At 68.0% G+C, this 51432-nt stretch carries 40 protein-coding genes (1 of these 40 cut by a window edge); 7 read left to right on the plus strand and 33 right to left on the minus strand.

Annotation, left to right across the window (positions count from 1 at the left end; translation table 11 throughout):
• The 14 genes from VGZ23_18000 to VGZ23_18065 all read right to left on the minus strand — a co-directional run.
• Positions 1-728, minus strand: the 5' portion of a protein-coding gene (locus tag VGZ23_18000) for an SDR family oxidoreductase (protein ID HEV2359487.1). 94 nt of this gene lie to the left of the window's left edge; only the first 728 of its 822 coding nucleotides appear in the window; its start codon is at positions 726-728; the stop codon falls past the left edge of the window.
• Positions 725-2248: a tagaturonate epimerase family protein gene (locus tag VGZ23_18005; GenBank protein HEV2359488.1), complete on the minus strand. Its 1524-nt coding sequence runs from the start codon at positions 2246-2248 to the stop codon at positions 725-727. The genes VGZ23_18000 and VGZ23_18005 overlap by 4 nt, the downstream gene beginning before the upstream one ends.
• Positions 2249-2261: 13 nt before the next feature.
• Positions 2262-3650: a lactate racemase domain-containing protein gene (locus tag VGZ23_18010; GenBank protein ID HEV2359489.1), complete on the minus strand. Its 1389-nt coding sequence runs from the start codon at positions 3648-3650 to the stop codon at positions 2262-2264.
• The gene (iolB, locus tag VGZ23_18015) at positions 3629-4426 is read right to left on the minus strand and encodes a 5-deoxy-glucuronate isomerase (GenBank protein ID HEV2359490.1); all 798 of its coding nucleotides are present in this window, start codon (positions 4424-4426) and stop codon (positions 3629-3631) included. Before iolB ends, VGZ23_18010 begins: the two co-directional genes overlap by 22 nt.
• 40 nt (positions 4427-4466) lie before the next feature.
• On the minus strand, positions 4467-5711 hold the full coding sequence (locus VGZ23_18020) for an enolase C-terminal domain-like protein (protein ID HEV2359491.1): 1245 nt from the start codon (positions 5709-5711) through the stop codon (positions 4467-4469).
• Between the two features lie 5 nt (positions 5712-5716).
• Positions 5717-6541 carry an ABC transporter permease gene (locus VGZ23_18025; protein HEV2359492.1) on the minus strand — a complete coding sequence of 275 codons (825 nt, stop codon included), beginning with the start codon at positions 6539-6541 and terminating at the stop codon, positions 5717-5719.
• The gene (locus VGZ23_18030; protein HEV2359493.1) at positions 6538-7458 is read right to left on the minus strand and encodes a sugar ABC transporter permease; all 921 of its coding nucleotides are present in this window, start codon (positions 7456-7458) and stop codon (positions 6538-6540) included. The genes VGZ23_18025 and VGZ23_18030 overlap by 4 nt, the downstream gene beginning before the upstream one ends.
• A gap of 5 nt (positions 7459-7463) precedes the next feature.
• Positions 7464-8594: an ABC transporter ATP-binding protein gene (locus VGZ23_18035; protein ID HEV2359494.1), complete on the minus strand. Its 1131-nt coding sequence runs from the start codon at positions 8592-8594 to the stop codon at positions 7464-7466.
• Positions 8591-9808 (minus strand): extracellular solute-binding protein, encoded by a 1218-nt coding sequence (locus VGZ23_18040; protein HEV2359495.1) that lies wholly within the window; start codon positions 9806-9808, stop codon positions 8591-8593. The genes VGZ23_18035 and VGZ23_18040 overlap by 4 nt, the downstream gene beginning before the upstream one ends.
• Positions 9809-9947: 139 nt before the next feature.
• The gene (gene larC / locus VGZ23_18045; GenBank protein HEV2359496.1) at positions 9948-11192 is read right to left on the minus strand and encodes a nickel pincer cofactor biosynthesis protein LarC; all 1245 of its coding nucleotides are present in this window, start codon (positions 11190-11192) and stop codon (positions 9948-9950) included.
• The gene (gene larB, locus VGZ23_18050) at positions 11173-12015 is read right to left on the minus strand and encodes a nickel pincer cofactor biosynthesis protein LarB (GenBank protein HEV2359497.1); all 843 of its coding nucleotides are present in this window, start codon (positions 12013-12015) and stop codon (positions 11173-11175) included. Before larB ends, larC begins: the two co-directional genes overlap by 20 nt.
• On the minus strand, positions 12012-12911 hold the full coding sequence (gene larE / locus VGZ23_18055) for an ATP-dependent sacrificial sulfur transferase LarE (protein HEV2359498.1): 900 nt from the start codon (positions 12909-12911) through the stop codon (positions 12012-12014). Before larE ends, larB begins: the two co-directional genes overlap by 4 nt.
• A 105-nt stretch (positions 12912-13016) precedes the next feature.
• The gene (locus tag VGZ23_18060; protein HEV2359499.1) at positions 13017-13661 is read right to left on the minus strand and encodes a DUF4386 family protein; all 645 of its coding nucleotides are present in this window, start codon (positions 13659-13661) and stop codon (positions 13017-13019) included.
• A 21-nt stretch (positions 13662-13682) separates the two neighbouring features.
• Positions 13683-14600, minus strand: coding sequence for a DMT family transporter (locus tag VGZ23_18065; protein HEV2359500.1), 918 nt, complete (start codon positions 14598-14600; stop codon positions 13683-13685).
• A gap of 143 nt (positions 14601-14743) precedes the next feature.
• Here VGZ23_18065 and VGZ23_18070 point away from each other — a divergent pair, with 143 nt between their 5' ends.
• Both VGZ23_18070 and VGZ23_18075 read left to right on the plus strand, forming a co-directional pair.
• Positions 14744-15955: an ABC transporter substrate-binding protein gene (locus VGZ23_18070; GenBank protein ID HEV2359501.1), complete on the plus strand. Its 1212-nt coding sequence runs from the start codon at positions 14744-14746 to the stop codon at positions 15953-15955.
• Between the two features lie 46 nt (positions 15956-16001).
• Positions 16002-16997: an ABC transporter substrate-binding protein gene (locus VGZ23_18075; protein HEV2359502.1), complete on the plus strand. Its 996-nt coding sequence runs from the start codon at positions 16002-16004 to the stop codon at positions 16995-16997.
• A gap of 12 nt (positions 16998-17009) precedes the next feature.
• Here VGZ23_18075 and VGZ23_18080 read toward each other — a convergent pair whose 3' ends face one another.
• Positions 17010-17870, minus strand: coding sequence for an amidohydrolase family protein (locus VGZ23_18080; protein ID HEV2359503.1), 861 nt, complete (start codon positions 17868-17870; stop codon positions 17010-17012).
• A 108-nt stretch (positions 17871-17978) separates the two neighbouring features.
• Between VGZ23_18080 and VGZ23_18085 the strand changes: the two genes are divergently transcribed.
• Genes VGZ23_18085 through VGZ23_18095 form a run of 3 tightly spaced genes read left to right on the plus strand, consistent with a single transcriptional unit; the run spans position 17979 to position 19741 of the window.
• Entirely contained in the window at positions 17979-18821 is an 843-nt protein-coding gene (locus VGZ23_18085; protein HEV2359504.1) for an isocitrate lyase/phosphoenolpyruvate mutase family protein, read from the plus strand.
• Between the two features lie 15 nt (positions 18822-18836).
• Entirely contained in the window at positions 18837-19379 is a 543-nt protein-coding gene (locus tag VGZ23_18090; protein HEV2359505.1) for a methylated-DNA--[protein]-cysteine S-methyltransferase, read from the plus strand.
• Positions 19376-19741, plus strand: a complete 366-nt coding sequence (locus VGZ23_18095) for a cupin domain-containing protein (GenBank protein ID HEV2359506.1) — start codon at positions 19376-19378, stop codon at positions 19739-19741. Before VGZ23_18090 ends, VGZ23_18095 begins: the two co-directional genes overlap by 4 nt.
• A gap of 33 nt (positions 19742-19774) precedes the next feature.
• On the opposite strand, the gene VGZ23_18100 is transcribed toward VGZ23_18095, so the two are convergent.
• The 17 genes from VGZ23_18100 to VGZ23_18180 form a co-directional block, all read right to left on the minus strand.
• On the minus strand, positions 19775-24118 hold the full coding sequence (locus VGZ23_18100; GenBank protein HEV2359507.1) for a helix-hairpin-helix domain-containing protein: 4344 nt from the start codon (positions 24116-24118) through the stop codon (positions 19775-19777).
• A gap of 67 nt (positions 24119-24185) precedes the next feature.
• The gene (locus VGZ23_18105; protein HEV2359508.1) at positions 24186-25205 is read right to left on the minus strand and encodes a hypothetical protein; all 1020 of its coding nucleotides are present in this window, start codon (positions 25203-25205) and stop codon (positions 24186-24188) included.
• Between the two features lie 74 nt (positions 25206-25279).
• Complete coding sequence (locus VGZ23_18110) at positions 25280-30997, minus strand: LamG domain-containing protein (GenBank protein HEV2359509.1); 5718 nt, start codon at positions 30995-30997, stop codon at positions 25280-25282.
• 1 nt (position 30998) lies between these two features.
• Positions 30999-32570 (minus strand): baseplate J/gp47 family protein, encoded by a 1572-nt coding sequence (locus VGZ23_18115; GenBank protein ID HEV2359510.1) that lies wholly within the window; start codon positions 32568-32570, stop codon positions 30999-31001.
• A 44-nt stretch (positions 32571-32614) separates the two neighbouring features.
• The gene (locus VGZ23_18120) at positions 32615-33052 is read right to left on the minus strand and encodes a hypothetical protein (protein HEV2359511.1); all 438 of its coding nucleotides are present in this window, start codon (positions 33050-33052) and stop codon (positions 32615-32617) included.
• Between the two features lie 92 nt (positions 33053-33144).
• A complete protein-coding gene (locus VGZ23_18125) occupies positions 33145-33477 on the minus strand; it encodes a hypothetical protein (protein ID HEV2359512.1) in 333 nt (110 codons plus the stop codon).
• 16 nt (positions 33478-33493) lie between these two features.
• Positions 33494-34264, minus strand: a complete 771-nt coding sequence (locus VGZ23_18130) for a phage baseplate assembly protein V (GenBank protein HEV2359513.1) — start codon at positions 34262-34264, stop codon at positions 33494-33496.
• A gap of 71 nt (positions 34265-34335) precedes the next feature.
• Positions 34336-35361, minus strand: a complete 1026-nt coding sequence (locus VGZ23_18135; GenBank protein HEV2359514.1) for a hypothetical protein — start codon at positions 35359-35361, stop codon at positions 34336-34338.
• Between the two features lie 16 nt (positions 35362-35377).
• Positions 35378-35968 (minus strand): hypothetical protein, encoded by a 591-nt coding sequence (locus VGZ23_18140; protein ID HEV2359515.1) that lies wholly within the window; start codon positions 35966-35968, stop codon positions 35378-35380.
• Between the two features lie 343 nt (positions 35969-36311).
• Complete coding sequence (locus tag VGZ23_18145; GenBank protein ID HEV2359516.1) at positions 36312-41159, minus strand: peptidoglycan-binding protein; 4848 nt, start codon at positions 41157-41159, stop codon at positions 36312-36314.
• Between the two features lie 48 nt (positions 41160-41207).
• A complete protein-coding gene (locus VGZ23_18150) occupies positions 41208-41627 on the minus strand; it encodes a hypothetical protein (GenBank protein ID HEV2359517.1) in 420 nt (139 codons plus the stop codon).
• 35 nt (positions 41628-41662) lie between these two features.
• A complete protein-coding gene (locus VGZ23_18155) occupies positions 41663-42208 on the minus strand; it encodes a hypothetical protein (protein ID HEV2359518.1) in 546 nt (181 codons plus the stop codon).
• Positions 42209-42249: 41 nt separating this feature from the next.
• A complete protein-coding gene (locus tag VGZ23_18160; protein HEV2359519.1) occupies positions 42250-42441 on the minus strand; it encodes a hypothetical protein in 192 nt (63 codons plus the stop codon).
• 1136 nt (positions 42442-43577) lie between these two features.
• Positions 43578-44048 (minus strand): hypothetical protein, encoded by a 471-nt coding sequence (locus VGZ23_18165; GenBank protein ID HEV2359520.1) that lies wholly within the window; start codon positions 44046-44048, stop codon positions 43578-43580.
• A 22-nt stretch (positions 44049-44070) separates the two neighbouring features.
• On the minus strand, positions 44071-44625 hold the full coding sequence (locus tag VGZ23_18170; GenBank protein ID HEV2359521.1) for a hypothetical protein: 555 nt from the start codon (positions 44623-44625) through the stop codon (positions 44071-44073).
• A 12-nt stretch (positions 44626-44637) separates the two neighbouring features.
• Positions 44638-46314, minus strand: coding sequence for a phage tail sheath C-terminal domain-containing protein (locus VGZ23_18175; protein HEV2359522.1), 1677 nt, complete (start codon positions 46312-46314; stop codon positions 44638-44640).
• Positions 46315-46369: 55 nt separating this feature from the next.
• Complete coding sequence (locus tag VGZ23_18180; GenBank protein HEV2359523.1) at positions 46370-47230, minus strand: hypothetical protein; 861 nt, start codon at positions 47228-47230, stop codon at positions 46370-46372.
• A gap of 528 nt (positions 47231-47758) precedes the next feature.
• On the opposite strand from VGZ23_18180, the gene VGZ23_18185 reads away from it, so the two are divergent.
• Positions 47759-48730 (plus strand): bacterial transcriptional activator domain-containing protein, encoded by a 972-nt coding sequence (locus VGZ23_18185; protein ID HEV2359524.1) that lies wholly within the window; start codon positions 47759-47761, stop codon positions 48728-48730.
• A 485-nt stretch (positions 48731-49215) separates the two neighbouring features.
• On the opposite strand, the gene VGZ23_18190 is transcribed toward VGZ23_18185, so the two are convergent.
• Positions 49216-50583, minus strand: coding sequence for an MmgE/PrpD family protein (locus VGZ23_18190; protein HEV2359525.1), 1368 nt, complete (start codon positions 50581-50583; stop codon positions 49216-49218).
• A 214-nt stretch (positions 50584-50797) separates the two neighbouring features.
• Between VGZ23_18190 and VGZ23_18195 the strand changes: the two genes are divergently transcribed.
• The coding region (locus VGZ23_18195) for an aminotransferase class III-fold pyridoxal phosphate-dependent enzyme (protein HEV2359526.1) at positions 50798-51432 on the plus strand (635 nt) is incomplete at its 3' end.

Below are 51432 nucleotides of genomic sequence, written 5' to 3' on the forward strand. Positions count from 1 at the left end.
CCGATGAGGTCGCCGGGCTCGCCAAACCGGCCCGCGGGGGTGTGCTCGATGATCCGCCCGCCGCGCGGAGTGAGGCTCCCATCCTCGTTGGTGAGCAACCGGCGGTTTTGCTCCCCGATGAAGAACCCGGGCGCGACGGCGTTGACACGCAGGCCCGCGCCGTGCTTGCGCGAGAGCTCGACGGCGAGCCAGCGCGTCAAATTCTCGACCGCCGCCTTCGCCGCCGAATAGGCCGGCACGCGCGTGAGGACGCGTTGGGACGCCATCGACGACACGTTCACGATGCTGCCCCGCCCGGCCGCGGCCATCGCGGCGCCGAACGTCTGAATCGGCAGCAGCGTTCCGAGGAAATTCAGGTCCATCGCGGCCCGCCATCCCTCCACCGGCAGGTCGAGCACCGAGCCGCCGTTTGCGAGGGTGGCCTGCGGCAGGTTGCCGCCCGCCGCGTTGATCAGGATGTCGACGCGTCCCCATCGCCCGACCACGTCGTCCCGGGACCGCGCCAGCGTCGCCGGGTCGAGCACGTCGGCGGCCAGCGGCATCGCCTCGCCGCCGGAGCGCTCGATCTGCGCGACGACCTCCCGCGCGCGCTCGAGCCGGCGGCCGAGGACGCCCACCCGGGCGCCGGCCGCGGACAGGCCGCGAGCCATCGCCGACCCCAGGACGCCGCTTCCGCCGGTGACCACCGCCACCGTGCCGCGCAGGTCGAAGAGCTGCTCGGGTGTCATCCGCCCGCCTCCGGCCCGTCCTCGTCAGGGGACGCCGCCCCGGCGAACGCCGAAAGGTGGCGGATGAAATGGCGCTCCACCGTGGCGTCGTAAGCCTCCGGGTTGGCCCGTAGAACGGCGCGCAGCCGCTCGCCGTAGGCCGCCAGCGCCGAGCCGAACGTGACGTGCAGCATCTCGCGCGCGTCGAAGTCGTCGAGCAGCGACGCGAGGTCCGCGTCCGCCACCGCCCGCGGCGCGGGCGCCCGCTCGGGACGCGCCGACACGTGGTAGCTGGCCCGGTCGTGCTCGTAGCGCTCGTGCGCCAGCGCGTAGATGGCGCGAAACAACTCCGGATCCAGTGGCGCGATCGTGCGCAGCGCTTCGAGGTAACTCGTCCCGGCCGTCTTGATGTGCGCGAGCGTCCCGGCCTGCCGGGCAAACGCGCCGTACACGCTCAATTTGTCCGAACCGGAATGCAGGCTCAACTTGTAGGAGCCGAGGCGGCGCGCGATCGCCGCGTGCACCGCGGCGTCGGCCTCGAACGCGGCGGGATCGCCGATATAGTCCACGCCCTTCTCGAAGCGCCCGACGAAGCGCGGCGCGAGGCTCACCCACCGGACGTCCAACCGGCGCAGCTCGGTCGCGACGTAGGCGTGCTGCACCGGCGTCGTCGGCGTATCGGTTTCATCGACCGAGATCTCCACCTCGGCGTCACCGCCGCGCGCGCGGAGATGACGGTAGAGGGCCGCGACGTGGGCCACCGCGCGCCCGTACTTGAGGGCGGCCCGCGCGATCCCCTCGTCGTCGAAGACGATGACCCGCCCGTCCGCCTCGAGCGTCCGGCCGCGGTAGCGCGCTTCGAGCCCCGCGCGGGAATCCTCGAGCGCGTTCCATGGAAGCGCGTCGAGGGCCGCGGCCACGGCGGCGGCCGGCCGCGCATCGGCGGCCGGATCCACGTACGCGCCCGGATCGAACGTGAAGAACGTGTACCCCGCGGCGAGACACGCGTCGACGTCCGCCGTCGTCTTCAGGTGATCCGCATCGGCGCCGAAGCCTTCGCGCCACCCTTCTGCGAAAACACCCCAGGCGGCGTCCGTGAGCACCTGCACCGGATTGCGTCCGGTCCGCTCCATCTCGCGGATCGACTGCTGGGCAAAGATCGGGGCGAGCGCCGCTTCGCCGTGACGGTGGCCGCCGCCGGCCGCGCGCAGCGCCCGGATGTGGCCGGGCGTCGCCAGCCCGAGTCTGTCGCCGAAGCCGAAGGAGCGCGCGAGCCCCAGCCGGCGCGGCGCGAGCCACGGCAGCACACCCTGCAGCACCGCAAGGTTGTGGACGCCGAGCGGCCCGACCCGAAGCCACCGGCCGTCCGCGGCGGAGGTCTCCCCCTCGAGATCCCGCAACGCCGCCGGTACCTCCGGGGCCAGCGCCGCCAGCCGGTCCCCCGCCGGCGTGCGCGCCAGCCCCACCTCCGCCTCGCCGATCTGGACCACCGACCGGGGCCGGACATCGAACCCGGGAACCGACGACAACCGTGCCATCATCTGGGCGCGCTCATCAGAAGTTTCCGGGGGCCGGCCGGCCCCGGACGGCCTGTCCCCCGTAGGGGAGCACCGGGTCGAGCGGCGGGCGAAGCGTCCCGTCCTCCGCGAACACGAGGGCGGCCGGCGCCGCGTCCGCGACGGGGCCGGCGTGTGGCAGCAGGTGGGGCACGAGGGACTCCGAAACGGCGACCTCGCGGAGCGCGAGCGTGTTGCGAATGTACACGAGGCGCGTCTCTCCGCCGTCGATCCGCGGCGCGGTGAGCACCGCGGCGTCCAGGACGTCGCGGTCGCTCGCCAGCACCATCGGCAGGCGCACCGAGTCGATGACCGTGGACGTGAGCGCGTTCATATACGTCGCGGGCAGGTCGATCTTCTCGAGCACCCGCTGCGGGATGAGGTCCGCGAGGCCCAGGCCGTTGGCGTTGCCCTGCGTCTCGGCGGTGAGGTCCAGCACCGCGATCTTCCGGATCACGGGACCGCCGGAGGCGAACGGCGTGGGATAGCGGCCGGTGATGTTCGGGTCCATCCCGTCGCCGCTGATGTTCTTGCCGATCTCCTGCACGACGAGCACGTCGGCCTCTGTCACGGGCAGGCGCGCCATGAGACTCCTCGCGCGGTCCAGCAGCGCGGGCTCACGCTCGAGGAACGCTTCGGGGGGAACGACGGCCAGCTGCACCGGCACGTCGTAGGCGTCTTCGATCGTCGCGACGCCGAACAGGAGCGGCGCACGCCGCGCCACGATGCCGTAGGCCTCGACCAGGCGGTCGGCGAACCCGCCGAAGCCCGGGGCGTGCATCGACTGCGCGCCCCGCTGCTTGCCGATCCCGATCACGGCCATCTTGACGAGGCCGCTCTCGATCACGCCGCGAAAGGCGGTATGCGGCTTGACGCGCCCGATCGCGACGGCGGCGCCGGCCCGATGCGCCTCACGGTCCCAGTACACGCCCGACCCGTCGGCCAGCCGGCCGAGCTCGACCACGTCCATCGACGACACGACCGGCGCGCCCACCGCCGCCTCCGTGACGCCGAGGCCGGCGAGCACCTCCCGCTGGCCCTCGGCCGTCGCGCCGCCGTGGCTGCCCATCGCGGGCACGATGAACGGCCGGGCGCCGTGCCGGCGCAGCGCCTCCACCACCGCCTTTGTTATCCGGGGCAGCTCGGCGACGCCGCGGCTGCCGGCCGCCACCGCGACGGGGCCGCGCGGAATCCGCCGCACGATGTCGGGGGCCGCGATCTGGCGGTGAATCTCCGCTTCGACGTCGCAGCGGCCCGGCGTCGGGAACTGCTGACGTACGCGAACCAGGCGGGGCAGCGGGGCCGTCGCCGGCGCGCGAATGCCCTCGACCGCGACCGCCCCGGCGCGAGTGCCGTCCGTGCCCATCACCCCTTTCGCGTCACCCACGCGTGGGCCGGATCCTCGCTGGCCATCAGGTGCCGTCCCTCGCCGGCCAGCGCCCACAGATAGTAGAGACGGTACCCGGGCGCCGCCACCACGGGATGATACCCGAAGGGAATGACGACCGTGTCCCCGTCCTCCACCACGAACGTGGAATCGACGTGCCGCTCCGGCGAGTAGAGGCGTTGGAAGCCGAAGCCGTCTTTGGGTTTGACGCGGTAATGGTACAGTTCCTGGAACACGACCTCGCGCGGCGGGTCGTGACGATCGTGCTTGTGCGGCGGATAACTCGACCAGGCCCCCGGCTCGTTGAACGTTTCCCCGGCCACGAGGCGCTGCGCGGGCTTGGACTCGTCGAGGATCGTGTGCACGGTCCGGCGCCACGCGCCTTCGCCGCGCACGGCCACCGTGACCTCGGACGGCCGGATGACGTAGGCTTCCCCGCCCTCGGGGGCGGGCGCGCGGAACACGGCGATCTCGGCCGGCCCGCCGGCGGTGATCCGGTAGGCGGCGCCCGGCGGCGCGTACACCGAGGTCGCCACCCCGTCGAACACGTCGCTCCGCCCGCCCAGGTCGGTCCAGGTCTCCATGCCCTTGACGGCGATCGAGCACCGCCCGCCGAGGATGACGAGCAGCGATTCCTTGCCCGGCGAGACCATGTCCACCGATCGGCCGGGCGCCGGCCGGACGAGCGCGAGTTCGAGTCCGTCCGAGTCGGAGTTCGCCGGATTGACGATCTCCGAGACGCCGTCCGGCGCGCCGTGCTTGAAGAAGACCTTCATGACGTTTGCACCTCCGAGGTGAGGTTCCGGCCCGGCGGCGTCAGAGCAGGCCCTCGAGCGACACCGAGACGGCGGGATCGGCCCAGCGCGTATTGGGGATGTAGGGATACCACTCCGGCCGGCCGGGGTCCCGGTCGTATGGGTAGCCGCCCACCTCCCGGTAGTGCTCCGCGTAGCGGGCGACCTTGTCGCGGTCGAGCCGCACGCCGAGCCCCGGGGAGGCGGGGACCGCGATGCATCCGTCGCGGTACGGGAGCTTGCCGCCCTCGATGACGTCGTCCGTGAGGTGGTGGTAGTGCGCGTCGGCGGCAAAGACGAGGTTCGGCATCACGGCGGCGAGGTGGAGCATCGTGGCGAGCTGGATCCCGAGCTCGCCGGACGAGTGGACGGCCACGCCGAGCTGGAAGGTCTCGCACACGCCCGCGGCCTTGAGGCACGGCCGGATGCCGCCCCAGAACGTGGTGTCGAGCAGTACTATGTCCACGGCCGGCCGGAGGATGTTGGCCGCGAGCCCCTCGAAGTCGATCACGGCCGTGTTCGTGGCCAGCGGCACGCGTACGCGCTCCCGCAGGCGGCGCAGGCCGTTCAGGCCCCAGGTGGGATCTTCGAGGTAGTCGTTGCGGAGGTCCTCGATGGCCCGGCCGAAGCGGATCCCTTCCTCGACGCCCAGCACCGCGTTCGGATCGTACCGCAGCGAGTCTTGCGGAAACGCCTCGCCCAGCGCGCGGTAACACGCGAGCTCGTAGTCGGGCGGAAAGACGCCGCCTTTGAGCTTGTGCGTCCGGAAGCCGTGCGTGCTCCGCAGGTCGCGGGCGTGCGCGACGAGCTGTTCGACCGTGCGCACCTCGCCCTTCCCGGTGGCGGGACTCGCGTAGCGAAAGAAGAGGTACCCGGCGAAGGGGATCTCCTCACGCAGCGGGCCGCCGAGCAGATCGTAGACGGGCACCCCGAGCGCCTGTCCGATGAGATCGAGGCAGGCGAACTCGATGGCGGCGTGCAGCTGCGTCCGGTTGTTGTACAGCGCGGCCGTGGGATTGCCGATCTTGAAGCGGAGCTGTTCCAAGTCGAACGCGTCGTGGCCGAGCACGTAGGGCTTGAGGCCGGCGAGCGCGGCCTGCGCGCCCTCCCCGCCGCCGCCCAACTCCCCGAGGCCCACGAGCCCGTCGGCCGTCTCGAGCTCGACGATGGTGCGGACGAACCGGCCCCAGTGCGCGCCGTTGCTGTGGCGGAGCGGCGCCTCGAGCGGCACCGTCACGGTGGTGGCGCGCAGGTCGGCGATCGGCAGGCGCTTCATTGGCGGACGCGGATGACCATGTTGACCGGGTTGACGAACCGCAGGGCCGCCAGCAGCAGGACGAGGCCGGTCACCATGTAAACGACCGCCATGGCGTCGATCGCTTGGCTCGGCCGGATGCCCGCCGCGAACGCGGTGTAGTAGAGCGCGACGACGAGGGTCTGGCTCTTCGCACCGGAGACGAGGAACGTCAGTTCGAACAACGCGATCGCTCTGACGAGGATCAGCAGGCCGGCCGCCAGCGCCCCGGGCAGTGCGATCGGCAGCAGGACCCGCCGCATTACGCGGGTGGGAGAAGCGCCGAGCGTGCGCGCCGCCCGCTCCAAGTTTGGATCGATCTGTTCGAAGAACGGAGTCATGATCAGCACGACGAAGGGGAGCGCCGGCACGATATTCACCAAAATCACGCCGGCCAGCGTGCCGCCGAGATGGAGACCGTACAGCATCGCGGCCAGCGGAATGCCGTAGGTAATCGGCGGCACCAGCATCGGCAGGATCAGGAGGATAAGCACGACCGGGCGCCCCGGAAAGGCGCTTCGGGCCAGGGCGTACGCGGCGGGCACGCCGAGCGCGAGGCTGATGACCGTCACGGACAGCCCGACCACGATCGTCACGCCGAGCACGTACGAGAGATCGAACTCCGTGACGGCGAATTGATACCACTTGGCGGTGTAGCCATCCGGCAGCCAACCCCCAAACCACGTCGACGCGATCGAATTCAAGAAGGCCGAGAGGAAGATCCCGGCCACGAGCAGGCCGAACAGGATCACGATCGCGTAGACCCACCACGACGCGCCTTCCCGGGCATGCGCCCGGCTCATCCGCGGCCTCCGATGGTCGCGCCGCGATAGGCCCGGCTCCGCGCCGCGAGTACTAAGGCCACGAACACCAGCTCGATCGCCGCCATCACCATGGCAATCGCCGACGCCCGCGCGTAGTCGTAGTTTTCGTACGCCGCCTGCCACGCCGCGAGCGCGATCACGCGCGTCGACCCGGCCGGCTCACCGACGAGCACCGCCGACGGGAAGACGGAGAACGTCGCCACAAACGACAGCGCGGCCGCGGCCGCGATGCCCGGCGCGAGCAGCGGCAGCGTCACCCGCGAGATGCGCTGCCACGCCCCGGCGCCGAGCGTGCGGGCCGCCCGCTCCAGGGCGGGATCGAGCCCCGACGCGTAGCCCAGAAGCACCAGGAAGACCGCGGGGAAATCCGAGATCGTCAGCGACAGAAACACGCCGGTGTAGTTGTGGACAAACTGGACCGGCGACGCGATCAGGTGCAGCGCGATCAGCAGCTTGTTGACCCACCCGGCCGGCCCGAAGAACTCGATCATCCCCTCCGCCAGCAGCACCGTCCCGAGCGTCATCGGGATCACGAGCAGCCCGGTGATGACGCGCTGCCCGGGGATCGGCCGCCGGAGGCGGTAGGCCAGCGGCAGCGCGACCGCGAGATCGAGGAGCGTCACGGGAAGCGCGAGCCGGAGGGTGTTCCAGATCGACAGCCGCTCCCGGGCGTCGCCGAAGAACGCGGCATAGTTCGCGAATATCCCGGCTTTGGCCAGGGCGCCCTGCGGGTGGACCGACAGCTCCAGGCCGTAGACGAACGGGTAGATGAACAGTCCCAGCACGACGAGAAACGCCGGCGCGATCGGGAGCACGGCCCCCCACCGGCGGCGCGCCCGCGGGACCGCGGCGGCCGCCGCCTCACGCATGCGTGTCCGATCGGCCCGCTGCGCCATGCGGCCTACTCCGGCGGGAACACCAGCAGCCGGTCCGGGTCCACCTGCAGGACCACGGGCGCCCCGTGCGGCCAGCGCGCGGCGGTCCTCACGACAAACAACTCGCCGGCGTCCGCCGCCACGCTGCATTCGAACGCGCCGCCGATGAACTCCGCGAACTCGATCTTCGCCGGCACGCCGCCCGCGGCCTCGGCGGGAGGCAGCACCCGTACGTCCTCCGGCCGCACCGCCGCGACGGCCTCGGCCCCGGCCGCGAGTTCGCCGCGCGGCCGGCCCTCGAGCCGCAGGCTCCCCGCGGCGACGACCTGCGCCCGGTCGCCGCGCACCGCCTCGACCCGCACCGGGAACAGATTGCGGTAGCCGAAGAAGTTGGCGACGAACGCGGATTGCGGATGAAGGTACACTTCCTCCGGGGTTCCGATCTGCCGTATGGTCCCATCCTTCATCAGCGCGATGCGGTCGGACAGCGACAGGGCCTCCTCCTGGTCGTGGGTCACGTAGAACGTCGTGAGGCCGAGGGCTTGATGCAGGCGCCGGATCTCGAGGCGCATCTCCAGCCTGAGCTTGGCGTCCAGGTTGCTGAGAGGCTCGTCCATCAGGAGCAGGCGGGGCTCGATGACCAGCGCACGCGCGAGGGCGACACGCTGCTGCTGACCGCCGCTCAACTGGGCCGGATACCGGTCGCCGAGGCCCCCGAGGTGCACGAGCGCGAGCACCTGCCCGACGCGACGCGTGATCGCCTCGTCCGGCACCCCCATCATCTCGAGCCCGAACGAGACGTTGCGGCCGACGGTGAGGTGCGGAAACAGCGCGTAACTCTGGAACACCACGCCGAAGCCCCGCCGCTCCGGGGGCACCGGGGCGAGGTCGTCTCCGTCGAGCAGGATCCGCCCGGCATCGGGGTCGACGAGGCCGGCGAGACAGTTGAGCGCCGTGCTCTTGCCGCAGCCGGAGGGACCGAGCAGACTGATGAACTCGCCGCCGTGCACGTCGAGGTCGAACGCGGAGAGCGCGACGGTCTCGCTGAACCGCTTGCCGAGCCCGCGCATCTCCAGTCGGCCGATGCTCCGGCCGGAGAGCGCCGCCGGTGCGCCGCCCTCCGGCCTGGACGGCCGGGCCGTGGTCCCGGTGCTCACTTGAGTTTGTTCGCGCCTACCCGCTGGTCCCAGAGCTGGAACGCCTGCACCAGCTTGTCCGGAGCCAAGGGGATTTCGATGGGCCGGGTTCTGATGAGATCGTCAAACAACGGCCGCCGCACCGGACCGACCTGGTCCTGACTGGCCTTGGGCGCCATAGCCAGCGTGACGCCCTTGACGGCCGGCCCCGGATAGAAGTAGCCGGTGTCGAACGTCTTCGCCTGCTGCTCGGGCCGGAGCACCCACGCGATCAGATCCAGCACCAGCCCAAGCATCTCCGGCGAGTTGCCCCGGGGCACGCAGATGTACTGCGTGTCGGCGATCAGGCGTTCGTTCTCGAATGCGAACGCGCCGAAGTTCTTCGGCACCACGCCGAGCGCCCGAACGTTGAGATCCCATCCCATCGTCGAGGCCGCGATCGTGCGGGCGCCCTGCCCCAACTCCTGAAACGTCCCGGCCGTCCCCGTGGGATAGTACTGAAGGTACTGGCCGAGCTGCTGGTAGTACGGCCACACCTTTGTCCACGACTGAGGCTCCCGGGGCTGCGGCTCTCCGAGCATATAGGGCAGACCCATCAAAAAGCTGCGGCCCGGTCCGGAGTTGGCCGGCCGCGCGTAGATCAACTGCCGCGGGTTGGCCTTCGCCCACGCCAGCAGGTCCTCAGGCGTCTTCGGCGGATTCGGCAGCTTCGCCGGGTTGTACGTGAACGTCGGGCCGTAGTTGCCGAAGACGTCCAGGATGCCGTAGCCCTGCGCGAGGCCCTGCGCCTTCGGCTGCTGGTAGTTGCCGATGAGGTTGGGCCACTTCGCCTGAAAGTCCGGCAGGAGCCGCTGCCAGATGTCCTGGACGATGCCCGCCGACAGCGCGTCGGAGCCCGTGAGCACCATGTTGATCTGGAGCTGGTTGGCCGCCTGCTGCGCCTTGATCTTCGCCGGCAGCTCCGGCGCCGTCGCCTGCTGGTAACTGATGCCGCCGACGTACTGCCGGTGCGACCCGGCGTAATCCTCGATGATGCTCTTCGTGAGCTGCAGCTGGCCCGCGACGTCGATGATGGTCAGCTGGAGCGGACGGGACGGCATCGGCGGCAGCGCCGCCTGTGCCGCCTGGGCGACGCCGGGACGGCCGGTCCACCACTGCGTGCCGGCCGCCGCCGCCGTTGCCCCGGCGCCGATGAGAAATGCTCTGCGGTTGAACGACTGAGGATCCTTCGTCACTTGCCACCCCCCACCGTGGTCTATTGTAGTCCACCCCAACCTAATGATGGCCGTCGAGGGCGGCGCCGGGCATCCATCCTGCACCCGATTCGCGCGTAGGGTATGATCCCCTGCGCGAGCGCCGACGTGCGGGCGGGGCCTACGTCGACCGCACGTGTCCCCGGCGACGGTCGAGGGGACGCGGTGTGCCCGGCGCCGCCGCCGCGCGCTGCGCGGCGGCGATGACCCGCTTGACGGGTACGCCGTGGCGCGCGGCCAGCACCCGGCACGCCTCGAACTCCGGGGCGACGTTCACGACGCCTGTGTCATCACCGGCGATCTTCACCGGAACGGAGCCGTACTCCGTCTCGACCTCCACGGTCTGCCGGTCCACCGCGAGGCGGGTGACCTCGTGCGCGCGGACGCCGAGCGTCGTCGTCTCCGCGAGCAGGATCCCGGCAAGTCCCCGCGCCAGCTCCGGTGCGGCGAGCACCCGCACCAGGTGGCCGGGCCGGCCTTTCTTCATGACCGCCGGCACGACGGCCACGTCGAGCGCGCCCGCGTCGAACAACCGGGCCGTCACGTGCGGGTATAACTGCGGATTCATGTCGTCGATGGACGTTTCCAGCATCACAAGACGCTCCGTGCGCGACGCGTCGCCCAACAGGCCCGCGTCCCCCCGGCCGTACACCTCCATCGATTCGCCGACGAACAGCCGGAGCACGTTCGCCCGCGCCGGATCGTCGCGGCCGGCGCCGGTGCCGATCCGCTCGAGGCGCATCGGCGGCAGCGGACCCCACCCGGTCACGAGCGCGCGCAGCAGCGCGGCGCCGGTCGGCGTCAGCCACTCGCCCTCGATCTCGCCGGCGTACACGGGCATGCCTTCGAGGAACGCCTGCGTCGCGGGCGCCGGCACCGGCACGGCGCCGTGCCGGATGTGCGCCCACCCCCGCCCGACGTTCACCGGGGACGCGACCACGCGCTCCAGCCCGAGCGCGTCCACCCCGGCGAGCACGCCGACGACATCGACCAAGGTGTCGAGACCGCCGAGTTCGTGCAGGTGCACGTCCTCGATCGGCACGCCGTGGATCTGCGATTCGACCTCGGCCAGGCGCCGCAGCACCTCGCCGGCGCGGACGCGCACCGGCGCGGCGACCCGGCAGCCGTCCACGATCGCCGCGAGCCGCGGATAGGGGCGCGCGGAGGCCGGATCGTCGTCGACCACCTCCACGCGCAGCGCGGGCACGCCGCGCCGCTCCGCCCGGTTCACCGTCACTCGAACCGGAACGCCGAGCCCCGCGACGACCTCCTGGAGCGCCGCCTCCGGCCACCCCGCGCCGACGAGGGCCCCGAGCAGCATGTCCCCGCTCGCCCCGCTCCCGCAGTCAAGGTAGCCGAGACGCATGCTCCTCCTCTGACACGTCCCGCGCGCGCGCGGTCGGGGCCCCCTCGTCCCCCCCTATGGGGGGCGGGGGGGCAGGCAGGCCGGTCCCGTTGATGCAGGCGGCAAGATAGCCCGCGCCGAATCCGTTGTCGATGTTCACCACCGCGACGCCAGGGGCGCAGGCGGTGAGCATCGTGAGCAGCGGGGCCAGGCCGCCGAAGTGGGCGCCGTAGCCGACGCTCGTCGGCACGCCGATCACGGGCGCCCGCGTGAGCCCGGCCACCACCGCGGGCAGCGCGCCGTCCATGCCGGCGACGACCACGAGCGCCCGAGCCCGCTCGAGCAGCGCGCGGTGCGCCCCCAGGCGGTGCAGCCCGCTCACGCCCACGTCATAAACGCGCGCCACGTCGGCGCCCATCACCTCCGCGGTCCACGCCGCCTCCTCGGCGACAGCGAGGTCGCCCGTCCCTCCGGTCAACACGCCCACACACCCGGCCCGGCGCTCCGGGACTCCCCCGAGCACGAGAAGGCGGGCCTGCGCAACGTACGTCGCATCGGGAAACGCGCCGGCCACGCCGGCCGCCACATCCGGGGCCGCGCGCGTCAGCAACACGGGGCCGCCGGCCCGGCGCAGGGCGGACGCGATCTCGACGATCTGCCCGACGGACTTTCCGGGACAGTACACCGCCTCCGGCGCGCCGCGGCGCAGCGGCCGGTGCGTGTCGACCTTGGCGAAGCCGAGCTCCACGAAGGGCAGCCAGCGCAGCGCCGAGACGGCGTCCGCCACGGCCACGCGGCCGGTCCGCACGTCCTCCAGCAGCCGAGCGAGCGTGTCTTCGTTCACGCGCCGCGCCCGTGCGAGGCGGAGACGCCGGACTCGCGCGCCTCGGGACCGGCCGGTATGGACTCGCCGGCCGGCGCCGGCGAAAAGCGTCCCGAGCGCAGCCCGTCGGGAGCGATGCGCGCGGTGCTGAACCCGATGGCGCGAAACGCCTCCGTCACCCGATCGAAAATGGCGGCGAGACGTCCGATCTCGGGCACCGGTACTTCGACGCTCGCGGCGGCGCCGTGGTGACGCACACGGACCTCGCGGAATCCGAGTCCCCGCACCACGCGTTCGGCCGCCTCGATCTGGCCGAGCGCCGCCACGGTCACGGGGGACCCGAACGGCAGCCGCGACGCCAGACATGGCGCGGCCGGCTTGTCCCAGACCTCCAGGCCCATGCGACGCGCGAGCGCGCGGATGTCGGCTTTGCCGAGACCCGCGTCGAGCAGCGGAGCCTGCACGGCAAACTCCGCCGCCGCGCGCATCCCGGGCCGGTCGTCGCGGCGATCGTCGGCGTTGGCCCCGTAGACGACGGCCGGCAGCCCGAGGTCACCGGCGAGCCGCGCCAGATCCGTGAACAGCGCGTGCTTGCAGAAATAGCAGCGGTTCGCGTCGTTGCGAAGATAGCGGGCGTCCTCGAACTCGCGCGTCTCCACGCGGATGTGCCGCACGCCGAGCGCACCGGCGATCCGCTCCGCGATGGCGAGCTCGTCCCGCGCGAGCGACGGGGACACCGCGGTCGCCGCCACGCACCGGTCGCCGAGGACGCCGTGGGCGACGGCGAGCAGGTACGCGCTGTCCACGCCGCCGGAAAACGCGACCACGACCCCGCCGAGACTTCGGAGGAGGGCTTCGAGCCGCGCCTGTTTCCCCGCGGGCATGTCTGCGCCCGCGTCTTCCACCGGCACTCGCATGCCACGGTGCTTCTACATATAAAGGGCGCGCTCCCACCTGCGACCGTACGGCCCCGCGCCCGGCCTTTCGCGGTTTGGAACGCGGCGGCCCTTGCCGTCGGGGATTTAGGCCGGCGCGCGCCGCAGCTGGCTGCCGCCCCATGCCAGCCAGATGATCACCAAGATAAATCCGAGGCCCATCAGCGCCATCTGGGTACTGAACACCTGCAGAATCTCCGCGATGCCGGCCACCACCGCGACCCATCCAAGCGTACGGTTCATCACGCCCGTGTCGACGATCGCCCATCCGGCGACCAGCACGGCCGCGCCCGTAAACGCGTTGCCGGCGGCCATCGTGGCCTGGTTGACGGCGGCGATTGCCGTCCATGCGTGCGCGGCGGCCGTCTGATCCCTGGCCGACAACGCCGCGAGCATGGCACCACCCTGCCACAGGAGCGCCGCTCCGAGCGCGTGTAGCGCGAGGCCCACAACGGCGAGCCCCAGGGTGGCGACCGCGCGGGTCGGCGCCTTCTCCCGCAGACGGGCAAACACGCCGAACGTGAAGATCAGGCCGAAACCGGCCGACAGCAGGCCGAGAACGCCGATCGTTCCGAAGAGACCCGCCTTTTGTGCGATGACGGGAAGCGCCCTGCTCGGATCCAGCGCGGTCTGTGGGTCGAGCCCGCTCGACGCAAAGAGGATGAACAGCAACGCAAGGCAGATCGCCGTGATGAACCCCGCCGTGCCGCCGTTATGCTGGATTCGTTCCATGTCTCTCCCCCCTTCTCGTGCTCATCCAGTGTCCGAGGCCAACCAGACCCCGGCGAACGTGAACAACGCACCCAACGCCTGCAGCGTGCTGAGGGACTCGCGGAGCAGAAGCGCCGCGATCACGACCGCCGAGACCGGCTCGAGGTAGACGTAGACCATGGTCTCCCGCGGTCCCAACCGGTGGAGCGACCGGCCCCACAACGCCATCGCCACGACCATCCCCGCCGTGGCGCCGTATACGAGTCCCGCCCACGCCCCCCACGACACGGTCCCCCAGGCGTGCCGCGCCATTTCGGGGACGGCGAGCGGCGCGAACACCAGCATGGCGATTCCCATCGCCCATCCGGTCGCCTGCCAGGTGCCGGCGGCGTCCACCACCTGACCGACGGCGAGACTGTACCAGACCCACGCGGCGGCCGCGCCGAGAGCGAGCACGTCACCCGCCGCACGGGATAGGTCGAACCCGCCCGACGCCCCCCGCACGATGAGCGCGACGCCCGCGAGTCCCAGCAGGAGTCCGGTCCATCGACGGCCGTCCGGCGTGTCGCCGCGGCGGAGCGCCAGCCACACCGCGGTCAGAATAGGCGAGGCCGCGAGCAGAATCGCGCTTTGGCCGGCCGTCGTCCACCGCAGGCTGCCGATGAGCAAGATCTGAAAGGTCGCCTGCGCGATCCCGGCCTTCGCGAGCGGCCACCAGAGGTCGCGGGGCATGGGGTGCCGCCGCGGCATCCAGACGGCGGCCAGGACGGCCGCGGCGAGCACGAGACGGAGAAACGTGAAGCTCAGCACCGGGATCTCCCGAAGCGCGAGCCGGGCGCCGGGGTAGATGCCGCCCCAGAGCACGACGGCCAGCAGCGGCTCGACGCGAACTCTGCGGCGGAGACCGCGGGCCGCCGTGTGCGAGACCGCCGCGCCGTCGGCGGCGTTCAGGAAACCCACGAAGCGCCGTGTTCGACCGGCCGGCGGGGGAGCCCTCCGCCGAAGGGGCCGTGTTCTGTTTCACAGAATGAGCGTTCTGTGATGCGCCGGCCGCGCGCCCGCGCGGCGGTCCACGGCGATCGAGCGAGGTGATGTGAGTGAGGATGCACAGGCGTGCCACGGCACCAACCCGGCGGTGGACGGGCCCGGCCGCGCTCACCACGGCCGCCGTGCTGCTGCTCGTCCTGGCCGCCTCCGGCGCCGCTCCCTCGGGCCCGCCCTACGTGATCAACGCCATCATGCCGCTGACCGGCGGCGGGGCGTTCCTCGGGCAGCCCGAGAGCCAGGCGCTGCAGATCGTGGAACGCCTCACCAACGAGAAGGGCGGCATCCGCGGGCGCCCGATCCACTTCGTCTTCCACGACGATCAAACGAGCCCGCAGGTCGGCGTCCAGCTCGCCGGCCAGATCATCGCCGGGCGGGTCCCGGTGATCGTGGGATCCTCGCTCGTCGCGATCTGCGCCGCGATGGCGCCGCTGATGAAGGACGGGCCGGTGGAGTACTGCCTCTCGCCCGGCATCCATCCGGCCGACGGCAGCTACGTCTTCACCGCCAGCGTCTCGACCAAGGACCTGGCCGGCGCCCTGATTCGCTATTTCAAGGGCAAAGGATGGACGCACATCGCCGTGCTGACGTCGACGGACGCGACCGGGCAGGACGCCGAACGCAACATCAACGAGACCGTGGCCCTGCCGCAGTATCAGGGCGTCGTCCAGGTGGTCGCCCGCGAGCACTTCAACCCGCAGGACGTCAGCGTCGCGGCGCAGATCGCGCGCATCGCCGCGGCCAAGCCGCAGGCGCTCATCGCCTGGAGCACGGGCGCGCCGATCGGCACGGTGTTCAAGGGCATCGCCCAGAACGGACTCAGCGTCCCCGTGGCGACGACGAACGGCAACCAGACCTACGGCCAGATGAAGCAGTACGCGTCGTTCCTGCCCCCGGACCTGTACTTTCCGACGAGCGCCTGGCCCGCGTACCAGTCGCTGCCGGCCGGGCGCGTGAAGATGGCGCAGAAGCTGTTCTACGACGCGTTTGGGGCCGCCAATGCCAAGCCGGATCTCGGCGCGTCGATCGCCTGGGATCCGGGCCAGCTTGTGGTGGACGCCCTGCGCCACCTCGGCACCGAGGCGACCGCGACGCAAATTCGAGACTACCTCGTCCATCTGCGGGGCTTCGCCGGCATCAACGGCATCTACGACTTCAAGACGAGCCCGCAGCGAGGGCTGAACCTGGATGACGCGATCGTCACGCGCTGGGACCCCGCCAAACAGGCGTGGGACCCCGTGAGCAAGTTCGGCGGAGAACCCGTGCCGTAGTAGGACCGGCGCGGCGGGGCGGCGTCACGTTGGAGCGCGGGGCTCGATGACGGAGGCCCTCCATCTGGCGGTCGCGTGCGGCGACTACGACCGGACGCGCCCACTCTTCGACGGCCGGATGCGCATCGAAGGGTGCGATCCCGTCTTTCTCGCGCTCGCGCCCGAAGAGATCTTCTTTCGCGCCTTCGTGCACGAGGAATTCGACGTCGCCGAACTGTCGCTCAGCAGCTACACGATCCGGCGGTCGCGCGGCGACTGCCCGTACGTCGCCATCCCGGCGTTCCTCTCCCGCTCGTTCCGCCATTCCGCGTTGTACGTCCGCACCGACCGGGGCATCGAACAGCCCCTGGACCTGCGGGGACGCCGCGTCGGAGTGCCGGAGTACCAGATGTCGGCCGCCGTCTGGGTCCGCGGTCTGTTGCAAGATGAGTACGGTGTCGCGCCCGGCGACCTTCGATGGGTGACCGGCGGCATGGAGACGCCGGGCCGGATCGAAAAGATTCGCTTTGCGCCGCCCGCCGGAGTCTCGCTCGCGGCGGCGCCTCCCGAGGCAACGCTCTCCGGCATGCTCGAGGACGGAGCGATCGACGCGCTCATCGCGCCCCGGACGCCGTCCTGTTTCGTCCGCGGCGCGGCGGCGGTCGGCCGGCTGTTTGCGAATTTCGGGCGTGACGAGGAAGACTACTACCGGCGCACCGGCATCTTCCCGATCATGCACCTCGCCGGTGTCCGGACCCGCCTCGCCGAGCGCCATCCGTGGCTGCCGGCCAGCGTCTACAAGGCGTTCGTCACGGCCAAGGACCTCGCCGTTTCGGCGCTCGACGACGCGAACGCGCTGGCGACCAGCCTGCCGTTTCAACTGTGGCACGCCGAGCAGGCCCGGGGCCTCATGGGCGCGGATTTCTGGCCCTACGGTCTCGCGGCGAACCAAGAGACGCTCGAGGTGTTTCTCCGGTACCATTTCGAGCAGGGGCTCTCGGCGCGCCGGCTCGCCCCGGCCGAGTTGTTCGCGCCGAGCACCACGTCGCAATGGAAGATCTGATCACCGTCCACCTCAGCGGGCGTCCGAGAACAACCGGCGCGCGTTCTCGCGCAGGATCTTCGGCCGGACGGCGTCTTTCACCGTGAGCGCGGCGAAGTCCGACAGCCACCGCTCCGGCGTGAGAAAGGGCCAATCGGACCCGAAGAGGCACTTGTCCTGGAGCGGGCCGTTTAGCTGCTCGACGAGCTCCGCCGGAAAATACTTGGGCGACCACCCCGACAGGTCGATGTGCACGTTGGCCTTGTGGCGGGCGATCGCGAGTTGCTCCGCCTGCCAGGGCCAGCTCGGATGCGCGAGGATGATCTCGAGCGACGGGAAATCCGCGGCCACGTCGTCCACGAGCATCGGGTTCACATACTTGAGTTTGTAGCCGTCCCCGCCGGGCAGGCCGGCGCCGCTCCCCATCGTGCCGGAGTGAAAAAGACACACGAGGCCGAGATCGGCGGCGGCGCCCCAGAGCGGATAGAACCGCTCGTCGTTCGGCGCGAACTTCTGGAGGCCGGGGTGCAACTTGAGACCGCGGAGGCCGAGCACCTCGCGGGCCCGGCGCGCCTCGTCGACGGCCAGCCGTCCCTTCCACGGATCGACGCCGGCAAACCCGATGAAGACGTCGGGATGGGCCCGCACGGCCGCCGCGATGTGATCGTTCGGGACGGGCGGCCGGCCGGACACCGTCGAAGTGTCCATCGCGAGCAGCACGGCCATCATCCGCCGGGCCCGGTACTGCTTCGCCAGGTCGTCCATCGAGACCGGCGCGATCTCGCGGCCGAAGTACCGCGCCATCGCCTCCAGCTCGCCGCCGAAGACGGGGCGTGCCTCCGGGCTCATCGGATGAACGTGCACGTCGATGGCGACGAGGTCGTCCGGTTTCATGGGTGTCCTCCAGTGCGGTGAGGCTGAGTTTGGCAGAGCCCCGCCGTTTCCTTCAGGGGCCGCTGTTCGGCAGGAAAGCCGGCGCCCGGCGGCCGATCAACCGGTACGATGCGGACGACCGCCGAGAAGCGCAGCGTGTTTCGCCGGCTCCACGAATCCGGGTGTTTTGTGATTCCCAATCCGTGGGATGTCGGGACGACGCGGTACCTTGAGTCCGTGGGATTCCAGGCGCTCGCGACGACGAGCTCCGGCGCGGCGTTCTCGATGGGTCTCCCCGACGCCGACTGGGCGCTCACGCGCGATCCGATGCTCGCCCACATCCGCACCATCGTCGAGGCGTCCGATCTCCCGGTGAATGCCGATTTCGAGTCCGGGTACGCGGACGACCCGGCCGGCGTCGCTGAGAACGTGCGGCTGTGCGTCGACACCGGCGTTGCCGGCCTGTCGATCGAAGACTCCACCGACGATGCGGCGAGGCCGCTCTATGAGTTCGACCTCGCCGTCGCCCGCGTCCGCGCGGCACGGACCGCCATCGATCGGGCGGGCGGAGACGTGCTGCTCGTCGGCCGGACGGAAGGCTTCATCGCCGGCGTGCCCGACCTCGCCGAGGCGATCCGGCGGCTGCGGGCCTACGCCGCGGCCGGCGCCGACTGTCTCTACGCCCCGGGGATCAAGACGCGCGAGGAGATCGCGGCGGTCGTCGACGCGGTGGCGCCGAAGCCGGTGAACCTGTTGATCGGCGGCGCCATCGGACTGACGGTCAAGGATGCGGCCGGCCTTGGAGTACGCCGGATCAGCGTCGGCGGCGCGCTCGCGCGTGCGGCGTGGGGCGGGTTCATGCGCGCGGCGCGGGATCTCGCCGCCGGCCGGTTCGACGCCTTCGCCGACGCCGCGTCCGGGGCCGACTTGAACCGCCTGTTTGCCCAGGACGTGAAGCGGCGATCCGGATGACCGCGAGGGGATCCCATGACGCAACGCACAGACGACGCGGGTGGATCGATGGCCATCCGGTACACGCGCCTGGCCACTCCGATCGGCGGGCTCCTGGTCGTGGAGGCGGACGACGGGCTGCGGGCCGTGTGGTTCAAGGACGGACGCAGGCGGCGTCCGGTGGATCCGGCCTGGCGCCCGGTTGCCCCCGACGCGATTGAGGCCGCCCGGCAGCTCGCCGCGTATTTCGCCGGGACGCGGCGGACGTTCGATCTCCGGCTCGCTCCGCTCGGCACGCCGTTCCAGCGGCGCGTGTGGGCCGCCATTGCTGCGATCCCCTACGGCCGGACCAGCTCCTACGGCGCCATCGCGGCCGAGATCGGCGCCCCGGCCGCCGTCCGGGCGGTGGGCGCGGCGAACGGCCAAAACCCGTGGCCGATCGTCGTCCCGTGCCACCGGGTGATCGGCAGCAACGGGTCGCTGACGGGCTACGGCGGCGGGCTCCCGATCAAGCGCGCCCTCCTCGACTTCGAACGCGGCCCCCTGCCCCTCTTCGCCGCCGCCGAGGGTCTCGCATGACGTACCGGCCGATCAACTTCCGGCAGAAGTTCGGCCTCTTCACCGAGCAGTGGCAGCCGAAAGTCATCGCCGAAATGAACGACTACCAATTCAAGGTCGTGAAGCTGCAAGGCGACTTCGTCTGGCACGACCATACGGAAACCGACGAGGCGTTCCTCGTGATCGATGGAAATCTCAGGATCGATGTTCGCGACGGCGCTGTTCATCTGTCGGCGGGAGAGATGTTCGTCGTGCCGAGAGGCGTCGAGCACAAGCCGTACGCGGAGAACGAGGTCATGGTTCTGCTGATCGAGCCGCGCGGGGTCGCGAACACCGGACGCGAAGGCGGCGAACGCACCGCCCCGAACGACGCCTGGATTTGACCGCTGGCCCGGCTAGTTTAAGCGCGGATGCCCTCAGGATGCGAGAACTTGTTTCGCCCGTTCAATGAACACCGCGGCGTACTTCAAGGCGACTCCAGCGTCCTTCAGCACCCGTCCCACCTGCTCTGCGGTGGCTGCAGCCAGTCTTTCGACTGAATCAATCCCCGCAGCCGCCAGGAGGGCGCGTCTCCTCGGACCGAGACCGCTGATAGAGGCGAGTGATTCGCCCTTGGCGATGGGCGGTTGAGGCGTGGAGGCCGAGGGTCCCTCCGCCGGGTCATCGTCCGGGGCAAATGGGTTGGCCACTCCGGGCCGGCGGCTGGCGGTCGTCCTCAGAATTTCGCGCGCTCTTTCGATGAACACGGCGGCATTCTTAGGCGACACGCCCGTGAGCGCCTGCGCCACCTTCGCCGGGCTCGACGCCGCCAACTCTGCGACCGACGTGATGCCGGCTTTTGTCAGTTGGCGCATGCGTCCTTTGCCGATACCGAGGATCGCCGCAAGGGAAGGGATGACGACCGCCTCCGGACGCTCGGGGGTCGCCCCGGGCACCCGCGTGGCGATGGGAAGCCTCCGCACCGCCACGGAGGGGGCGCCCGCAGCTACCACCCCACCGCCCCGCACCATTTCGGCCCCGCAGTTCGCGCATCGCCCCTGTACGGCCGGCCGGCCTGCCGCGGTGACCGCGGCGGCGGCTTGGGTCAGCGTTTGCTCGTTCTGACAGCATGGGCAGAAACATGAGTCGCCCACCGGCTCGCCAGGCCTGCGGCCCGGCGGCGTGGGTGTACAAAGGCCCTTCGAGGCAAGAATCCGCCCGCCGGACACTTCGTCATAGACCACCCGCGCCTCGGTCACGCGGAGTTCACCGGGCGCCTGCGCAACGAACGACAACGGAATTGAAGGCGAGTCCTGAGCCTGAAACGAGATCTCATTGACCATGAGGGCCGTTCCAGCCGGTAGGACGACGTGAACTCCCGCCTGCGCCGTTCCATCCGGCGTCACCCCGCTGGCCGCGTGTTCGTCAAAGTTCTCGGGAGCAACCGGGAGGTTTAGCGGTGCTCCAATTTCTGAGCCGTCCGCGGCAAGCCAGTGAAGGTCGATGCTCGGATGGTTCTCGGCTGAAATCAGGGGTACGGCCCGTCCTTCGAACCGCAAGACAAAGGCCTTGCCGGGAACCACGTTGACAACCTGCGCCAGTTCGGCGCTCGCGCCGGCAGGGTTCTTGATCACTCTGGCGCCGGCCGAGGCTGTGACCACGATCTGGGAAGAGGCCTGCGCCGGCGGGGTCCATTGCGCAAAGCCGCCGTGTTCATCAAGGATCTGTAGGTCGCCGTTTGCCAGGCTCTCCGAGGTTGCCGTTAGGGAGGCGTTGGCAATCCCGGCGATGACGCCCGGCGGAGCGCTGAAGCGCACTTCGGCTTGCGCGGCGCCGGGGGGCGCACTAAGCTGAGCGCGATGAAGAACGAGACGCTGTTGGCGTTCGGACTGCCGGACGGCCTGGATGGGCACCTGGTCCGTTCGAGTCGCCTCGCAATCCTGTCCCAGCCAGAACACCTCGGCGACGGCGCCTGTCTCCATGGCCAGTCCCCGGAAGCTAATCGTGTAGTTGCATGAGGCGGCGATCGGAATCACCTGCGAAAGCGCGGTCGCGGCTACATTGGCTTCAAAGTCCTGACGCGTGCGATGGCCGAACACCACCGCCAGACCCGGCGGGGGAAGCTCGGGCAGACAGACTGGGAGAACCTGCCCGGAGGTCAAGAACCACTCTGCCGGCACGCGAACACCGATTGGGATGAACGCTACTTGGGGAGCGTCATGGGCGGCGATGCCCGCAATCTCGGCGGTTGCGGCTGCGGGTATGACGTATACCCGATCACCCTGGGGTGTGATCGCGATCGCCGAGGGAGCAACCGTCAATGGTTTGGGAGTACCCGAGACGGCGCGGCGGTCCAGATCGACGACCGTAACCGCGTTCGCCGTTCCGGAGGCCATCTGACCGGTCGCTACGAAGGCCCGCCGTCCGTCCGGCGAGACGGCAACGCCCGCCGGTTGCCCCCCAAGCTTGATCGTCGATCCCTGGCGGCTTGCCGTCTCGACGACGCTAAGGGTGTTGTCGGCGGTGTTGCCGACGATCGCCAAGCTTCCGTCCGGCGTCAGGGCAATTGCCGCCGGGGTCGCTCCTACCGCAATGTCGACATGCTGCCGCGTGGCGGTATCCACCGCGGCCACGCTGTTGCGCCCAGGCACGGTCGCGTAAAGGCGGCTCCCGTCGTGGGTCACCGCGATTGCCCTCGCCGGCGAGCCGACGTCTACTATCACGACGTCTGCGGGAGCCAGCGTCGCCTGGCCAACCACGGCCTGCTCGAGCCTCGTCGTGTCAAGGCCGACGATCGTGGAGCCGACGGTCGTCGCGTACAGCCGGCTGCCATCCGGGCTGAGCGCGAGACCCGTCCCGAAGCCTCCGCCGGTAGAATCTATCTTCAAGGCGTCGATCGCGCTCCAGGGCAGCACACCTAGTTCGGCCCGGGTTGTCGCATCGATGACATCGAGATTGGTATGCCCGAGGACGTACGCCCGGCTGCCGTCGGGATGGACCGCAACGGCCTGGGGAGTGTCGTGCTTTTCCTGCAGGTTCTTGAGTTGTACTGAGATCTTGAATTCATCACAGATGACGTCGACGATGCTGAGCAGCGGAAGTGTCTCATCGAGAATACCCGGCACATAGACCCACCGGCCGTCGGGCGCCGCGGCCACCGCGACCGGACTTGCGGCCAAGCGAATAAAGCCGGCATCCCCCGGCTCGTTGCCGACCACGTTCCACTGCCCAAAATCTCCGTTGGCGAGCTGCTCACCCTCCGGGCATGCGGCCGGGAGCGCCGCCGACGAATACCGATTGAAAGCGCCGGCTAGATCGGAAGAGTCGATCGCGAAATCCACGCGGCCGAGCGGCTGGTAGCGGTCGAGCTTGACGCGCACGGCCTGACTGCCGGCGCCTACCTCGAGCTCGACCGGCACCTGGAAGCGGTCGGGTTTGTCCCGCAACCGCAGAATGGCGGCGAGCGCCCCTGGTACTTTCGAACTGGGGGTGTCGCGCCAGGAGAGTCCTCCGTCCCGAGTGTGTTGAAGCGCCACGGCGCCGGGCGCCGCGCTCTGCACGTTCCACGCGGCCTCGCCATCAAAACTCTGGAGGACTACCCAGTATCGCCGCTGGGACGCCGGTTGGAATTGAAGCCTCGACGGCAGCGGGACGCTGACCCAGGTGGGCGCGCCGGCGGCCCCGGCCAGCACGAACTGCACGGAAGCAGCGAGCAGCGAGACGGCGTCCGGCTTGCCGTCCAGATCGCCCCGGAGATCCAGCCCCAAGCGCACGGTTCGCGACACGGCGATGAGGAACAGGTCCACCGCGGTCGCTGCCTGCGCGCTATCGAGCGAAAGGATCTGCGCCTGAGACTCGGCGGAGGAAAGGCTCACGCTGTCTGCCTGCACCACGCTCCCGGTCGGCCCATAGACAACGCGCGTCTCGTCGAAGGTTCCTTTCACCCGAGTTGTGGTCCCATCGGACAGCACCCGAGTATTTGCCGGCAGCGCCACGTGCAGTACTCCGGGATCGGCCTTCGGCACGGTACCGTAATCGTAGGGAAGCACGACCTCTTTGAGCCCCGGGGGCTGCAGGCTCGTACGCATGACGTACTCGACCTCGAGATCGACGTCCAGACGACAGACGGTGTCGGAGTGCAGCACGAGGGGCACTACGTAGTAGCCGTTTTCCGCCGTCGCACTTGCGAGGAAGGCTTGGAGAATTGTGGCGAAATCGGGCGATGTCTCGGCCGCGGTCATTTCTCCGAGTCGCGTCCAGACGGGTGGCAATGTTCCCAGGCGCACGACAAGGTTGGTCGGGACCGTCCGGATGGTCACGGTGGTGACGTTCGGTGCGCCGGTGCTGCCGGTCGCCGGCGGGGTCAACTTGAACTTGTTCACCGTCAAACTGGGGAGCGTGCCGTCGGCCGGGACCGGGAATGGATTGTCGCCAGGAGTCCTAATGGCCCCCTTGGTGTTGATCTCGACGTAGACACCGCCAAGGTCCACCTGCAGGTTCGTGTTCGAGAGGTGAGGCCCGGTAGCGACGGCTAGGGTTCGGCGCCTGTGGAAGTCGACTTCGACAAAACCGCTTCCCAAGTTCTTAGTAGCGCCGAGGTCTCCCTGGCCATCGGTGAAGCTGATGACCTCCTGGAACAAGGTCGTATCCGCGCTCTTGGTGGGCGTCACCTTGAGGGTCGCCTTGGTCACCAGGGCGTTGACGGGCAGGCTGCGCCATTGGAGCGTCCGGTCGCCCTCAAAGGCGTCGTCGGCGCCGCCGTGGTGATCGATCAGTCGCATCTCAACGACCCGGATGACCAGTCGACCATAGAGCGGCCCACCGGCGCTGGCGTCCGCGCTTTGCCACCTAAACCTTCAGGAGCAACATGACCTTGGCCTCACTCCGGTAGTCTGGAGGTGCGGTAAAGACCGTCCCCGGAAAGTCGGGAGGGTACACTGGAGGGGCAAGTAACCTGACGGCCAGAGTATCGAAATCGCGGTGGGTGACCTCGATCTGCGTAGGAGCAGGTTGCGACAGACAGTCGGATGTGAGGCTGAAACTCCCGGTGACGTTGCCGGTCAAAGGCCCACCAGCAGTAGCCGACACGATGGCTATCGCTGCGTCGGGGTAGTTTATCGTCTTTCTCGGCTCCACTTTGAGCCAAATATCATCCCAGTCGCCTCGGTCCTTCAATTCCTTCACGGATCTCTTTTCACCGCAGCACTTCTCGAACCACGGTGAGTGGCAATACTGGTCGGGATCGAACTCATCGTTCGGGCTGTTGAAGAACGCCGTCCAGAAGTCGGTCTCTAGGTCATCGAGGCTGGTGGTATCCGTGTATTTTACGCCATACAGTTTCAACATCTCGGCGAACGGTACCCGATAGGGCTGTGTGTCCGGCGGCTCGATGTCGACCACGAGGCTCGATGCCGGTGGCTGTTGCGGTATTCGTATCCGCCTTTCGCCTGTATGATAGAGGTACAGGTTCACCCATTCCGGTGTCTCGTCGGCTGCCGTCTCTCCTCTCGCGCACACGGCCTGGAAGTATTCCAGCTGATAGACATCGACCAAGGGAAAAGCCCCGAGGCCGTGCTTGATCACCTTTTCCTGGCAGACTCGAAGCCGTTTGAAGAGCATCTGGTAGCCGGTTCGCCCCGGTATGGCGGCGAGGACCTGCTTGATGATATCCTGCGTCAGTTGGTCTGGCGTCTTGCCCCCCAGGGTGTCGGCGTCCCCGGCGTGCTGCACGTTGTTGACCTGCCCCACCGCGGTCTGAATCGAGGCCGCGATGTCCTGCTTGACGTCTACTTGAACCTCGTTCCAGTCTCCGGCAGTGATCAGGTCGCCTGGATTGCGCGGAACGTAGGGGGTGATGTCGCTGTCCATGTTGTCCTCTCCTTTGTGAAGTCGTTTTCGCCTCTCGAGGTGAGGCGATCGCCCACCACCGTAGAGCCGATCACTCAATCATTGGCCTGCGACGTAGACTCCCAGGCCGCTCCGAATATCGTGCCATCACTGCGGCCCACGGTATCGTGGGCAATGGTGCTCTGACCTTCATCGAGCAGGTACTCCGCGACCAGCCCTGCTCGCGGGACAACACCCGATGAGTACAGGGCCGCGATCTCGGCTCGACTGAGCGATCGATTCCAGACCCTGATCTCGGCGAGACCGCCCAGAAAATAGCCGTGCCCATCCCGATGGCCCATGCGAAGGGGTGCGTCACCGCGCTTGGGCGTGATCACTAAGGGAGGGTGCGACTCGCAGCTCCCGTCTCCCGTGCCCCGGTACTGGTCACATTTCCGGAAGACGCCGTTCTTGTAGATGTACGTCCGTTCGCCGTCTGCAACGCCGACCACGTGAATCCACCGGCCTAGTGTGATCGGATCCTGGAAGTAGCTGCCGACTCCCTCATGGCCCTCCGGATTGAACACGTAGAAGCTGATCCTGTTTTGTCGATGCTCGGTATTATCCCGGCTGTACATCCGGAACGCCCATTCCTGCGTTCCCTGCGCGCCTGAGCCTTCACCCTTACCCAGCCAGTGAACGTATCCGGTGCCGTCCGTCCGAGGAAATTTCAGGGTGTCGGGTTTCATCCAGGCCGACACTGTCAGCGCACCGGTGGCGGTGATGCTGAACTTGTCGCTGTCCGGGACTTCGACGTAGCTCCTGATTCCATCAAACTGAAGGTACGTGCCAGGGAAACCAGGCGCTCCGCCGCCGCCAACAACGGTGCCGGGCGTCGGCTCGACGTCGGTACGGTCGCGAGTCACGTCGGCGCGCACACCAGCCGCTTTGGCGTGGAGGATGCCCACAGGCTGCGGCCGGAGGATCGCGTCGATCAGTGCGGGAAGCGGATCGTCCTTCGGGGCAGTGATCTGGCCGGCGAACGCGATCTGGCGGGCGCTCTCAAACCTCGCCGCTTTGTAGCCCACGGTCACGTCGTAGCGGGCGGGGCCCGCCCGGCGCGCCGTTACTTCGATGCTGTTGCCCCAGACGCCCGGCTGTCGCGCACTCAGCTCGATCAGGCCCGGCACGCCCTGCTCGGCCAGATAAATCCGCGCCGGCGCGCCGCGGCTGCCGAGGGTGAGCGCCCTGGCGCGGGGATGGCGGAAAGGAACGACCATGGGTTCCCATCCCAAGGGCGGGCTGGGCTGGTTCAGGAATCTCGCCGTCACCAGCTTCGAGCCGTTGATGCGGTCGTTGATGCGGTTGACAAGATAATCGGGGTCGCCGCCAGGATCGCCCAGAACGCTGGGCTCGAGTACGGCGCTTGGAAAAGTCTCGGGAGTATTCCCCGGCAGCCCGAACCGGGCCTCGTCGAAGCGCGCGCCGAACGCTTCCGGCAAGTCTGCCGGCAGGTTGACCACGAAGGCACCCGGCCGGTATCGGACCCACTGAAACAGGACCTCAACGGTCGGGTCGGTGAGCGGCGGCGCCGGGGCAAAAACGGCCGCCTCCACCTCCGGCGCCGCATCCGCGAAACGGCTCACATCGAAGATCCCGCGCTCATGACAGGTACCTCCGGCGAACCTCGTCTGGTCGAAGTGACCGCGGTCGTAGCGCGCGCTGTCGCAGTTGAGGTACAGCCACTCCGACCGCCCGCGCGGCAGGATCAGTGCGGCACCTTTGTCCACCTCCTCGCCGAAGACCAACTGCGAAGGCGCGCTGTTCACCTGCCACGTCAGGCTGTCCGGCGTTCCGGTGCCGGTCCCGATGGTGACGCCGGAATGGGCCTCGACCACGGCGGTTCCGTCGGCGGCCGCGCCCGAGAAGGTCACATCGAACAAGCGCGCGATGCGCTCCGCGACCATGACCGGTGGTGTACCCTCGCCCGTAAAGAGCGGTCCCTCTGCCACCACGGGGCGGCCGGCGTAGAATCCAGGCGTGGCGCCGGCACTCGGGCGCAGCAAGCACAGCAGAGCGCCGGCGGCGTCTACCAGCCTGGCTCCGGATGCGTCAACGAGCACCTTTCCCGTCAGGCGAATCCTGCTTCCGTCTGGCGCAGGGACGCCGGTGCCGGCAGCCAAAGCCGCGTCGACCACGTCGACCGCGGTCTGATCCCCGGCCGCACCGCGCTGCCTGGCCCGCAGAATGACAATGGCCGGAGCATCCGGATTGTTCAATTGCAGCGATGCCCAATCGCTCGCGTCGCCGCCCACGAGGTGCCAACTTCCCCTGAGCGGCACGTGAGCTTGCGCGCCGAGCGGACCGGCCAGGATCCGGGAGCCGGGCACGACCGCCGCGCCGCCGTCCGCCGCCACCACCTCCGCACTCAGGTGCGAGTCGCCGCCACGCCGGAGGCGCAGGCGTTCACCCGGACGAATGAGCACCGTCACCCGAACGCGCACACCCGCGCTCAGGTTCACCAGCTCCGGACCGGCGTCGCCGTGCGGCGCGCTGATTTCGACGCGCAGATCGGCGTCCGCAGCGCCATCGTTCATGACAGACCAATGATCGCCGTGCCGAACAATGCGCGGCGGCTCATCGATGCTCGCAGGCGGATATTCGATGAGCTCTAGCGCGCGCAGAGGCACAATCTGCAGGCTGCTGTTCCCGCCGCTGGTCGGGGACGTCAGCCGCAAGTGATCGCCGTCGGCCACCGAGGCCACGCCGGGCAGGGCGGCATTGATCCTGTCGACGACTTCATCGGCGAACGTCCGGTCGGGCGCCGCACCGGCCACGTCCAATTCCACGGGACGGCTGCCGTCAACGGACAACGCGAGTGTGGACCGCTCGGCAAGGTTGACGCCTGCCCGGAGATCCGCCACGCCCGTAATAGCGGCCGGAGCCGGATCCACGCCCGTGGTCACGTCGGGTACCTGGCCGAACAGGACCTGACGCGCATCGCTCGCGGTGTACGCGAGGAGATCCAGCCGGCCGGCCGAGCCGGGCGCGACCGACGTGAGAATGAGATGAGTTCCGTCGTCGCCGGCCACCGGCTTGCCGAGGGCGTCGTTGACGGATTTCTGGATATCGGCCAACGTGGCATGGGCGGGATCGGCGGCGGCCTTGGCCGTATCCACGTCAACCGGCGCGCCGCCGTCCACGGCGATCCGCATGAACCGGACCGTGCTGAGATCGATCCCGCCCGCGAGGGCCGGCGTGCCCACCACCCTGGCCGCTTTGGGATCGGCGCCCTGATACGTCCGGGGCGTCGCGATGCCGAAGAGGGTCCGGGTGGCGTCCGGCCCGGCCGGAGTTGAAAATTCGATGCGGCTGTTCGCGCCAACCGAGGGCGAGGTCAAGATCAGCCGCCTGCCGTCCGAAGTGGCAATGATCGCGCGCAGCGCCACGTTGACGGCGGTGACGATATCGTTCAGCCGGGTGTGCGCGGGGTCGGCGCCCGCGCACGCGATCTCCACGGCCGCGGCGCCGTCCACGCCGATCTTTACGTGGCTCGCGGCGCCGAGGTCGACGCCTCCACTCAAGTCGACGGTACCTTTGAAGGTCACACGCGTGCCCTCGGAACCGCGTACCGTCGTCGGCGCGATTGCAAGCAGGGGTCCAAGTACATCGGTACCGCGCGCCCGCTGGAACTCGATCCGGCTTCCGGAGCCGGTCGTGGGCGACGTGAGGAACAGGTGCCGGCCGTCGTGGGAGGCGACGGCGCTTCCGAGCCTGTCATTAACGCCCGCGACGATTTCGTCGAGAACTGCCACGCGCGGCCGGGCGCTGTGCTTCGCGCAGTCTATGTCTATGGGCGCCCCGCCGTCCACACCTACTCGGAGAAATCTGGTCTCGCGAAGGTCGACGCCGCGGCTGAGATCCGCCGCTCCTTCGACGCGGGCCGGGGTGGCGGCGGCGCCGGCGGCCTGAGCGCGGACGAAGCCGAAGAGAGCCTCCGTGGCCTCGTCGGTGATGAAGGCGCGGGTCAGAAAGCGGCGCCGCAGTTCGACCGCGAGCGGCACGACTTCGACGCTGCCGGCCGCGCCGACCGTCGGCGACGTAAGGATGAGATGCCGGCCGTCGTCGGACGCAACCCCGGCGCCCAATGCGACGTTCAGGGCGGCGTTGAGTTCAGTCAGCCTGGCAGTCCGCGGGTTCTGCGCGACGGTGCGGAGATCGACGACCACGGGCGGACCGCCGTCGAGCGCGACGTTGAGCAGGTGAACGGCTCCCAAGTCGACCCCGGGGACGGTCTGCCCGGAAGGGTCCTGATGCTGGCTGAGGTCGGGCGTGCCGACGAGTCGCGCAGCGGTGGCCGGTGATCCCGTGAAAATCCGCGGCGGAATCCCCAGGACGTCGAAGGTGGCATCTCCCGAGGCCGGCGCTTCGAGGACCACCTTTCCCGCGGCTCCCGCCGTCACCGACTGGACGCTGATACCGTGGCCCGCCAGGGCCGCCACCTGAGCGTGGAACGCGGCGTTGATGGCGCCGACAATCTCGATCGCCTGCGTGCGCGTCGGATCCACGCCCGTGCAGTCGACCGTGATCGCATTGCCGTCGATCCGCACGCGAACGTTCGAGCGCAGGCTCAGGTCAACACCCTGACGCAGGTCGGCCGGGCCCACCAACTTCGCCGGCTGTGCATCCATGCCGGTATACGCGGCGGCGACCTGCCCAAACAGGAGGGGCGTAGCGTCCTGGGCAGCGGGGGACTGAAAGACGATACTGCTCGCGAAGCCGGTCCGTGTAGAAGCGAGGGTGAGGAAATGCCCATCGTGAGAGGCGATCGCGGCCCCCACCGCGGCATTGATCGCGTCGCGGATTTGATCGAGCGTGCTCGTCGCGGGCACGGGCCCCGCGCAGTCGACCTCGGCCAGGTTCATGCCGTCGACGAACAGGCGCAGATAGCGGGATTCGTGGAGGTCTACGCCGCCGCCGAGGTCGACCGTGCCGGTGACTTGCGCCGAGGTAGCGTCGCTGCCGTGCACGGTGCGCGCGGGGAGCCCCAGGAGGTGCGGCGCCGCATCGCCGTCCACGTCCTGGATCTCGAGCCGGCTGGAGGGACCCGAAGTCGGCGAGGCCAGCGTCAGGTGGTGACCGTCTATGCCGGCGATCGTGAGACCGGCCGCCGTGTTGATGGCGGCCACGATCGCAGCAAGCGTCGCTGCGGCGGGATCGGGGACGTGCGCCTTCAGGTCCAGGGCCACGGCGCCGCCCCCGTCCACGGCCCAGCTCAGGATCGACGCCTCACGAAGGTCGAGGCCGGCCGCGAGGTCCGGCGTTCCGGTGACGCGGGCCGGGGCCGACGGCGACCCGGTCACTCGGACAGCGTCCACGCCGAGCAGAAGGCTGGCGGCGGCGTCGCCCCGGGGCACGACCGTAACCAGGCTGTCGTCCGGCCGCGTCCACCAGGCGTCCATGTCCTCATAGGCGTCGGCGAGATGCAGTCCGAGGCCTTCGGCCGTCAGCCGCAACACGCCCTGTACTGTCGCGGTCCCATCCAAGAACGTGCGGACGTACCGCTTCAGGTGCTCGCGGAACTCCTCGACGGCCTCGTCGTCGCGTGGCGCCAGGGCGTAGAGCGACGCGATGCGCGCCAGGTCGTCGATCAGTTCCGCGTCGCGGTCGGCGAGATCGACCCAGTGAGCCTGCATGACCGCCGCGAGGCTGTTCTCCGCCTGGAGCAAATCATTTCCGACGGCGTCCACGAGAGAGTACAGCGCCGTGGGCCGGGGCACCGCGCGGAACGTGCCGGGGAGATAGCCGAGGATGCGGTCCGTTTTCGTCGGCATCTCAACTCGCCGCGAGCGCAATGTCCCCCGGTTCGACGTCGAGCGCGATCGACCAGTTCTCGCCGCCGATTACGCTGACGACCTGGAACTGGCCCGCGGTGATCTCCGCGTCCGTCGCGCGTCCCCCGCTCGCCCCCTGGACGAGGCTGCGATCCGGAATGCGGCGCTCGGTGGGCGCGGTCGGGGCCTCCTCAGTCAGCACGGCCGTGAGCGCGGCGCGCAGCGCATTGACGTCGCCTGCCGGGGCCGCGGCGATGGCGTCGAGGAGCGCGTCCACCAGCGGCTCGGCGCCGGGCCGCGCAACGTCCGACCGCCAGGTGACGGCATCGGCAACCTGGATGTTTTTCGCATCGCCGACTTCCTTTACGCTCTTGGCAATGGCCGCCAAGAGGTCTTGCGCCTTGGCCGGGGTCCCGGCGCTCAAGCCGTCCACATACTGCTGCATGGCATCGATGATCTCGTTGACCACCTTCACCTTGCCGTCGGGCGTCAGGCCCTTGGCGATCTTGACCGTCAGGCGTGGCTTGAAGAACACGTAGCGGGCGACGACCGTTGCCAGGACGCCGGCCGCGCGTGTCTCCTGGATGGCGCTCCGAAGGCTCACGAGGCGCTCGGGCTCGGTTTCGACCAGGAGGACCACGGTGCCGGGGTCGGAGCGCTTCGCCGGCGCGCTGTTGGGATCCCAGACCTCACCCAGCTTCGCACGCTCTTCGAAGACCGCGCGGGCGAGCGCCGCCAGGGTGGCCTTGCCCACACTTTGCAGAACGGCCTTCGCCCGCGCGCGCAGATCGTCGTCGCTCTCATCGCTGGCGCCGAGGACCGTCGCGTCAAAATTCGTCACGCGCGAAATCCCGGTGATCGCCTGCGCAAGCGTGGTGATCGAGCCTGGCGGCACCACGCCCGACGGGCCCTTTGAAGCCTCGCCGGCGCGCACCGGCACGTCGATCCGCACCTGGCCGCGCTGCAGCGTCCGCATTTCAGCGGTCACGAAGGTGGCATCGCCCTTCCCCGTGCTGAGCAGCGTGCCTTCGGGGATCGTGATATTCCCGTCGCCGGCGGCGGGATCGCGGAAGAACGTGACGAGCCCGGTGGCATACTCCTTGGTCTTGCGCACCACGCCCAGGATCGAGACCACGAGGTCCAACGACTGCCCGGTGGCGCTGTCCACGAATCCGGCCAGGTAGGCCTGGTTGATCTGTTGGTAGACGGTGGCGATCTCCCGGCCGATGGCTTCGGTGATGGTTCGCGTGACGCTGCCGATGTTGATATCACTCAGGGGCGACAGCGTGTCCACACGAAAATAATCGACATAAAAGACCGTCTCGTCGTCGGGCCGCTGGCCGCCCGCCTGCCACGCGATCGCGTTGTCGCCGGCGGAGAACAGGTAGTCGACCCCGGCCTGAAAAGTCTGATGACCGGGCGTGAGCCGGCCGTTGACTGTCCGGGACACCGTGCCCTTCACACTGCGCACATCGCGGGCGGGCTGGGAGAGCGGGTACAGGTCTTCCTTCACGTCGAAGAAAATCGGTTCGTTCACTATACCGCCCACGATGGCGGTCAGGATGTCGTCCACGATCTCCGAGTACGGGCGATCGATGAGGGTGATCGTTTGGCCGTTCACGGGGTCGGGCCTCCCTCCAGAAAGAACGGGAAGACCAGGTTGATCGGCGTGTCACTGTCAATCGAGAGCAAGGACACGCTGATGTCCATGCGGGTGCGGTCGGCCGCGTTTTGCAGGACGTTGATCGACAGCACCTGCTTGACGCGCGGCTCTCCGGCCAGCGACTGTAGGACGAACATCTTGGCCCGGTTGCGGTTTGTGTCATTGTTCAGTTCGCCGATCAGCTCGAACAGCCGCGAGCCATAGTCCGGATGCCCGAGGACGGTCATCTCCCCCATGGGCGTCAGGAACCGCAGCAGCAAAGCCTGCTGGAGGTTCTCGGCCCCGTGGAGCGTCGCGAGGTCGACCATGCCGGTTTCCGGTCGCTTCGTCGTGTACAGGTCGCTGCCGCGGTTGCGATCGTACTGGAACTCAAGATCGCCAAGCAGCCGCAAGTCGCTTCCAAACCGGAGAGTCTTGTCTGGCATTTTCCCTGCGCCCTCCTCCTATGGCCCGTCCGCGCCGTGCGCTCCCCCCGGGGCCCCGCTCACGGCGGCGACTGGTCGGTAACGTTGGGCGCGGCCGGCGGTCCGAGGATCGTCAGGATCCCCGGCGGACTGGGAATGTTATCGCCCATGCGCACCAGCGGCTGGCCGCCCAACGTCACGCCGGTACTGCCGAGTGGGCCGATGACGAGCGGGTACGGGAATCCCCAGACCGAGTTGACCATCAAGCACAGCGACCCGGCGGTCGCGAGCGGCATCCCGCCCGCCGTCACAAACGGCTGGAAAATGGCGATGATCGTCCCCGTGTCGGGCGGGCCGGAGGCCCCCGGCGTCACGACCACCGCGCAACCAATTGTCACGGGCATCCCGGGCATGACCCGTCTCCCCAACCTATGGCGAGAACGACGTAATGCCGTTGACCGAGATCGTGGCGCCCCGGACCGTGGCGGAAGCGCCGCCGTCCACGGTCGCCCCCACGTTGGCCTGGATCGAGGCCGAGCTTTGCGCCTGGGCGCTGAAGTCCAAGTCGGCGGTGATTTTCACGTTCTGGCCCTCGATGCTGACGTCGCCGCCGGCCCTAAGGGTCATAGAGCCGGCCGCCTCGACGGTGACATCCCCGTCCTGATTCATGGTGATCTGCGTCTGGCCGGCCAGCACGGTGACCGTGCCGCCGCTGCCGTCCGGCTGGTCGAGCTTCATCTCGCTCTTCCCCGCCGCAGCGCGCACCGTGCCGTCCGTGATCCGCACGGTGATCTTGGGCGGCATCTCGATGACGATCTCGCGCGGCGGCGAATTACTCTGGTGGTTGCGGACGGCCCCCTTCACGGTTTTGTCGTCGTCGTCCGCCAACGGCAGGCGAAAGATGACCTCGTTCGGATTGTTGAGCGGCGGCCGGTCGCCGTCGTTGTAGAGCCGGCCAATGATGATGGGCTGGTTCACGTCCCCTTTGTCGAAAGCGAGGAGCACAAGATCGTCCTTGTTGGGGATGGCAACCGTGCCGATGTGGCCCGTCGCCACAGGTACCCGCTTCAGCAGCAGCCCGCTGTTCTTCAGGCGCACGTCGCAAGCGTAATTGTCGCCGTCGCCGCCTGCGCTGTGCGGGTAGACGGTCTCAACCAGCCCCAGCTCGGCCAGCCGCACGCTGCGCAGCTCGTGCCGCACGATCTCCTGGATGGTGTCGACAATGGTACTCATGTCAGACGTCCTCTCGGCCCATGTTCTCTCGTGCGCCGCTACAAGGCCGGCGTCGCTCCCCCGCTCACACTGATGGCCCGGAAGCCGACAGCGGTCGTGAACCCGTCCCGCTTAGTGATGCGATGGGTGACGCTGCGCACCTGAAAGTTTGTATTGAGCGCGCTGTCCGGCAGGCCGCGCAACCCGATGGCGTCGCCCAGCGTCACCTGCGGCCGTCCAATGGTCAGTACCCGGCCCCGGACGGTGCGCCGCAGGATGCGGGTCGACGCCGCGTCAGCCGCCGCCTGGGCCGCGCTGCTCGTGCGGAGCGCCGGCCGCTCAAGGAGCAGCAGGGGATCGCCCGAGCCCGCCGTCCCCTTCGAGTCGCTGAAGTCCTTGGTCAGCCAGGCCCACGCGTCGTCGCCCTGGCTTCCGGACGGGCTCTCGCCCCACGCCTCAACGCGGCCGGCGTCGGGAGGCGTACGCTCGACCTGGAGCGCCACAATGTGTTTGGTGTACTCGAAGACGTGCACCGTCTTTCCGTTGATGAACTTTTCAAAGACCAGCTTGCCGTCTGGAGTGAAGTACAAGTCAAACCCGCACAGCGCGGCGAGGTCGAGCATGTGGCGGTAGAAGCTGCGACGGCCGTCGACGACGTAGGCCAGGAAATTGACGCCGTCCTCGGCGTTTTCCACGTCCACCTTGGCGCGGCGCGCCAGGTCGCCGACGATCTGGCCTGCCGTTTTGTTCTCGTAAGTCTGGTCGAGAAACGAACGGAGCAGGACTTCGGCCGGAGTGTATCCCGCCACTCGCACGGCGGTCAGCGCGGGCTCGACCGTCACCACCGTGCCGGTGAGCACCTTGGTTAGTCCGCCGTTATCCGCGTAGCCGAGCTCGATCGCCGCGTCGTCATCGCGTGCAGGCTTCAGGCCATCCACCGGACCGAGGATGCACTCGAAGCTGTCGGCCGGAGTGTCGAGGTCGAGGCGCACGGCGAGATCCACTACCGTGCTGGCCTTGGGCTCGTGGGTGGTGTCCACCACTTTGCGGCCCATTGTGAGTTTGTAAGCCGGCGTCAGCAGCATCTTTGACGGTCGCCCCTCACGGCTGAGTCTTTTCCGCGCCTAGCCAGGCGAGCAGAGCCTGGGTGGAAGCAGTGCCTTGGTAGCGGCGGAGGATTGCCTCCACCTTTGCGCGCTCCTGGGGGGAGTCGCGAAACACATCATCAGCGTCTCGGTCCGGCAGCCCGCCTTGCACTCCCAGCAGGTTGGGGAGAAACGTCTGAACAATGTTGTCCGTCACACTCGGGTCCTGATCCACTTCGAGCAGCCGGAAGAATGCGCGCGCGAGCCTGTGTACGTGCTCCGGTGTCGCGGCTGGCGAGTGAACCGTAGTTGAGTACACCGCGTTGATCAGCGCCCAGCGTGCGATCGGCGAAAGCTCCGGCGTCTCAAGCAGCCGCAGTAGGGACTCGAACACTGTCAGATCTGCGAGGGCGGGGCCGGCGAGCTTCGCCCAGAGGTACTCGGCGAAGAGATAGCCAAGAGAGCTCGCCTGCTGAAGGGCGAGGTTGACAATCGCCGCTGGCGGCAGGCCTTCCGCGTCGGCCCGCAGAGCCAGCCGGACATTCGCAAGGTTGCCTTCTGCGGGCATGATCTGCTGGCAGGTTCCTTCTTCCAGAAGGCTCTCCACCGGTCGATCGGCTCCGCTGCTGGCAAATGCCAGAAGCTCGGTTCCGGAATCGAGGGGCTGGTTTGACCAAACTCCGGGCGCAGCCGGCCGGCGAGGTGAGCCCGAAGAGTACTGGGTGACTCGGAGGCGCATCTGCTCCCCGGGTCGCCTGTCTACCGTGCCTTTCAAGACCTCGAGCAGAGTGATGGTAAGGTGGGCCGAACGCTGGAGCCACCCGTCGCGCGGCGCCGACCACCCGCCGACATCAGCGTCTTCCATTCGGATTCGCAGAATGTGCGTTGCCTGGAGCACAATCGATGTATGTTCCAGGCTCGCCGCGGTCATGGGTCTTGGGACCTCCACATCAAGTCCGCGCGTCCGTTGCGAGCACGCTGAGCCCGGCCGGTCCTCGCACTTCGAGTCCCGAACCCTGCACCGGAGACGCGAGGCGCGTAGGAGCACCGTCCCGAGTCAGGGTCACGCTGTTCGCGAGAGCCGGCCTCCCCGTGGTATTGGCCGCTGGTGGCGCCGCGCCGGCAACTAACCCGGTGGCCGGCATGGTGAAGTTGGTACCGATGGCGGTCGCTGCAGCGCTTTGCTTTGTTTCGGTACCGGTAGCCGCCGAGATGTAGACGTTGTATCCTGTGGCATCGCCGAACGCGCGCGGCGAGGTAACCACCAGCAGCCTGCCTGCGGGCACCGCGAGGCTCGCCTCCGCCGAGACTGTCGTCTCACCGCGAGCGTTGACATAAGTGACCTGCGCGAAGAACGTGGTGGCCGCCGCAGCCGACGACGTGAGAGCGGCAGCGCCAGGAGCAGCCAGACCTCCTGACGTATCGGTCGTCGGCGGCACGGCGCCTGCCACCAGCCCTGTCAAGGGCTCGGTGAAGTTGGTCCCGATCGGAACTGGCGCGGCGTTTTGCCTCGTCTCGCTTCCCGCAGTCGTGCCGACGTAGATGTTGTATCCGGTGGCGCTGCCGGACGCGGGCGGCGACGTCACTACCAGGCGTCGGCCGGCAGCCAGCGCCACGCTGCCCTCTGCGGATGCGGTCGTCTCACCTGCCGCGTTGACGTAGGTGACCTGAACGAAGTCAGTCCTGGGGGCCAAGGGTCCCCCTGCGACTGAGCTTAGCGTCGGCCGTGCCGGAGGGGCCAGCGCTACATCCACGTTAAACTGGATAGCCCACGTGTTTGACTGCACGCTCGAATACAGCCGGCACGCGGCGTCCGGCGTCGCGCCGGGCACTCCGGTGACATTCGTCCAAACGCAGAGGTCGGTTCGAAAATTGAGGTTGAAATGATATCTCAGGAGCGTACCCGGGAAGCCGCCGTGGGCGGCCGGCACCACGTCCCCTGGGCTATCCCACATATGGACGCGCCACTGCTCGCCGACGCCGGGTGGCGCGACAGGTGTTTTGGTGACGCCCGGCTGCGGCGGAGGCCCGGGAGGCCCGGGCGGCACCACAGGCGGTCCCGCCGCGCCCTCGGTGCCAACAGCCGTATTTCCACCGGTCCCCGCGGCGGCGAGGACTGACACATCCAGGAACGGCCCTGCCAGAACGGATGGAGCGGCGCCACCCGGAAGGAAAGTGGCAGGTCCGCCCGGCGCCCTCCAGATGCTGACGCGCTGGTGGGTCCGGGTGGGCGGTGGAGGAGCGATGTCGTCGTACCCTGCGACAACGTCTTCGCCCGGTGGAACTGTGGGCGAAGTAGCCACCGGCAGTTCGCTCTGGACCCAACCGGCCATGAGCCGGTCCAGTCCCCGTCGCCCGGCTGCGCCGCCACCGATGACAAGAATAGTAGCGTCGTTGTGGATTGCAGAAACGGTTGGGTTGGCGAATGTGTTGCCGCCGGGCGCCGCGGGGACATTCCCCGTGGTCAAGTCGAATCCAGCTGTGGTTGCCAGCGCCGGCGTTGGCACCGCAGTCAGCGTGCCTGCTCGAAGTGTGGTGACGTTGGCCGGGGGGTTGGCGACGCTGCTGTTGGCGACTCCCTGGGACCGAATCAAGACGAGGTTCGTAACGATAAACGGCTCCTTGTCGATCCCGAGGTCGTACGCGTTGTTGCCGTTGCAATCGATGAACGGCCGTATGAAGAACGACCCGGTGTTGTCGGCCAGAAGCGTCGCCTGCAGCGGGTTCGCAGCGTTTGGCGCGAGGGTCGGGACGGGGCGGCCGGGGTTGAGCCCAATAATGGCGGCGTTGTCTCCGGTGACGGCGGTGGTGTCGCGCTGCACGCCCCAACGCACGGGCACGCCCGCCGGGGCCACGCGGACGCTGAGATTGACCAGGTCGCCGGCCACAACTGAGTTTTCAACCAAGACAAGAGTCGATGCTGCCGCGAAGTCCTCGGCGAAATTGGTGATGTCGAAGGTATGCCGAGCCACGGGCGAGTTGACCGCGGAAGCCGGGACTGGCGGATGTACCCGCGGCGTGTTTGCACTCGTTGAGGGCACGTCCGCTACCAGGTGACTGAACTGCACAACCGTCAGCCGCGTTCGGTCGCCGTCGTTCTCAACGGCGCGAAGACCTAGTTGAAAGCCGGTATCCCTGAGGGCGCCGCTGACGCCCCTGCCTTGCGCAAAGACCTTGAGGCCGCCCGCGGGCACCGTGGTGGCATTGAACTGGAACGGGTTGGCCTTTGCCGTCTCGCCCGCTGTCGGGTTTTCGTTGTCGAAGAGCCGTACTTTACTGTCGAGCGCGCCGATTGTGTCGCCGGAGACCGTCACGTTTCTGAGCACCAGGTCGCCGGCGAATCCCGCCGGCTGCACCTTCACCGTCATCAGTGCTCGCCCATGGTGATTGCCGGCATCCTGTACGTGCGCGAAACGGCCTCCAAACCACTTGTCCGTAGGAGTGGTCCCGGGAGCGGGTGGACCGGTGGGCTGCGGCAGCGGAGCCGGATCGACACCCGCGGCCGTCCGACTCATGAAGATATCGAGGTCAAGCTGGACAGCCGTCATCGTCGCAGTCGCGGGCGCGCCGACCGGGATGGCGCCGGGCGACAGCGCGAGTGTCAGCGTAACGTCATTGGGTCCGGCGCTCGCTGCGGCGGCCTCGGCGAAGAGCTGCACTCCGGCCGAAAGTTGCGCCCCCGTAAAGACATTGTCGGTCCCGTCAAAGGTGATTTCGGTTCCGCCTGAGGCCGCAGTGAAGAACCGGATGTTGGCGCTCGACCGTGTGAACGTGCCGGGGCGCGGAAACTTCGTGGATGTTCTCAGCGTGACCTTCTGCCTCGCAGGACTGGTATGGGGTTTCTTCACCAGGACTGCCGGGCTGGCCAATGCGATGGTCGGGTTGACCGGGGCCTTCGGCGGAGGGTTTACCACCGCCCGTGCGCCTCGCGCTGCCTGGCTGACATTCGCACGTGGCGCCTGCGTGACCCCGGCGGCCGGCGCAGTCGGTGTTGCAGCCCCGGCCGTGAGTGCGAAGCACACCACGGTCTCGTGTTCGGAGTCCGGAGGATCCTCGGCGGAGCGAGCCAGGAAGGGACCGAGGACCTCCAAGGTACAAATCCCCGGGTGCTTCGGGTTTCCCGGAAAAGAGAAACTGCCGTCATCGCCGGTGCGTCCCGGGATCGGCCGGCCGGTAGGACGTTCGCCATTCATGTACTCGCCGTCCGGCGCGGTGAGGACGAAATCGAGGTTCGCGGCCGGCGTGCCGTCCTCGAAGGTGATCGTGCCGCTGATCACCACGGTCGATGGGTCTACGGGCTGGATGAGAAACTTGCCTGGCTGCGGCTCCTTGCGCGCCGTGAAGCAACAGCGCTGCTTCGGATCGCCCGGTCCAAGGCACCACGAGGTGCCTCCTGCGCCGGGCGCCGGCAGATCAAACGTCACGGGCTTTGCCACCTGGCACGGGATATGGTCGGCGTTGACAAAGAGCATTTCACAGCGCCGGTTTGGCCGCCAGGCGTCCTGGGTATTTTTCACAGGATCCTTCTCGCCGCAGCCGAGCCATTTGACGATTCCGCCGTCACAGCCGTTCGCGGCGTTTCGGAAGAATTGGCTCTCCGGCACCGAGAGCGGCTCCTGGCCGAGGTAGGCCTGGATGAGCGCCGACCAAGTCACGTCATCCACCAGCCCGGTGACTGGAAGGCTCTGGTCCTGCTGAAAGGAGCGGACAGCGACGTCGGTCTCCGGGCCGTGCTGTTCGTCGATCGCACCGGAGTAGTAGCCCAGATCCTGCAGCATGTACTGGTACTCGCGCGTGCCCCAGGTATCGCTCACGCTCGGCAGCGCGCCGGTGGCGCGGCGGCGAAGTACGTTCCACTCGGCGACGGCGCCCGCTTGGTCGCGACCGAAGGTCAGCGCCGCGAAGACCGCGCGTCCCCGGCGCTCAGAAAGCGACTGGTTGTAATCATCCGAGCCCACCAAGTCCGTGTGCCCAACGATCAACAGCTTCCGGTCGGGGTGGGCTGTGGCAAAATCCGTGACGTGCTTCAACACCTCCAGCATGCACGGCTCGACGAAGGCCTTGTCAAACTTGAAGTGGACGACGAAGGTCACCGCCACGGGCGGGCCGGCTTTGAGCGTGATCGTGACCTTGGTGGTCTGGCCCCTGCGGACTGCGGCGCCCGCAGAACCGGACATCGGCGGGTCGGTCACCACCGCCCGCGCCGTGTACTGTCCGGGCGGCATCTTGTCTTCCGTCCAGACGTTGTTGGCCCGGTTCGCCAGCGTCTTGGAGAACGGCGACCCGTCGTCCTTGGTGCCGTCGACGCTCACCGTCACGGTGCTGAAGTCGAAGTTTGGCTGGCCCTCCACGATGACTTCGACCGCCAGCGTGCCGGTATCGACGCTCGGCGGCGGCGGGGGCGGTGGTGGCGGCGGCTCGACCTTCGGCTGGGGGGGCGGCACAAACTCGCGCAGGGTAAATGCGTATTCGAAGCGCGCGGGCTTGCCGGCGACTTCGCGTACCCCGATTTCTTCGATCAGGACTTTGTCGACCTTCGTGGCCGCGGCGATGTCCGCCGTGAACGGCACCGGCGCCGCAGTCTGGAATTTCTCCCGCAGCTTTTTCAGCCCCTCGCCGGCGTGGTCGTCGCTGAGCACACCGCTGACGCTGAGGCGGGTGGCACGGCGTCCGAGGTCCTGGAGAAAATCGCCGTCCAGGGCGGGGACACTCTGCTGGGCCAGGGTCTCCTGTTCTTCCGCCTCCACCTCCTGCACCTGTTGAAGCTCGACATCGTCGAGCATCGGCTTGACCGCCATTCGGTTCGCCTCTCCTTATGGCCGCCGCGACAATGAGCGTCGTATGATCTAAGACTTGAGCGAATTGAGATCCTGAACGATCCCGTCGATGAGGTTGAGAATGTCCGTCTTGACTTGATCCAGCGACGGCAGACCGCTGACCACGTCCGTCACGCCGAGCACGTCGTCGATGGCGGCCTTCTGGTCGGGCAGAAGAGTCTCTGCGGTCTGGAGCAGGCTCTTGACGGCCGTGGTGAACTGCGACACTTGCGACAGCCCGGGAATGCTCGAGACGTTCAGGTTCTGAATCGCCGTCTTGAGCTGGTTCATCAAATTGACGAGCTTGTCGATCAGATCGCCGATCTGAGGCAGAATCGCCTTCAGCGCTTGGATGGCCGGCTTGATCGTGGCGACGTTCGAATCCAAAAACGTCTTGAAATCGTTCAGCGCCTTCTTCAGGTCTTGATAGAGATTCGTTGTGTCGGCCATGACCGTGTCTCCTCTCTTCTGAAGGAAGACTTGTCTTACGGTCCACCGGGAGCGCCCTGGGCCTGCTGGAGACGACTCAGGAAGCCACTGAAGATCGGGACGAAACGCTCCAGGCCGGTGGCGAAGGCCTCGGCAAGTTTGAGCCCTCCCGCGATGCCGTCGACAAGTTGCTTGGCCTCGTCCAGGATGCCGGCATCCAGGCCTGAGGTGTCCTCGGGCTCGACCGGCTTGATGAACTCGCGCAGCGTCAGCACGTAGGCGAAGCGTTCCGGTTTGCCGGCCAGGTCCTGGAGCCGGAGGTCATCGATTAGGACCCGATCAATCTTGCTGTCGGCGACGATATCGGTAGTGAACGGCACCGGCGTGGAGGCGCGAAACTTGGAGTCCAGTTTGTCGGCAAAGTCGCGCGCGTCCGGCCCCGTCGCTACGCCCCATAGGACAACCCGCGTGGGCGCCCGCCCGAGATTCTGCAACAGGCTCCCGGCCATGCCGGGCGGCTTGTGCTCCGCCAGAGCACGGCGGTCGAGAGTGACAATTTCTTGCACCTGCGGTAGTTCGAGATCGTCCAACATCGGCTGCATGATTCCCCCGAAGCCTAGTCCGCCGGTGTTCTACCGGCCCGCTAAACGTTGATGCCGTGGCGGCGGGCCTGGCCGTCCAAGATTCGCTTGATCTTGTCCGCCAGCGCGCTGAGATCGTCGCTCGTCCTGGCCGCGTCGTCTCGAGCGCCGTCACCGGCCAGTAGCGAGGCAACGTGAGGAGCGGATTCCCCCGGCGGCTTCGCCGCGATGAGTGCCGGCAGCCTCTCGACCACGACTGGCGGCGAGATCGTCAAAGGAGCCGGCGGCGCGGGTGCGTCGACCGGCGACGCCTTGACTGCGGAAGGCGTCGCCCTCGGAGTGCCGGGCCGAAGCGGACCGTTGCCGGCGTTCGCCGCCGGTGCACCAATCAAATCGTCCGCGGGAAGCGCCGGCGCCGAGGAGGGGGCGAAGGATCTCTGCAGGCTCGCCGAAGCCCCGCGCTGGCCGGCATCGGGTCCCGGACCGACGGTCGCCGCAGGGCGCCGCGCGCGCCCGACTCCGGATGAGGCGTCCGTGAGTGAAGCCCCGGCCCACGCGGTCAACAGCTCAGGCGGCGCGCTGCGTCCGTCGACGCGAGAAGACCATTCGGGCGCCAGCGCTGTGCACTCCGGCATGGTCGTCGACTCCGAGCCGGCGGCATCCATCCGAAACGCGTGGTGAATCGTCTTGGCGGCTCGCCGCGCGGCCCGAGAGGCCCAGGTATGAACCAGCAAGTCCGGCCTGTCACCAGGGACAGCCGTTACCGGACGTTGTTTTCGGCGCCCATCGCGGCCTCGGAGCCCACGCTCGGGTTGGCGACGTGGACGGCCCGGAGCGCGTCCCGGTGTTGCCCTTCCCGGCCGAAACGAGGACGTAGACGCCTCTCCATTGCGGGCGCTCGTCAGCGCAATGACGGGTCGCCCGCCGGCGAGCCGTCCTAGTAACTCCCGAGTGGCCTGCCGCGGCAGGTCGAGAAGCCGAGTGAGAACCCGACCGTCGAGGGATTGCGACGGACCGGTTGAGGGCGGCTCGGGAGGCCGCCGCAAAGTTGGCGCCTCGCCCGACCCGGCGAGCGCTCCTGGGGGCGTCGCCCTGCCGGAAAGAAGGCCGAGACGAGCTGGCCCGCCTGGCGCCCCCGAGGGCGCGGCGGCGACCCTGGGCGCGACGGCGTCGTACGTTTCGGATGTCAGCGCAGTGAGAGCCGTCCCAAACAGCGGACCGTTTCTCAGTTCTGGACAGGTGTCAATCACAACCTTCAGCCACGCGCAACAGCGTGCCAAGGCGGTGAGCCTGACGGCGCCGGCAATTGCGCGCCGCCAGCCGGCGGGAGTCCTTCCCCCGGACAGCGGGGCCCGTCTCCGGATGCCTTCGAGAAGCCGAACCACTTCGATCATTGACTAACGCCACCCCGTCCCGCCATTTCCAGATAGAGCAGAATCTGACCGATGGTCATGCCGCTGACCTGTTCAGGCGTCCAGCCAAATTCCCGCGCCAGAACGAAGCACGCCTTGGCCAGGGGGGCTTGAACATATTCTTCAAGTTCGTCTCGCGGTGTCGTGATGCCGCTGATCTCGTTGATGCGGTCCACGAGGAAGCGCGCCAGTCCCGCCGGTAACTGCGAAATCTGCTCGAGTTTGAGCGCCGGCTCGACCATCGCCTGTTGGATCATGAAGGCGGCCGACAAACTGTCGTCATCGTGAACGGCCTTGGAGATCCGCTGCAGGTCACGCACGCTCAGCGGGCGCAGGACGACTTTCCCTTCGGACGGCGCGGCGCCGTTTTGGCCGAGCAAGTCTCCGGGGATCGTGATCTCGTGGGTGATGCCGGCCCCGGCGAGAAGATCTTCGACCCTGAGCATCATCGACGCATCGACGCCTCACCGGCTAGGTGGCGAAGGGTTTGTGCTCGGTCGGTGATCCGCCGCCCGCGGCCGCTTCCGCATCGATCACATGGATGGTGAGCGCGCGGAAATCCACGTTCTCGATCACGAAATCGTCTTCGGGGATTGTCTGGGACCAGTTCTTCAGCTTCACGCCGTCCAGCACCAACTTGGCCTCGTTGCCCGGCACGGCCGGGTCCTTGAGGTCCACGATCATCCCGAAGGCCGGTTGGACATAAGGTTCGGCAATGGAGTTGGAAGCGACCCCGCGCCCCAACAGGAGCGACAAAAACGCGCCGGACACATAGGCCCGGCCGATCTTGCCGGAGATGTGGATATCCCCGGGGTGCAGCGACACGGGATGACGCCGGCCAATCTCGTGAAATTCCTCCAGGTCGGTCTGGACGAATACCTCGATGTCGGTCACCCGACCGATCGCGGGGGAATCCGTCCCGCCATAAGACTGGAAGACCGCCTTGGCATCCGCGCCTTCGGGGCTGTCGATCACCGATAGATGGAGGGTCCCGTTCTTGCCTGTGAAGACGTTTGTCATCGCCATGATCTCGTCTCCTTACTGCAGGAACATCGTGACCTTGATGAAATCGATGCTGAACACGGGGCGCAGCGTCATCGTCACCTGCACGATTCCTTTGATTTCCTCGTCGCGAGTGGCGGTGACATTCAGTTCGTAACTGATGAGCATCTCATCGTCGACCATGCTCTTCAGGAAACTGTTGAGCGTCGCTCGAAGGGCGCCCCGCACCCGGTCGTTATTGAGCAGACCGATGTATGGCGTCGCCGCGGAGCGCACGCCGAACTTCGCGTAGTCCACGATGCGGCGGGTCGTAATCTGGCGAAAGGGTCCGTCCTGCGTGGTGATGGCCTTGACCACGCGAAAGCCCAGCCGCTTCTCGAGGGCCAACACGCGCGCCTGGACAAGCTGCGTCAATTGCGCGGTGGTGTACTGATCTGCGAGGCCGTCCACACTTAACGTCTTGTTGGTCAGACTGACGTGCGGCGGGAAGCGGGCGATCAGACCGGCAATCGCCGCCGCGGTATAGGCCCCGGGCAGGGTGACGTCCACCGGCGGGTTCGCGGCCGCGTCGGTGCTCAGGATGCCGGGAGCCACGAAGATGACGCGGTCGCTGTCCAGGTTGTGACTCCGGATCGCGTCCGCCGTGGCCCCGACCCCGCTGCCCACGACGGCCACCCGGTCGTGCTTGATGGTGTCGCCGGAGGCAAGCTGGCAGTGGGCATCCAGTTTGTTGCCGAACGATTGGTCCTGTCCCGCGGCCACGATAATGTGGGCCTCTTCGTTCAGGAGCGCGTCCAAGCCGTCCTCATAGTTGGCTCCCGCGGCGTCGTTCTTGCCGCCCAGGAACGGGCTGAAGTCCGACGCGGACGCATTCTTGGTGGGCCGCTCGCCGGCGTTGGCCTGGGGTGCGGCCGCGACCCAGGACGCCGGCGCGTCGGCGATCTGTTCGACCAGGTTGTTACCATCGGCGACGTTGTACGTTTGCTCATTCACCGGCGTCGGACCGAGGCGGATCGTCACCTTGACGGCACTGGACTTGTCGACGAGGTAGGTGGCACTGATCTGATCCGCCGGCCCCACCAGGTCGCCGAAACTCAACTGCCCATTGGCGCGGTTCACTGCCACCTGCCCCGGCCCCGGGGCGCCGGCACCGGGATCGTCGTCCGGGAAGCCCCCTCCATACAGAATCTGGAGGGGACGGCTGACGAGAACGATGCGATTGCGGGCACTCCTCACCACCGGCTTCCGTCGCAAGGTAATGGGCGCGGGCTCATTGCCCTGGTGCGACTCGTTCTTGACGTAGGCGTGATCGTCGGCGTCCGTGACGTTGACGAGCAGATCGTTCCCCCAGGTGCCCTCGGAGGCGGCGGTCAGTCTCACGCACGCCCCGCTCGCAGACGAAAGCACGATGCTGGCCTCGGCGGCGCCGGCGCCGGCCACGCGGACGGCGTAGACGGTGGTGGCGCCCAACTCGAAGGCCAGCTCCAGTGCTCGCACCAGCGTTAGCTCGCCGCTCTTGCCGTCGATCCAGGGGTCGTAGCGATAAAACTGCTGCTGCGCTTCGGCGAAACTCCCGAGAAGAACGGCGTGATTGAGGGGGCCCTTCGCGGCCGTCCCTACGACGCCCAAATTGTTCACGGTCACTTGTCCTGGCGCGATCAATCCTTCGGGGCGGACCTCGATGTACGTGCCTGGCAGAATCATCTCGGCCATCTTCGCGTCTCCTTCCCGCGCTCAATCGCTCGCGACGGCAGTCGGCGAATGGTGCTCAAGTTCCTCGAGTGGCGCGCAGGTACACCACGGCCACTCGATCAAACGGAGGGACCTGGTACGTCACGATGAACCGGTCTGTGATCGCGGGCAGACTGATGGCCGGCGCGATCGAGAGCGTCAGGGGTCTGTACTCGTCCGTGACCCCATCCAGGTCCCAATCACCCATGAACACCGGGAGCCCGGCGGAGCTGAACGCCGCCAGAAAGGCCCCGAAAGACGCAAACGTGACACTGGCGTGACGCTCAGAGGCGCCCGGGCCGGCGGCCGCGGCCAAGAACGCGGCCAGCGACGGGTGAGCGACCGGCGCGCCGACCGCACCGTCAAAGGTCCGCGTCAGGGTGACACCGGCGGTCGGCGCCGCGCCCGGAACGAAGGCCAGGAGCCACAGGCCGCCAATAACAAACGGGCCTCGAACCTCGAGCGCGGCAGCGCTCACGTTATCCCAACGCGCCATCTCGTCCGTCACTACTGTCGAGTCCGGGAATTGGCTGTCGATGTCGATGGGGACGCGGGCGATGAGGCTGGCGGCGCTGTCGCTGTCCGTATAGGCGTATTCGTAGAGGACGCGGTAGTCGGCATACTTGCGCCAGAGGTTCAGGGGCGCACCCGAGAAGTCAGCAGGCGGCGACGATTCCAGCGCCATGCGGAGGAAGCCTTGCTTGAAGAGATTGTCGACGTCGGCCAGCACTCGGGCGTTCAACGCGGTGATCGCGGCATCGACCTCGGCGGGGCCTCCCGCCCACAGCTGAAACCGGGCCACGGCGTCCAGCCGGACGCCTTTGGGGTCGACGACGGCGAAAGGGCCGAGCGAGTCGGAGCCGCGCCGGCTCCCGAGGCCCACGGACTTCTCTCTCACGCTTGCAACCAACACGGCGGGGTTGGGCAAAGGCGGCGCCGCCAGCGGGAGGTAGCCGTTGAGAGAGCCAATCATGGCCGTCAGGACCTGGTCTAGCGTCGGAGAATTGGCGACAGGCGCCATTGTCGGGTTTTTCCTTTGACTTGGGATCTATTCCCGCATGTCACCGAGCCGGTCCGCGTGAAATCGCCGATATTATCGCAACTGCGAGTTGAGCAGGCGCCTGTCCGGAGTCTGCGGAATCGCTCCGCTCCCCCTAGGGCGAACGTCTCCAAGGCGTCTCTCCAGCGTCTGAAAAGGGATGCCTCGTCCGGCGGGGCCGCCGGCGGCAACGAGTTGGTCGAGAGAAGTGAGAGGCCTCAACGGACATAGCCTCGGCAGTTGCGTGAATTTCCCAAACGCCGAAAAACCTGGGTCGAATCTCCGGGCATTTGGCATTGACAGGGGAACCCAAGAAGGTTACTGATATAAGGAGAAAAAGACCGCTTATGTCTACCCGGCCTCACGTTCTCCGCGGGAGTGGGCGCTGTGGATGTTGTTTCGGTCCGCCTCTTCGGTAAGTTCGAAACTCAGCGGAACGATTGTGTCCTAAAAGGTTTCCACGCGGCGAGAATCCGCGAGCTTTTTTCGTACTTGCTCGTCTACCGGAACCGCGTACATTCTCGAGAAGGCTTGGCAGCTGTGTTTTGGTCCGATGTTCCCAGCGCGCACTCGAAGAAGTACCTTCGACAGGCCTTGTGGCAACTGCAGGGAGCGTTTGAATTCGACTTACCGGGCGACCATTCTCCGCTGAGCGTGGATTCCACGTGGGTCGGACTCAATGCGGGCCCAGGTCTCTGGCTCGACGTGGCTCACTTTGAAGAGGCCGTGGGATCGGCTCAGGGCATCGCCGGTAACCATCTCAGGCCAGAGCAAGCAGCACGACTGCAAGGCGCCGTCGACCTCTACAGAGGTGATTTGCTGGAGGGATGTTACCAGGACTGGTGCCTTTTCGAGCGCGAACGCCTGCAAAACTCATATCTTGCCACTCTCGACAAGTTGATGGCGTACTGTGAAAGGCAAGGTCTGTTTGAGGAAGGGCTGGCCCATGGGGCCAGGATCCTGCGGTACGATCGCGCCAGGGAGCGGACACACTGGCAGTTGATGCGCCTTCACTACCTGGCCGGAGATCGGACCGGCGCTTTGCGCCAATATCAGCGGTGCGTGGACGCGCTCCGGCAGGAGTTGGATGTGGATCCCTCCGCACAAACGCTCGCGCTGCGCGATCAAATCCGCTCGGACCACCCAGTTGCTTCAGTAGACTCTGGAAAGCACCATTCTGGCAATGCGATGAGTGCTCCCGGGGCTCTTCCCGAAATCCTCACTCCCTTGAAACGACTCCGGATGGTCGTGGCTGAGGCGGAACGCCGGGCTCAACAAGAGATCGCGTCGATCGAGTCAGAGCTGAGCGCTCCCTTGAGTAGCACCGGTCCCCCACCCCTCAAGCCCCTGGAGTGCTAGACGCCGATCGCAGACGCTGAAGAGACAGGCGCAAGACACCGTCCGCACGCGGCTCCGATCTTCCTCTAGACTCGTGAGAGACCTCGAGTCTCTGGTTTTGTTGTCATACTGGTGGCCACGCCTCAGGTACCAGAGACCATGCAACAGGAAGACCGGGCTGGTGAGGATTCGAGTTGGCGGAAGGGGCTTCGGGCATCCGCCGATGAGCCTACCATCCACTCGTTCATCATCAAAATTTGGGTCGATGGAACCGGTGCAGGGGGCTCCGCCTGGACCGGTTCCATTACACACGTTCCTAGCAATGTGCGGCGCTCGCTCGGATCGTTGGAAGATATCGTCGCGTTTATCGCGCCCTTTCTGGCCCAGAAAGGGAAGTAGACCGCGAGTACTCTGCGGTCACACCAGACCGCCAGGAGCCGCCATTCGGCAGGGCCACCGTGCCGGACGAGGCCTCGACAAATTCTCGCAAGACTTTAGTGACTTATTTAAGCCGGCATGAGCGACGCGACCAGCGCGTCGAGGTGCGCGAGATCCCGCACGGAGTTGAGGAGCGCGAGGGCGTGCTCGCCCTGCTCCCGGGAGAGCACCCGGCCGGCGCAGTCCCGGAACTTCCCCTGGAGCTCATCCGCGCTTAATGGATTCTGCGGGGCGCCGCGCGGGTAGTCGACGCGCCGCTCCAGGATGGCGCCGTTTCGAAGATGGATCTTCACCACGACGTGGCCCTCTTCGATCGCATTGAACTCGACGGGGATGGTTCGATTCTCCACCGGCCGGACCGCCCGGAGGAGCGCCTGCGCCTCGGGCCGCCGGACCATCTCGTCGGTGAAGGTCTCAAGCGTGACGCGGCCGTCCAGGATCGCCGCGGCCACGACGTACGGCATGCTGAACTTGCCCTCCAGCCCGGTCCTGGGACGATCCCGGGTGACGGCGTCGAGGCCCCCGGGCGGCACAATCACCTCGACAAACTCGACGTCGCCGGAGGCGACCTCGTGGTCCCGGACCAGGCCGAGCGTGCCGTCGGCGGCGCGATGGGTCGCATAGCAGCAGGGGTACCGCTTGACGTTCATCCCGGGCGAGACCACGTCGTACGGGTTCCCTAAGGCATCGCCGATCCGCTCGATCCGCGCCTCGCCGAATGAGAACACGGCGAAGTACCCCAGCGGCGCTTCGAGGATCGCGGTGTCGCCCGTCATGCCCCGGCGCGCGAGCCGCGCGGCGAGCACGCCACAGCGGGCGGCGTGCCCCACGTGAAACGGCTTCGTCATGGTGCCGAAGTTCTGGCGGCTGCCCGAGGCCTCCGAGACGGCGATGGCCAGCGCGTGCTGCAGCGCCTCCGGATCCAGCCGAAAAAGCTTGCCCGCCGCCGCGGCGGCGCCGAGCGTGCCGAGCGTGGACGTCGCGTGCCAGCCGGCCCGGTAGTGCGCCGCGCCCATCGCCCGCCCGAGCTTTGCCATGATCTCGACGCCGGCGACGTACGCCTCCAGCAGCCGGCGGCCGGAGGCGCCGACCGCCTGCGCCGCGGCGAGCGCCGCGGGCAGGACGACCGCGCTGGAGTGCGCGATCGCCGACTGATTGACGTCGTCGTAGTCCAGCGCATGGGCACTGACGCCGTTGACAAGCGCCGCGCCCTCCATCGACGTGCGCAGGCGCGCACCGAGCCGGTCCGCGACCGGGTGCGCGTCCTCCTCGGCCACCGCGTCGGCCACGATCCGCGTGACCGGCTCGGAGACGCCGGCGAGGATCGCAGCCGTGGTATCGATGAGCGCCGAGGTGGCCGCATCGAAGACCGCCGCCGGCGCGTCGTCGATCGACATCCGGGCGATCCAATCCGCCACGTCGCGCGTAAGGCCCATTCGACTCCTCCAGACCAAGCGTCACCGTCTCCGGCAATGTGCCCCGCGGCCCCCGCGGTTCCCTTCTGCGGGAACCGGCGCGGCGCGGGCCGAACGCCCTCGTAGTACCCGAGCCGAAGGAGGGAACGCCATCGACACGATACCGGCATCGTCCACCCAGGCATCGCCCGGCCACGTCCTGGCGCGCGCGGCCGGGGAGGCGGGGCAGCCGCTCGTGCGCGCGACCCGGGCCGAGGGCGTCTACATTTACGATGATGCGGGGCGGCGCTACCTCGACGGCTCCTCCGGGCCGCTGGCGGCGAACCTCGGGCACGGGGTCCCGGAGATCCTTGCCGCGATGGAGCGCCAGCTCCACCTGATGACGTTCGCCCACGGCTCCGAATTCACGTCCGAGGCCCAGGAGCGCGCGGCGGATCTCCTGGTGACGTTCGCGCCGCCCGGCCTGTCCCGCGTGTTCTTCGTGTCCGGCGGCAGCGAGGCTACGGAGACCGCGATCAAGCTGGCCCGGCAGTACTGGGTGGACGCGGGGACGCCCACCAAATACAAGATCATCGGCAAGCGGGCATCGTACCACGGCGCGACGCTCGGCGCGCTGTCGGCCTCGGGGTTCGCCGCGCGCCGCGGACCCTACGAGCCCCTCCTGCTCCCGTTTCCGCAGATCCCGGAAGTGCATTGCCGCCGCTGCCCGTTCGGGCTGGAGTACGGCCGCTGCCGCATCGAGGGCTCCTCCGGCAGAGCGTCGCGGAGGCGCTGGCCTAGAGGGGAGACAGGTGTTGCGAAGCATGCTGTTCGCTCCGGGCAACGCCGCGGAGGCGACCACCCGAGCGCTGCATCATGCCGCCGCCGACG

The organism is bacterium (assembly GCA_035945995.1).
GTDB lineage: Bacteria > Sysuimicrobiota > Sysuimicrobiia > Sysuimicrobiales > Segetimicrobiaceae > DASSJF01.

Excerpts from the sequence above, each read along its gene's own strand:
- VGZ23_18005 (HEV2359488.1), bottom strand. The coding sequence starts at position 2,248 with ATGATGGCACGGTTGTCGTCGGTTCCCGGGTTCGATGTCCGGCCCCGG.
- iolB (HEV2359490.1), bottom strand. The coding sequence starts at position 4,426 with ATGAAGGTCTTCTTCAAGCACGGCGCGCCGGACGGCGTCTCGGAGATC.
- VGZ23_18025 (HEV2359492.1), bottom strand. The coding sequence starts at position 6,541 with ATGAGCCGGGCGCATGCCCGGGAAGGCGCGTCGTGGTGGGTCTACGCG.
- VGZ23_18030 (HEV2359493.1), bottom strand. The coding sequence starts at position 7,458 with ATGGCGCAGCGGGCCGATCGGACACGCATGCGTGAGGCGGCGGCCGCC.
- larC (HEV2359496.1), bottom strand. The coding sequence starts at position 11,192 with ATGCGTCTCGGCTACCTTGACTGCGGGAGCGGGGCGAGCGGGGACATG.
- larE (HEV2359498.1), bottom strand. The coding sequence starts at position 12,911 with ATGCGAGTGCCGGTGGAAGACGCGGGCGCAGACATGCCCGCGGGGAAA.
- VGZ23_18060 (HEV2359499.1), bottom strand. The coding sequence starts at position 13,661 with ATGGAACGAATCCAGCATAACGGCGGCACGGCGGGGTTCATCACGGCG.
- VGZ23_18070 (HEV2359501.1), top strand. The coding sequence starts at position 14,744 with ATGCACAGGCGTGCCACGGCACCAACCCGGCGGTGGACGGGCCCGGCC.
- VGZ23_18075 (HEV2359502.1), top strand. The coding sequence starts at position 16,002 with ATGACGGAGGCCCTCCATCTGGCGGTCGCGTGCGGCGACTACGACCGG.
- VGZ23_18080 (HEV2359503.1), bottom strand. The coding sequence starts at position 17,870 with ATGAAACCGGACGACCTCGTCGCCATCGACGTGCACGTTCATCCGATG.
- VGZ23_18085 (HEV2359504.1), top strand. The coding sequence starts at position 17,979 with ATGCGGACGACCGCCGAGAAGCGCAGCGTGTTTCGCCGGCTCCACGAA.
- VGZ23_18090 (HEV2359505.1), top strand. The coding sequence starts at position 18,837 with ATGACGCAACGCACAGACGACGCGGGTGGATCGATGGCCATCCGGTAC.
- VGZ23_18095 (HEV2359506.1), top strand. The coding sequence starts at position 19,376 with ATGACGTACCGGCCGATCAACTTCCGGCAGAAGTTCGGCCTCTTCACC.
- VGZ23_18100 (HEV2359507.1), bottom strand. The coding sequence starts at position 24,118 with ATGCGACTGATCGATCACCACGGCGGCGCCGACGACGCCTTTGAGGGC.
- VGZ23_18105 (HEV2359508.1), bottom strand. The coding sequence starts at position 25,205 with ATGGACAGCGACATCACCCCCTACGTTCCGCGCAATCCAGGCGACCTG.
- VGZ23_18110 (HEV2359509.1), bottom strand. The coding sequence starts at position 30,997 with ATGCCGACGAAAACGGACCGCATCCTCGGCTATCTCCCCGGCACGTTC.
- VGZ23_18125 (HEV2359512.1), bottom strand. The coding sequence starts at position 33,477 with ATGCCCGGGATGCCCGTGACAATTGGTTGCGCGGTGGTCGTGACGCCG.
- VGZ23_18135 (HEV2359514.1), bottom strand. The coding sequence starts at position 35,361 with ATGCTGCTGACGCCGGCTTACAAACTCACAATGGGCCGCAAAGTGGTG.
- VGZ23_18145 (HEV2359516.1), bottom strand. The coding sequence starts at position 41,159 with ATGGCGGTCAAGCCGATGCTCGACGATGTCGAGCTTCAACAGGTGCAG.
- VGZ23_18150 (HEV2359517.1), bottom strand. The coding sequence starts at position 41,627 with ATGGCCGACACAACGAATCTCTATCAAGACCTGAAGAAGGCGCTGAAC.
- VGZ23_18155 (HEV2359518.1), bottom strand. The coding sequence starts at position 42,208 with ATGCAGCCGATGTTGGACGATCTCGAACTACCGCAGGTGCAAGAAATT.
- VGZ23_18165 (HEV2359520.1), bottom strand. The coding sequence starts at position 44,048 with ATGATGCTCAGGGTCGAAGATCTTCTCGCCGGGGCCGGCATCACCCAC.
- VGZ23_18170 (HEV2359521.1), bottom strand. The coding sequence starts at position 44,625 with ATGGCGATGACAAACGTCTTCACAGGCAAGAACGGGACCCTCCATCTA.
- VGZ23_18175 (HEV2359522.1), bottom strand. The coding sequence starts at position 46,314 with ATGGCCGAGATGATTCTGCCAGGCACGTACATCGAGGTCCGCCCCGAA.
- VGZ23_18190 (HEV2359525.1), bottom strand. The coding sequence starts at position 50,583 with ATGGGCCTTACGCGCGACGTGGCGGATTGGATCGCCCGGATGTCGATC.